Genomic DNA, 57,671 nt, shown 5'->3' with positions numbered 1-57,671 from the left:
GTGGCCTATGCGGGGACGCTGGCGGAGTTCGTGCTGCCCGCGTTGATCGTGCTGGGGCTGTTCACACGGTTTGCGGCCTTGGGGATGATCGGCTTTGTGGTGCTGCAATCGCTCACCGATCTATACGGCCACGGGCAATGGAGCGCGCTTGGTCAGTGGTTTGACCGTCTGCCGGACGGCACCATTCTGGACCAACGCGGGCTTTGGGTGCTGCTGCTGGTGGTGCTGGTGGTCAAGGGCGGCGGGCCGGTTGCGCTGGATCGCGTCTTGCTGGCGCGCCGCCGCTGAGGGTTACTGCGCGGCTTTGACCTTTTCCTCTGTCGCGTCGTTCCAGCCGAGGAACAGATCCTCCCCCACCGCGATCAGGGGGCGTTTCATCAAGGCGGGATGGGCCGCGAGCAATTCCAGTGGATCGGCACCGCGTGCCGCCTCGTCCAGACCGCGCCATGTGGTCGAACGGGTGTTGACCAGTGCTGCGCCGAGTTGCGCGTGGGCGCGGGCCAGCACGTCGGCGGGGACACCGTCTTTGCGCACATCGACGAGCTGCGCGTCGGGCAGCGCCTTGATCGCCTTGCGGCAGGTATCGCAGTTTTTCAAACCGTAGATCAGCATTCTCACCTCACTTTTTTGGGGTTTCATATGTCCTAAGATAATCGGGCAGCGCGAAATTTCTTGATTTCCGGCGCGGGTGAACAACCTTTTATCGCGTAAGGCGGCGAAAGCAATTTTTCGACGCCGTGACAGCGATTAATGAGGAGCGTTGAGAAATGCCAACGGGTACAGTCAAATGGTTTAACACCACCAAAGGATACGGGTTCATCGCGCCGGAGGGCGGCGGATCGGATGTGTTTGTCCATATCTCTGCGGTGGAACGGTCGGGGCTGACCGGACTGGCGGACGAGCAGAAAGTGTCCTTCGAGATGTCCGAGGGCCGTGATGGCCGTCAGATGGCGACGGATCTGGAACTGCTGTAAAAAAGCCCGATGCCCAAGGGACACCGGGTTTTCTGGTCGTCATGCGGGCATGGGCACGCGGGGCTGCGGCTTAGCGGCAGCCCTTTTCCCCCGGCACGCAGGAATAGGTGACGGGACGCGGCGTATAGTGCCGCACCTTGTGCTTTTTCGGCGCGGGGTGCGCCATCATCTGCTGGTAGCTGGTGCTGGTGTTCGGCGTGCCGCAGCAGATGACACCGGAAATGGTGATCGGCTGGAGCCCTGCGGGGCAATAGTTGGCCGAGGATGGGTAGGCATAGATCTTGGGCTCTGCCGAGACCTGCGCGGGCAGCAGAACCGCGCCCATCAGACCCAATCCGGCCATCATTCCTGTTGTTAGACGCATAATATCCCTCGTTATTTTCAATTTCCCTTAATTTGCCCCGCGTCAGCGGCCAAGTCTAGCCTTTTTGCCCCCTAGGGGTGTGTTGCTGCTACGCGCAACGGCAGAGGCACGGGCTGCGGAACGGGGCTCGGGTTACCCATGGGTAACTTAACCTATTGTTATTGTTGGTTTATTTTTGGTTATAGTGGCGTGCGGTGGCGTGCGTTCGCTGGTGTGAGGCATGGTCCGGCAAAGCCGGATTGAACAGTCCAGTGGACTGTTCAAAGGGCCGAACGCGGAATGCGCGGGTATTTTGCTAGGTGTGAGAGATGTGACTTAGATTGGGCGTGGGTTCTGAGCATTTGAGCGTATTGCTTGGGATAAGCTTGACCTCTTTCAGCATAAACCAAAGGACTCAACCTTAACCCATCGTTTTTCGCTTCAAACTACTTTGACCAAATCACAATTGGCTACGTTCAAGACGCATTTCAATGCTGAAACCAGCCCATGGTCAGCCGCCATACCACACACTTGAACTAATTCGTGACCTTCTAGCGTGAACCCACTTCCGGAGCCCAAAAGGTAGTGCTTTTCGTATCGTTTGTTCGGGAGCGGCAAACCGGAGATGCAAAAGCGCGTGCACCCGATGCTTAGCTGCACTTCACTATCATAGTTCGTCCAATATTCCGAAGCCCAGCCGTTCGCGGATTGCATTACTCCCGCCGCGTCAAGCGCGTTTCTATCGTACTGAGGCAATAGTCTATACGCTTCATTCTCAAACGTCTTCTTGGCCTCCGTTGGGATGCTAAACGTACCCTGATACTGACCAATGCTGGTAAATGTGCCACCAACTTTCGATGAGTACTCACCTTCGGTTACATGAAATGAAACCACAAAGGGAGCAATGCCCTGAATCATCGTAGCTTCTTCATAGGTCAAAGTTGACAAAAGCTGGACTGTTCGAGGCGAAATTTCCCTAGGAAGTTTAGCTTTTCGCGCAAGAACCTTTGCCCAGAGAACCTGCATTTCTTTATGAGAGACATTCTCCGCATTCTTCCAGAACATAGCCAACCAATCGGTGCTAATTTTTCCGCCGCCCTCATATATCAGAGGATCAGACCTCAAGTCATCAATCGCTATTCTAGATATTTGTTCGCGGTTTTGCTGGGCAAGTAGCTGATCGAAGCCAACAGTGAGCTGCGCTCGATCTGCAAGCGTCAACTCCCCGGAAAATCTGTTGCTCAAACTATCAGAAGCTTCTTTTTGCAACTGCAAGATTGTTCGCGTTTCCCTTTTTAAGAACCATGGGTTTACTAGCCGGCCAGCACCATGACAAACGGCATCGGCAAGCCGCTTTGCTGCAGCAGATTCTGCGATTTTACCGACACCAAAAATATCGGATACCGTGACTAAGCTAGCGTTACTTTCACCCATCAACCACCGCCATAAACTCCCGCCATTCCCCCTTGCTCATGCCAGAGGTCTCCTGCGTGACCTCCTCACCCTTCACCATCCGGCGGATACACTCAAGAGCTGTATTGGACATGGTTGCGCCACCTAGACGGTAATCCTCGAAGGCGCGGTAGGCGGCGGGGACCCAGTCGGCGACGACGTTGCAGATGGCATCGGCATAGACGCGGATCTCGTATTGGGCGTGGGCATCGGCGCGCAAACGCAGGAAGTGGAACAGGTTGTGCAGGTCCACCTTCCAGTACCATTGCGTGTAGATGTTCGACGGCAGGTTCATCCGTGCCAGCTCTCGTGCCAGACCGTCCTGCGGTTCCCCGTCGGGGCCGGTTTCGGCGATCATCGCCTCGTAATTGTCATAGGCGCGGTTGCTGTCGGACTTGAGGATTTCGAGCACACGGGCGGCCTCTGCCCCTTCAAGAACACCGCCGCGGCCCTGATTGTTCACCACGCTTTGGGCGTTCACATGGGACGGCTCGGGGATGTAGAATTCGCGGTCCAGGATCGAATAGCGGGCGGAGTATTCGTTGACGTTGGCGGTGCGGTGGCGGATCCACTGGCGCGCGACAAAGACGGGCAGTTTGACGTGGAGCTTGATCTCGCACATCTCGAAGGGGGTGGAGTGCCAGTGGCGCATCAGGTAGCGGATCAGCCCTTCGTCGTTCTGCACCGATTTCGTGCCGCGCCCATAGCTGACGCGGGCCGCCTGACAGATCGCCGCATCGTCGCCCATATAGTCGATGACGCGCACAAAGCCGTGGTCGAGCACGGGAATGGCCTTGTAGAGATGGGCCTCCATCCCTTCGGAGACGGCGCGCAGGGTCTGTTTCGGCTCTGCCCGCAGAGCGTCGATTTCGGCTTGTTGGTCGGGGCTGATCGGCATGGGGGGCGTCCTGTCATATGGGCGTGGATTCGGGGTCTACTATATCTGCGGCAGCAGGCCACCGGAACCGCCATATGCGGTATTGTTTTTGGGTAGCACTTTGGCGGCAAATGCACGTGGGGCAAGGTGGAGCGTTGACAGCAGGGCGCACGATTGGCGACTGTCGCAGCAATCAACAAGAAATTTTCGAGGCAGACAGTTATGAAATTCGGGACATCAGCGCTGGCGCTGTGCGTATTTTTGGCAGCATGTGGCAGTGGCACGCCGTTTAACGGCGAGACGGGGGCAGATACGGGCACGGGCACCGGCGGGAGCACAGGTGCCAGTGCCATTCCCGCAGAACTGGCGAAGGACCTCAAGAGCTTTAGCTATGATCCGGCGTCCCAGACGCTGTCGATCACGGGTATCACCGCAGATGATAGCGAGTTCACCGCCAATTATCGCCGCCGCCCCGGCTTGGACCGCAACGGATATGAAGCCTACACCGCGCAGGACGGGTCGCTGGACCGCCACGTCACCGCGTATGTGAAGGGCATCGATGGCACCCGCGCCGCTGTGGTGATGACGGGCGGGCAATTCGAGCAGGTCTTTTCGGGTGCCGGATATTCCAACACCTCGTATTCAGCGCCGGTCGCACCGGGCACGCAGTCCGAGGGCGGGCTGGTGACCTATGCGGGGAATTACATCGGGTTGCTGAACGGCGCCGGGTCCGGGGAAGATCTGGCACCGGTTGCAGACGGGACTAACCCCGACACCCTGTCGCGTCAGGCCGCCGAAGTGACGGGCAAAGTGGTTCTGACCGGCGACTTTACCGACGCGGCGGTTACAGGGATCATCTATGAACGCAAGGTGACCGACTTTGATACAGGCGGCACCTACGATCCCAACTCCGCCACCCCTTTCGAGGCGCAGAACATCGCGCTGGACAGCACTGGCATCGCGGACGACGGCTCTTTCTTCGGGACCGCGTCACAGTCTAACGGCGCGGTCGGCGAATACGGCGGTATTTTCGGGGGCACGGGTGCCACGGAAGTTGCTGGTGTGATCCACGCCGAGAACCACATTGCGCTGGGCGGATCGGGCACACCGATCGAGTATGGCGCGTTTGTCCTGACCCAATGCGGCCAACCTGGTGAAGACGCGATCTGCAATCAGCCCCAGCGATAGAGCGGCTGTCTCGTGTCTTTCGCCAATTGCGCCATCGGCTGTGCAGTGGCCGGGCTCTGCCTGCTGAACAGTGGCTCTGTCGCGGCAGAGCAGTCGGTCGCGTTGTCCCTGCCAGAGGCCCGATCATTGGCGGTCCATGCGCTGAATGGTGAACGCCCTGCTCTGGCGTCGCAGATCGCGCAAGGGTTGCTGGTCGCGGACCCGCATTCGGCGTATGCGCATTATGTTCTGGCCACAGCGCATGCAGATATGGGTCACGGAACGGATGGGCGAAAGTCTGCGGCCCGCGCCTACCGCTATGCGGACACCAGGGTACAGAAGTTTCAGGCCGCGGAACTGGCAGCACGGCTGACCTTTGCAGAAGGGCACCCGACCCTCACTCAACTTTGGCTTAGACGTGCCGTTCAAAACGCCCCGACCCCTGAGATAGAAGAGCAGCTTGCGCGTGACTATGCCCGTGTGCGGCGTGAAAATCCGTTTCGCTTTTCCATTACAGGCGGGGTGAAGCCCTCTAGCAATGTCAACAATGGTGCTGACACCGCACAGCAGGTGATCGACGGCTTGCCGTTTACCGGGCGGCTCAGCGGATCGGCGCAGGCCCTATCGGGTATCGTCGGTACCGTCGACGCGGTCGTCGGGTACCGTTTGCGGAGCACTCAAAAGACGCGGACGGATCTTTCGGGTCGCCTGTTTGTACAACGTGTGGCGCTTGATAGCGGGTCGCATGATTTGGCACCTGAAGCACGTAACAGTGATTTCGGAGCAACCTATGCAGATGTTTCACTTCGGCAGTCCTTCGCGGTCGGCGCGGCGGGCGGAAGCGCCGATGTAACCGGATCGCTTGGCGAATACTGGTCGGGAGGCGATCGCAGCTATTCATTCATGCGTGTTGGCGTCGGTCGCCGCTGGCAGCTGTCTGCTTCGACTTCGGTCTCCATGGGCGCGACGCTAGAAAAACGGTTTAGTGACCGAACTAGTTACTTTGACAGTAACACCGTGTCCCTGATTGTAGGATCCCAACACAAGCTCGCTTGGGGTGATGGTATCGGCGTTTCCGTCAATCTACGCGAGACCGACAGCGACTTCGTTAACTATGCCTCGCAAGCCGCGTCCCTACGGTTAAGCTATAGCTTCGCCGATCAAATCGGTCCGGCGGTTGTGAACGCAGGCTTAACCTTGGGAAAAACCGACTACGACACCTATTTTGCGGTTTTCGATGTCCCCGGTGGCAAGCAAGACTACGCAACCTATGCTGACGTTAACATCATGTTACCTGATGTGGACTATGCGGGGTTTGCGCCCAGTGTGACTTTACGCGCCGGACGGACGCGATCCAATGTCAGCCGGTTCGAAACGAGCGAGTTTTCCGTCTCGTTGGGATTTCAGTCAAAATTCTGACATCCGCTGGCAACCGCCGCCAGCCGTGCTACCCTGCAGGTCGAAGACGAAAGCAAAGGAGCCAACCCATGCCGATCAAATATTTGCACACGATGGTGCGCGTCAAGGATCTGGAGAAATCGCAAGCCTTCTACGAGCTGCTGGGCCTGAAAGAGCGCCGCCGGATCGACAATGAGGATGGGCGGTTTTCGCTGATTTTCATGTGCCCTCCCGGGCAGGACGACGGCCATGCGGATGTGGAGCTGACCTATAACTGGGACGGCGATGATGCGCTGCCCGATGACAGCCGTCATTTCGGGCACCTCGCCTATACCGTTGAAAACATTTATGAAACCTGCAAGATGCTGCAAGAGAACGGGATCACGATCAACCGTCCTCCGCGCGACGGGTATATGGCGTTCATCCGGTCGCCCGACAATGTGTCGGTCGAATTGCTGCAAGAAGGGGACCGGCTGGAGCCGCAGGAACCCTGGGCCAGCATGGAAAACACCGGCCATTGGTAAGCCGATGATCCGGGCGGCCTTCCTTGCCACAGCGCTGGGCGTCGCACCCGCGGCCCTTGCGGCGGCGGAGTGTCGGCTGGCGCTGCTGCTGGCGATGGATGTGTCCAGTTCGGTTGATGCGGTCGAGGACCGCTTGCAGCGTGGCGGCACCGCCGCCGCGTTGCTGTCAGACCCGGTGCGGCGGGCGTTTTTCGCCAGTGATCTTCCGGTGGCGCTGGCCGTCTATGAATGGTCGGGGCGCTATAACCAACAGATGGTGCTCGATTGGCAGATGATAGACTCGCCCGACGATCTGACGCGCGCGGCGGGCGTGGTGGCGGGCAGCCAGCGCAGTCATAATGATTTCCCCACGGCCATGGGCTATGCGCTGGGGTTTGGTGCGGCGGTCATGGCGCGGGCACCGCGTTGTTTATACAAGACAATTGATCTGGCGGGGGACGGTCAGAACAACGAAGGCTTTGGCCCGCCGCTGGCCTATCGGTCGTTTGATTTCGACGATGTGACGGTCAACGGGTTGGTGGTGAATGCCGCCGATTTCGAGGCCGAGACNGGGCTGATCGCCTTTTACAAACGCGANGTCTTGCACGGCCCCGGCGCGTTTCTGGTGATCGCCAACGGGTTCGAGGATTTTGAACGCGCCATGCGNATCAAGCTGGAACGCGAGCTGACNCCCCCTGCGATTGGCAGCCTGCCCGTGGTCGAGGACGCGGGATGATCCGCGCGGGGGTCGCGGCCCTTGTCGGCGCAACGCTTTGGGCGTCGGCTGGCGTGGCGGAGTGTCGGCAGGCCTTGGCCTTGGGGCTGGATGTGTCGGGGTCCGTCGATGCGCGGGAGTACCGCTTGCAATTGGACGGGGTTGCCGGGGCCNTGGACGATCCGGCNGTGCGNGCGGCGATCCTGTCGGCACCNGANGCNCCNGTGTCCCTGTTGGTCTATGAATGGAGCGGCCCGACAGACCAGCGCGTTATTGCCCCGTGGCGGTCGATCNGTNATGCCGCCGCCCTGCAAGAGCTGATCGACGGGCTGCGACAGGTAGAGCGCGCGGCGGCGTCGCCCGGCACCGCGCTTGGCGTGGCGGTGGCGGCGGGGGCGGCCTATCTGGCGCAGCGGCCCGCATGTTTGAAGCACACGCTTGATATCTCGGGCGACGGGATATCCAACCTTGGGCCCCGCCCCCGTGACGTGAAACGACAGNTGGCGGGNCGNGATCTGACGGTNAACGCGCTGGTGGTCGAAGCGGCGGAGGAGGACAGCACGCTGACGGGGTATTTCATGGCGGAGGTGATCACCGGCCCCGGTGCCTTTGCCCTGCCCGTCGCGGGGTTTGATGCCTATCAATCTGCCATGACCACCAAGCTGCTGCGCGAGCTGGCGGTGCTGTCGCTGGCGCAACTGGCTGACGAAGCCCCGCCCGCCCTGCGCGGTCAGTAGATATAGCGGATCTGGTCCGTCCAGTAGCGTTCCATCCGTTTGAGCGCGCGGGTGATGTCATCCATGCCCGATGCGCCCAGCGCGCCCTTGTGCATCAGCCCGCTGGCGTGGCGACCAAACAGGTCTGACACGACNCCGCTGATGTGACGCCCCTTGCCGGTCAGCCGCACNCGCACCGAGCGGCGGTCGATCTGGCAGCGCTGGTGGTGCATATAGCCCATATCCACCAGTTTTTTCAGGTTATAGCTGACGTTGCTGCCCTGATAGTAGCCGCGGCTTTTCAACTCTCCGGCNGTGACTTCATTNTCGCCGATGTTGAACAGCAGCAGCGCCTGCACGGCGTTGATGTCCAGCACGCCGACGCGTTCGAATTCATCCTTGATCACGTCCAGCAGCAGGCGGTGCAGCCGTTCNACCAGCCCGAGCGCATCGAGGTAGCTTTGCATGAATCCCGCCTCTGACGGGGGGATGGGGATGGGGTTTTGGATACTCATATTCAACTCCGACATTGCGATTGGGGCGGAAGCTGAAGATAAAAATAAAATATATCGTTAAACCGGACGGATGTCGGCGCGCGGGGGCCGACATCCGCAGGGGAAACCGCGCCTAAAGCGGGTTTGCAGCCAGATGAGTCTGGATGTCCGCGATCAGCGCGGTAAAGGGTTCGGGCGCAGGTGTTTGCCCCGTAACCCATTGATAAAGNTCGTGATCATTCTCGCTTAGCATGTCGTCATATAGTGACAATGCCGCGTCATCCATCGTCGCGAGACGGGTCGAGGCATAAGAAGGTAAAATGAGATCCATTTCCTTAATACCTCGCCGCATGGAGCGCATATGCAGACGTTTGACCTTGTGTTCGTGCAGCTCAGCCATGGGTGTTCCCTTTGAAAATCCGGCGTAGTTTCTTTTCGAGACGGCCCATTTGTTCGGCCCGTTTCAACAGATCGGCGCGCATGTCGCGCAGTTCGATCAATGCTTCTTTGATATTGGCGTCGGTGGCGGCNGTGTCATCGGGGGCGTCGATGCCTTCGCCCTCGCCGTTGATCAGCCACATCATCGACACGCCCANGACCCCGGCGAGCGTGGACAGGCGGTTGGCGCGGGGTTCGGACAGGTCGTCTTCCCAGCCGCGCAGGGTGGATTGCTTGATCCCCAACCGCTTGGCGAGCGCGGCTTGNGTCATATCCGCGTTCTCGCGCGCGGCGGCGACCCGGTCGCCAAAGGTTGCCACGTCGGATGCGTACCAGTCTTCGTTCTCGGCCATTGCGTCTCTCCTGTTTGGACCGATCTGGCTTGATCGGTGCGGGGGTCAGCCCTATGAGTATCACGAACACATAACAAACTGAGGCCGAAATGGAACTGCTGTCCAAGACCCTTGCGCGCGTAAAACCGTCGCCCACCATCGCCGTGACCCAAAAAGCCGCCGAGCTGAAGGCCGCAGGCAAGGATGTGATCGGGCTGGGTGCCGGAGAGCCGGATTTCGACACGCCGCAGAANATCAAGGACGCCGGTATCGCCGCGATCACCGCGGGCAAGACCAAATACACNGCCGTNGANGGNATCCCCGAGCTGAAGCAGGCGATTTGCGCCAAGTTCAAGCGCGACAANGGGCTGGACTATACGCCGTCNCAGGTCAGCGTNGGCACNGGNGGCAAGCAGATCCTGTACAACGCGCTGATGGCCACGATGAACCCCGGTGAAGAGGTCGTGATCCCCGCGCCCTATTGGGTCAGCTACCCCGATATGGTGCTGCTGGCCGGTGGCACGCCGGTGATTGCCCCCGCGACGCTGGAGAATGACTTCAAGCTGACGCCAGAGGCCTTGGAAGAGGCGATCACGCCTAACACGAAATGGTTCATCTTCAACTCGCCCTCGAACCCCACGGGCGCGGGCTATAGCTGGGATGAGCTGAAAGCGCTCACCGATGTGTTGATGCGTCACCCCCATGTCTGGGTGATGACCGATGATATGTATGAACATCTGGCCTATGATGATTTCAAATTCTGCACCCCCGCGCAGGTGGAGCCCGCGCTGTATGACCGGACATTGACGGTCAACGGTGTGTCCAAAGCCTATGCCATGACCGGCTGGCGCATCGGCTATGCGGCGGGGCCGGAAAAGCTGATCGGCGCGATGCGCAAGGTACAATCGCAATCCACGTCGAACCCCTGCACCGTCAGCCAGTGGGCGGCGGTGGAGGCGTTGAACGGCACGCAGGATTACATCGCCGAGAACAACAAGATGTTCACCCGCCGTCGCAATCTGGTAGTGGATATGCTGAGCGAGATCGACGGCATCGTCTGCCCCAAGCCAGAGGGCGCGTTCTATGTCTATCCGTCCATCGCAGGGCTGATCGGCAAGACCACCCCGTCGGGCGTCACTATCACCGATGACGAGGTTTTCGCCACGGCGCTGCTGGAAGACACCGGNGTTGCCGTCGTCTTTGGCGCGGCCTTTGGCCTGAGCCCGAACTTCCGCATCAGCTATGCCACCTCGGACGAGGCGCTGAAAGAAGCCTGCACCCGTTTGCAGCAGTTCTGCGCCGCGCTGAGCTAAGCCAGACCGTAAAGGAGCCCCCCATGGCGAGCGACCTGCCAGAGTATTACTTTCGCGTGCGCGAGAATGGCGCGGCGGTGTTTCGCGTGGATGCAGAGAACCGCCAGCGGCGGATCGAGATGGACCAGATCGCCGTTGTGAACATCCGCAACGGCGAGATTAAACCCCAAGGCGATCGCGTGCTGTCGGACGGCGATCTGGCGCGTATCCGCCAGTGGATGACCGAGCGCGCACAGGTGCTGGCGCANCGCGANATCGACGATATCCACCGNGCGGTGGATTATCTGAACCTGACAACGCANTGGGTGCAGTCAAAGGCCACGGACGACCAGCTTGATGCTGTCACGGACGCGCTGCTGTTGGCGATGCATGATCTGCGCAGCACCTTGGTACGCAAGAAGGCCGACCGGCTGCCCTAGGCGGCTGCCGGTCAGCGGGTGGTGTTACGCGGCTGCGGGGTCTGTTGGCCCCAGACGTTTCAGCACGCTGCCCCAGAAGCGCGCGTTCAGCAGGATCGCCGCCACGCCAAGACCAAAGACCAGCCCAAGCCAGACGCCGACCCCTTCAAGATCGAAGACAAAGCCCAGCAGATACGACGCGGGCATGCCCACGATCCAATAGCTGAAGCCCGCAAGGAGCATCGGCACTGTGGTGTCCTGCACTCCGCGTAGAATGCCCAAGGCCACGGCCTGCGCGCCATCGACAAGCTGGAACAGTGACGCCATTGCCAGCAGCCCCACCCCGATGACAAGGATCTGGTCACGCGCGGGTTCGTCACGTTGCATGAACAGGTTGATCAGCGGTTCGGGCCACATCACGAAGACAAAGATCGTCAACACTGCGACCAGCGCCGACATCACCGTCGCGGTGATCGCGCCACGCGCCAGATGCGCCGGATCGCGGCGGCCATAGGCATTGCCTGCGCGGATCGTNGCCACGTTGCTGATACCAAGGTGCACCATAAAGGTGATCGACGCCAGTTGCAGCGCGATGCCGTGGGCGGCCAGCGCTACGGTGCCCAGCCAGCCCATCATGACGGCGCTGGCGGCAAAGAGCCCAACCTCGCTGAGCCCCGTGAACCCAATGGGCAGGCCAAGGCGGAAAACACGGGCCAACATCTCCCAATCGGGGCGCCAGAGGCGGACAAACATCTGGTGTTGCGGCATTTTCCACAGCACATAGATCACCACCGCGACCAGCGACACGCTGTGCGACGTGACAGAGGCGATGGCCGCACCGCGCACGCCAAGCTCTGGCGCGCCCCAGTTGCCGAAGATGAACGCATAGTTGGCCAGCACGTTCGCGACGCCCGCCAGCAGCGTGATCCACAGCACGACCTGTGTGCGTTCCAGCGCGGCGAGGTAGCTTTTNAGCACCATGACCATCAGCGCGGGGAAGATGCCCCAAGCGGCAATAAACAGATAGCCGTCNACCATATCGGCCAGNGCCTGATCCTGCCCCATCAACGCCATGATCGGCCGCGACCAGATCATCAGCGGCAGCGCCAGCACGGCAAAGCCCATCGACAGCCACATGCCCATGCGGGTGGCGCGGCGCAGGCCGACCTCGTCGCCCTCGGCGTCAAAGGCCGCGACCAATGGCATCACGCCCCATGCAAAGCCCGACCCGAAGATCAGCAGCACGAAGAAATAGGTGCTGGCGAGGGTGACAGCGGCCAGCGCCTCTACGCTGTACCAGCCCGCCATGACCGTATCGGAGACCCCGATCGCGATCTGCCCCAGATGCCCGCCTACAAGCGGAAGCCCCATCACGGTGATGGCTCGGGCGTGGCCCGGATATGTCATTTGCTGTGTCATGCGCCTTTCCTACGCCGCCCCGCCCGCAAGGGAAAGAGCCGATGACCTAGGGGAAGGCAGCGCGGCCGTCTGCGTGGTCGGGCGGGCTTGCACCCCGCGGCTGGCCGCGCCACAGTCGCGACACCGAAGTTGGGAGGACACCGCCTTGCACAACCGCATCGATCTGCTGCGCCCCGACGCGCCAGCGCTGGCGCAGCGCGGCCCCCATCCCGTCGGCGTGACCACCCTGACCGCCCCTGTTTCCGACACGCGCCAGTTGACGCTAGAGGTCTGGTATCCGGCGGCGAAAGGCACGGGTGCGGGGACGTCCTATGCCACCTTGCTGCGCGACGGGGTGACGCCGACTGTCCTGCACGGGTCGGCCTGCCGCGAGGCTTTTGTCGCCACGGGTTTTTCCGCGCCGTTGATCGTGATCTCGCACGGGTATCCCGGCAACCGCTTTTTGCTGAGCCATCTGGCGGAATCCCTTGCGCGCCAAGGCTTTGTCGTGGCGGCACCGGATCACGCGGGCAGTACCTACGAGGATCAGCAGGCCTTCGGGGTGACGTTGCTGAACCGTCCGCTGGACCAGCGCGCGGTGATTGACGCGATGGAGGCGCTGACGGGACCGTTGGGCGATCTGGTGGATTGTCGCCGCGTCGGGATGATCGGCTATTCCATGGGCGGNTACGGGGCGATGATCTTTGGCGGNGCNGGTCTGGCCGAGNCGGCGTTGCAGCATCCNCGCGCGCCCGAGGGCGNCAGCCTTGCGCGGCATCTTGCGGGGTCNAAGACCCACGCCGCCCTGCGCGACCCGCGGCTGTGCGCGATCATGCCCATCGGCCCTTGGGGCAACGGGCAGGCGATGTGGGATGCCGGTGGGCTGGCGCAGATGGACACGCCGCTGTTCATGATGGCCGGCACCGTNGATGATGTATCAGACTATGCCGCGATGCGCNGCCTCTTCACCGGCTGCGCCAGCGACCGCTATTTGNTNAGCTTTATCAACGCGGGCCATAATGCCGCCGCNCCGATCCCTGCCCCGCTGGAAAGCTGGGCGCATTCGGATCTGCTGGGGTGGGCACCGTTCCAGCACTATGCCGATCCGGTCTGGGACACGCTGCGCATGAACAACATCGCGCAACATTATGCGGCNGCCTTNATGGGGATGCATCTGCGCGGTGACGACACCGCAGGGATGCTGGACGGGGCTGACTGGCCCGGTTTCGCCCCGGGCTCCGCCGCAGGGCTGCGGCTGGAGCATTTGCCCGCCGGCCCCGCCCCGGACAAACCGAAAAGGAAGACGANATGACCGCCCATTGGACCGAAACCCGCCAGATCAACGGCAATCCTTTCTTTATCCGCCACTGGGGCGATGAGGNCGCGCCCAAGCTGCTGATGCTGCANGGCTTTCCCGANTATTCGGGCGCGTGGAACGATCTGGCCCCGCTGCTGGCCAAGCGGTTCCANTGCATTGCCCCCGACCAGCGCGGCTATGGGCAAAGCTGGCGACCCGCCGAGGNAGAGCAGTATAAGACATCGAAGCTGGTGTCGGATATGGCGGCGNTGATCGGGGACGACCCCGTGATCCTGCTGGGCCATGACTGGGGGGCCTCTGTCGCCTATGCGNTGACCATCGGGCGGCCTGATCTGGTATCGAAGCTGATCATNATGAACGGCGTCCACCCCGCCCCCTTCCAGCGCGAGCTNGCCAAGGGCGGNGCGCAGACNGATGCGTCGCAATACATCCATTTCCTNCGCCGTGAGGGGTCAGAGGATATTCTGGCCGCNGATGATTTCGACANGCTGATGGGGCTGTTCTCGGCGCATATGGATATGAGCTGGCTAGAGGGCGAGACGTTGGCGGGCTACAAGGACGCCTGGCGCGACGCGGCGGGGCTGCGCGGGATGGTGAACTGGTATCGCGCCTCTCCGCTGAAACTGGGGGCCGAGGGCGAGGCGATTGACGACGCGCTNAGCTTTGATCCGGCGCGGTTGCAGGTGCGCTGCCCGCANCTGCTGGTCTGGGGCACCGATGATACCGCGCTGCTGCCCGAGACGACCCGCGGGCTTGAGGACTACGCCCCCGACCTGACCCGCGTCACCATCGAGGGCGCGGATCACTGGCTGCACCACCAAAAACCGCAAGAGGTGGCGGAGGCCATTCTGAACTGGCTTTAGGCCGCGCCTGCCCCGTCCCGCGCNTTATTTACGGGCGCGGGCGGGCGCGGGTAAAGACCATTTTCTGCTGGTGCAGATCGGCAGGATCGCCCATCCACGCATAGGCCAGAAGCGCCGGTTCGCGGTCGCCCACNGTGATNCGGTGCAGATGTTCGGGCGGGTTAAAGATCATCGAACCGGGCACATAGACGCCCTGATGGTTCTCGGACACCGCGCCTGACAGACAGACGTAGCTTTCGGTGATCCCCTTATGGGCATGGGCCGGATAGGTGCAGCCCGGCGCGAAGAGCACCACGCCCAGAATGATATCATGGCTGACNACCGGNCCCTGCGCCCCTGCCAGTTCGGCATAGGCNTAGCTGTTGGTCAGCCCCTTGGGGACTTTCTCGTAGCCNTATTGCCAGCTGAGNTCATGGGCCACGGCATCCAGCGCCCGGACCGCGGGGGCCAAGGCCCCCTGCTTGCCCTCGTCCAGCGCGCGGCGCANATGGGCGGTNACAGGCTTTTCCGCACGCGGCTGCAACCGCAGTTCGGCATTGCCCCGCAGCAGCCTTGCGATGGCCTCGCGCGCCTTGCGTTGATGGCTTTTGATCCGGTCGCTGCCGCCCGCGGGCAGGTAGCGATAAAGCTCGTCACATTCCTGCATCATATAGCGCCAGTTGGGCACATCGCGCAGGGTGGTGGGGGTAACGGTGTCAAACGTCATAGCAAGCCTTCCAACGGTTTCTTGCAGCGATGATAGCAAAGGCACAGCCACAGGAAACACCGCATTGCGACGTCATCCGCCCTTCCCCCGACCATAGCGCTCTGGCATAGTGGGAGGCTCAACAAAAGCAACAGACAGGCAGGCCCCTACATGTCCGATCTTCTTTCCGGTGCGCAGAGCAACGCCAAGGAATATGATGCCTCTTCGATCCAGGTTCTTGAGGATATGGAGCACGTGCGCCTGCGCCCCGGCATGTACATCGGGGGCAAGGACGATCGCGCGCTGCACCATATGGTCGCGGAAATCATCGATAACTCGATGGACGAGGCCGTCGCGGGCCATGCCACCTGGATTGAACTGGAACTGCATGAAAACGGCCATGTCACCGTGCGTGACAACGGGCGCGGCATCCCCACCGATCCGCACCCCAAAGACCCCAGCAAATCGGCGCTGGAGATCATCTTTTGCACGCTGAACGCGGGCGGCAAATTCTCGGGCGATTCGTACGAGACCTCGGGCGGTCTGCACGGTGTGGGGTCGTCCGTGGTCAACGCGCTGTCGGATCACCTGCGGGTCGAAGTCGCGCGCAACCGCGAGCTGTTCGCGATGGAGTTTTCGCGCGGCATCCCCCAAGGCAAGCTTGAGAAAATCGGCGCGGCCCCGAACCGGCGCGGCACGGCTGTCACCTTCCACCCCGATGCAGAGATCTTTGGCCCGCTCAAGCTCAAGCCCGCGCGGCTGTTCACGATGGCGCGGTCCAAGGCCTATCTGTTTTCCGGCGTCGAAATCCGGTGGAAATGCGGCCAGCAGGACGGCGACACCCCGCAAGAGGCGACGTTCCACTTCCCCGGCGGCCTGTCGGACTATCTGAACGAAACGCTGAAAGGGTCGACAACCTACGCCGAGCATCCCTTTGGTGGCACCGTCGACTTCCGCGAGAAGTTCAACGCACCGGGCAAGGTCGAATGGGCGATCAACTGGACGCCGTCGCGCGATGGCTTCATCCAGTCCTATTGTAACACCATCCCCACCCCCGAAGGCGGCACCCACGAGGCGGGCTTCTGGTCCGCGATCCTGAAGGGTGTCAAAGCCTATGGCGAACTGGTCGGCAACAAGAAGGCCGGCACCATCACCCGCGACGATCTGATCACCGGCGGCTGTGCGCTGGTGTCCTGCTTTATCCGCGAGCCTGAATTCGTCGGCCAGACCAAGGACCGTCTGGCGACGGTGGACGCGCAGCGCATGGTGGAAAACGCCGTGCGCGACCACTTTGACAACTGGCTGGCGGCGGATACCAAAAGTGCGGGTGCGATCCTTGATTTCCTTGTGCTGCGCGCCGAAGAACGCCTGCGCCGCCGTCAGGAAAAAGAGACCGCGCGCAAGACCGCCACGAAAAAGCTGCGCCTGCCCGGCAAGCTGACCGACTGTACCTCCAAGACCCGCGAAGGCACCGAGCTGTTCATCGTGGAGGGCGATTCCGCCGGTGGCTCCGGCAAGGGCGCGCGCAACCGGAACACGCAAGCCTTACTGCCGCTGAAAGGCAAGATCCTCAACGTGTTGGGGGCCGCGTCGAGCAAGCTGAACACCAATGCCGAGATCAACGATCTATGCGAGGCGCTTGGCGTCGGAATGGGCACGAAGTTCAATCTGGACGATCTGCGCTATGACAAGATCATCATCATGACCGATGCGGATGTCGACGGGGCCCATATCGCGGCGCTGCTGATGACGTTCTTTTACACCCAGATGCGCCCGATGATCGACGCCGGGCACCTCTACCTCGCGTGTCCGCCGCTTTACCGTCTGACCCAAGGGGCCAAGCGCGTCTATGTGGCGGATGATGCGGAAAAGGACATGTGGCTTGAGAAAGGCCTGGGCGGCAAAGGCAAGATCGATCTGCAACGCTTCAAGGGTCTGGGCGAAATGGACGCGAAAGACCTGAAAGAGACCACGATGGACCCCACCACCCGCAAGCTGATCCGCGTCACCGTCGACGAAGACATGCCCGGAGAGACCGGCGATCTGGTCGAACGTCTGATGGGGAAGAAACCGGAGCTGCGCTACCAGTATATTCAGGAGAACGCCCAGTTTGTGGAGGAGCTGGATGTTTGAGGTAACTGAGAACGCCAATATCTCCGTTGAAAAGGCCCCGCTCGGAGGCGCAGGCATTGTAACCGTATTTCTAGGCGATGGTTGGAAAATTGCATTCACTTTCGCCAAATTCATTCCTATCGTAAAGACAGATATCACCAAGCCATTTACTGTTATCGAAGAAAATATTTCCGATACTGTCAGCCACAAAATGTTCCGACGTATACTAGAATCTTATTGTGATGCATATGGTACCATTCCATATCGTTTTTTCGATCTTTCCGGGGCTAGCTGGCGACTTGAAACAACAGCCACGGATTTAGCTGTACGTTCTGGCAAATTTGACTGGGTAGCGAATGGAAACGACCCATGTGCTGCTCTGAAGTTAGCTAACTAGGACGATTGAGCGTCTACTATTGAATTTGACTGGTTCAGCCTGTCGGAACCAACTTAAATCCCATAGCTTGCATCCAGTTTCTTAATGTTGCAACTGCCCCCCCGGGGCTCCGCCCGTTCGCCCCTGAAACCTTCCCTCGGAAGATTTCAACACGGGCCTCACGTCAAAAATACCGCTTGATCCGCACCACGCTTTCACTCAACGTTTCGGCATGATCCGAGCCTTCATCCTCCTCATGTTTCTGGCCTCTTGCGGGCGGCCGTTGACCCAGAATGAGCTGCTGTTCGCGGGCGATATCATGGGGGATACGCTCAATTACCCCAAGGTGCGGCTGCATGACGGGTCGCCCTCGCGCGGGGTGACGATGACGCGCAAGGCGCGACCGCGCACGACCTGTCGCGAACGTATCCTGCCGCCTGAAAAGGTCGGCGAGGTGATCACTACCAAACCCGCCGCCGTGGCGCTGTGGAATACGGTGCTGTTTGACGAAGACTGGTATCTGGACGATTACCTGCCCGACTATCCCGACCGGATCGGGCTGATCGCGGCGATGATCTTTGCCCATGAGCTGACCCATATCTGGCAGTGGCAGAACCGCAAGACGACGGGCTATTCGCCGCTGCGTGCGGCGTTTGAACATGGCGGCGGGGCGGACCCGTATCTCTTTGATCTGGAGAGCGACCCGAAGTTTCTGGATTTTGCCTTTGAACAACAAGGCTCTATCGTCGAGGAATTCGTCTGCTGTCGCGCGTTGGACCCGCAGGCACCGCGCACCAAACGGCTGCATGCGCTGATCTCGCAAGAAATGCCCGTAGCACCCCTGCCCCAAAGCCGGCCCTATGCGGTGCGGATGCCCTGGGACGGGGTGGAGGTAAACGGGATCTGTAGTTAGCGCTGGATGCTTTCAAGATAGACCAGCAGCCCCGCCAGCACCCTTGGTGTGGGCGTCAGCTGGCCATCTAGGTCGACTGGCACCAGATCCAGCGCCATGCCCTCGCCAAAGTGTGGCATCACCCGTTGCAGGTGGCTGTCTGTAGCATCGCCTGCAGGGTCGCCGTAGATATAGGCCAGCGTTTTGGTCTGCGGAAACCGCCCGCCATTGTCGCGCGCCAGGAGGGTCAGGTCGCGGGGCTGCGGGCGAAGGCCCTTGGCCGCGGCGCCGGCCCCTTGGGCGTTCAGCCCGTGGCATTGCACGCAGTTTTCGGTAAAAAATGCCGCCCCTTCCGCGCGGTCGGGGGCCTCGGGCAGGGTCTGTGCGGGCATACAGGCGGCCAGCCCCAAGAGCAGCGGCACGCCGAGGGCGATTATGGTTTTCATCATATGATCCTCCGGTAGGTCACGGGGATGCTTGCCCTTGGCGGGGGTCTTCGCCATGATCTGGATCAAGAAACGGGAAAGATTAGGGACTCTCATGGCGCATTATGCAGTTGTGATGCTTTTGGCCGGGGTTGGCATTCCCGTTCTGGCCGCGTTGAACGCAGGGCTTGGTAGCCGGATCGGATCCCCTGCGGCAGCGGCTACGGTGCTGTTTGTGGTGGCGTTTACAGTCAGCTTACTGGTCGCGATGTTGGTGGGGCGGCAAGGGTTTGCGCAGATCCCCGCGGCCCCGAAGCATCTGCTGCTGGCCGGATTTCTGGTGGCCTTCTACATTCTGTCGATCACTTTTATCGCGCCGCATTTCGGCGTCGGCAATGCGGTGTTCTTTGTTCTGGTGGGCCAGCTTTTCAGCGCCGCGGCGATTGACCATTTCGGGCTGTTCGGCGCCCAGGTGTCGCCCTTGGGGGCAGCGCGGGCCGCTGGCATTGCCCTCATGTGTGCCGGTGTCTGGTTGACCCAGCAAGCCTGAGGCCGTTCAGGCCGCGTCTTGTAGCGGGTTGGTCAGCACAAAGAGGATTTCATCCTCGGCCAAGGGGTTTTCGATCCCCGGCAGGGTGATGGTGAGCCCTGTGCTGAGCGTGACCGTCAACTCTCCATCCGCGACGGTCTGATCGGTGACAGAGGCGTTTTCATCGTCGGTTTCGACAATCAGGGCATCGGTGCCCACGTCATAATCGGTGACCGTGATCCCGCCTGTGGCGCCGTAGATCGCAGTGAACCTGTCCGCGCCCGTGCCCCCGATGCCGGTGTCATTCGCCCCCAATCGCAGGCTGTCGTCGCCGTCTTCACCGATCAGCTCGTCAGCGACCCCGTCGTCACTGCCGTCTTGGGCGTTGACCCCGCCCGAAAGCGTGTCATTGCCCTGCCCGCCAAACAGGATGTCGCGCCCGTCGGTGCCTTGCAATGTATCATCCCCCGCCGTGCCGGTTTGCGACTGTGCGTCATCCTCGGGGGGTTGCGCGGTGTCGTCGATCGTCTCGACCGCTGGATCCTCCGCGATCGGCACGTCGGTCGGCGTGGCGGTTGGCGCGTCGGCTTCAGGATCTGCCGGGTCGGGGGTCAGTACATCGTCCATGCCTGCGCCCGTGGTCGTCCCCATATCGGGCACGCCGATGGGGATTTCTTCGTCCTCGACCTCATCCTCCGTATCCTCGCCAAACGGGTCAAACACGGCCAGCATGGGGCCGAAAGCGGCAAAGAGCATGACGAGCAAAGGTGACATGGCAACATCCTGTTTTGACACAGTTTGCCCCCTGCTCGTGGCGCCCGTTGGGTCTGGGTAAGGATAAATTAAGGCAGCCGCCTTAAAGCGCGACGAGCTGCCCTGCCTCCAGCCGGATCTGGCGGTCCATCCGCGCGGCAAGCTCAAGGTTATGGGTCGCAATCACCGCCGACAGCCCCGTGCCCCGCACCAGCGTCATCAGCGCGGCAAAGACCTGATCCGAGGTGGTCGGATCAAGGTTGCCTGTGGGCTCATCCGCCAGCAGCAGCCGTGGCGCATTGGCCAGCGCACGACAGAAAGCGACCCGTTGCTGTTCGCCCCCCGACAGCGCCGCCGGGCGGTGGTCGGCGCGGTGGCCGATGCCAACCTCGTCCAGCAAGGACAGCGCGCGGGTCTGCGCCTCGGACTGCGAGACACCGTTCGCCAGCTGCGGCAGGACGATATTTTCCAACGCGGAAAATTCAGGCAGCAGGTGGTGGAACTGGTAGATAAACCCCACATCGCGCCGCCGCACGCCAGTGCGTTTGCGATCGGACTGCCCTGTCATATCGGTGCCGCCNATNTCNACNGTGCCGGTGTCGGGCGTGTCNAGCAGACCNGCGATATGCAGCAGCGTTGACTTGCCCGCGCCAGAGGGGGCGACCAGTGCGACGACCTCTCCGGCGGCGACGGTCAGGTCGATGCCGCGCANCACGTTGACTTCGTTCGGTTGGCCGGGGTTGTAGGATTTGCCAATCCCCGAGAGCCGCAAAACAGGATCATTCATAGCGCAGCGCCTCGACTGGGTTCATGCGCGCGGCACGGCGCGCGGGGAAGATGGTGACGACGAAGGACAGGCCAAGCGACAGGCCGATAGCCGACATCACGTCACCGAATTGCAGTTTGGCGGGCAGGAAGTAGATGCCGCGGATCGATGGATCCCATGCGTTGCCCCCCGAGANGTAGTTCACGACGGCAAAAATCTGATCGACATAGAGCGCGAAGAGACAGCCAAGGATCACCCCCATCGCGGTGCCGATGATGCCCGTGAAGGCCCCGCAGATGAAGAACACGCGCAGGATNGACCCTTCGCTCAGCCCCATGGTGCGCAGGATCCCGATGTCGCGCCCCTTGTTCTTGACCAGCATGATCAGGCCCGAGACGATATTCATCGCCGCGATCAAGACAAGGATGCTGAGGATCACGAACATCACGCGGTCCTCGATATCCAGCGCGCTNANAAACGACCCCGACGCATCGCGCCATGTCCAGATCAGGCCGCGTTCCCCCGCGGCGGATAGCAGCGGCACGGTCAGATCATCCACGCTATCGGGGTTTTCGACCATCACCTCAAGCTCATCGGCGACGCCTTCGCGGTTGAAGAAGGATTGCGCCTCGGCCAGNGGCAGATAGGCGCGGGTGCGGTCGATGTCATAGCGCCCGGCCGAGAAGATATAGGTCACCTCGTAGCCATTCACGCGGGGCGANGTGCCAAAGGCGGTTTTCACCCCGTTCGGAGAGATGATCTTGATCGTNTCGCCCAAGCCGACCCGCAGNGCCTGNGCCACGCCGGACCCGATGGCGATGCCCTGTTCGAAATCGGCCAGATCGCCGTCGGCGGTTTCGGGGTTGGCGATGCGTGGGATATTGGCCAGATCGGTGGCCTCGATGCCGAAAATCTCGATCCCCGCGTTGGCCTGACCCTTGTTGGCCATCACCTGACCGCGCACCAAAGGGGCCACCTGCGTCACGCCCGGCACCTGGGCCACACGCGCGGCCATCTCGGTGTAATCGGGTATCCCCGTCTGGGACACGCCGTTCTCATCCACCGACGCCATATTATACACGGTCACATGGGCATTGGCCCCTAGGATCGTATCGACAAATTCAGCCCGAAAGCCCGACCGCACGGCAAGGGTCGCGATCAGGGCAAAGACTGCCAGCGTGATCCCGATCAGGCTGATCCAGGTCATCACGCTCACGCCNCCTTCGGCGCGACGCGCACGCAGATAGCGCCAGGCGATCATCCATTCAAAAGGGGCGAAGGGCGGTGTCGAGGATACTGGTTTGGCCAAGGGATGGTTCCGATCTGGGATCAATCGCGCGCAACCTCGCGGTTTCGGCGCATCGGGTCAAGCTAGGAATAGGGTCAAGCGAGGAGTGGTCGCGCGGCAGCTTGTACCGCAGGTAAAGGCNNGNGTGTCAGCGGCCCTGCGCCGNTATGCGGGCNCCGCGCCGCCGGAACGGGGCGCGTAACAGTCGCAGCAGCATCGCTAGCCCCAAGCCGCCCGCGACAAANCCNACNCCAGCAAACACCACNCCGGCAAANTTCAACGGTACNGCGGGCTGAAACGCCTGCCACGCNGCCCCCGCGATCTGCGGGTCCGACATCTGCGGCAGGTGGTAGGCGCGCATGAAAGGCCCCTGCCCCTGCAATCGGGTCAGGGCGGTTTGCAATGTCTCGTAGCGGGNAAAGGTCGCGGCCATATCGGCGCGGCGCCGCTCCATAAACGCGGTGCCGGTCATCTGCGCCANGGCATCGCTGCGCGACAGGCCGACCGCTTGGGCGCTGGCATCGAAATCGGCAACGACCTCGTGCAGCGCATCGACCGCCCCGCCCAACCGTTGCANATATTGCTGNGAGTATTCGGGGAATTGCGAGGTCACCGCCGCGCCCGCCACACCGCCAGCAAGGGTCAGCGCCCGCAGGATCATGAAACGCCCCAAAGGTCCGTTGTGCAGCGCTTCATGATCCGCCCCCGTTTTTCAAGGCCCCNCGTTCCAAGGCCNGTCGTTNAAGGTTAAGCGATACCGCGATAAATCCCGGCGATCTTTTCNACCGCGGCNTCNGGNGTCATCTCTTCGCTTTCGCCGNTGCGGCGCGAGGTCAGCTCGACCACACCGTTTTTCAGNCCCCGCGGCCCGACNGTGATCCGCCATGGGAGGCCGATCAGGTCCATCGTCGCGAACTTGCCACCCGCGCGTTCCTTGGTGTCGTCATACAGCGGGTCCAGACCCAGAGCCTGCAGGCTGGCATANAGCGCNTCACAGGCCGCATCCGCCTGTTCGTCGCCCTGCTTGAGGTTCACAATCCCNACATGGAACGGCGTCACGCCCTCNGGCCAGATGATGCCCTTGTCGTCATGCGATGCCTCGATGATCGCGCCCAGCAGNCGGCTGACGCCGATGCCGTGCGACCCCATGTGCACCGGCACNGGCTTGCCNTCGGGCCCCTGTACGGTCGCCCCCATCGGNTCGGAATANTTCGTCCCGAAATAGAAGATCTGCCCCACTTCGATCCCGCGCGCGCTGCGCTGGCGTTCGGCGGGGACTTCGGCGAAAAGCGCTTCGTCATGGGTCTCGTCCGTGCGGGCATAGCGCGAGGTGAACTCCTCCATCACGGCCTGACACTGGTCGACGGAATCATAGTCGATCTCGCGGTCGCCGAACTTCAGCTCGGTGATCTGGCTGTCATAGAACACCTCGGATTCGCCGGTTTCCGCCAGCACGAGGAATTCATGCGTGTCGTCGCCGCCGATCGGGCCGGAATCCGCGCGCATCGGGATCGCCTGGAGCCCCATGCGTTCATAGCTGCGCAGATAGGTCACCAGATGGCGGTTATAGGCGTGCAGCGCGTCTTCTTTTGTCAGATCAAAGGTATAGCCGTCCTTCATCAGGAACTCGCGGCCGCGCATGACGCCGAAACGGGGGCGGACCTCGTCGCGGAATTTCCACTGGATGTGGTACAACGTCATCGGCAGGTCCTTGTACGACCCGACGTGGCTGCGGAAGATATCAGTGATCATTTCCTCGTTCGTGGGGCCATAAAGCATATCGCGGTCCTGACGGTCCTTGATACGCAGCATCTCGGGGCCATAGGCGTCAAAGCGGCCGGATTCCTTCCACAGGTCCGCCGATTGCAGCGTCGGCATCAGCATCGGGATGTGGCCCGCGCGCTGCTGTTCTTCGTGCACGATGGTTTCGATCTTGCGCAGCACCTTGAAGCCAAGCGGCAGCCACGAATAGATCCCCGCCGCCGATTGCTTGATCATGCCCGCCCGCAGCATCAACCGGTGGCTGACAATCTGCGCCTCAGAGGGGTTTTCCTTGAGCACAGGCAAAAAATAACGGGACAGACGCATGATGATCCTCTCAGAGTGAATTGGCACCTGACTATGATAATCCCCGCGCCGAGACAATCACGAACAGAAGGGGCACCAACAGCGGGGCACCAAGTCCCGCGTCCCGCAACCGATTGACCCTCGGCGCACAGACGCGTTTGTTGTGAGCGGCACAAAACAAAAGGACGCCCTATGACCCTGATCCTAGAGCCCGCGCGCGAAACCCCTGTGATCCACGAGACTGGCGTGCTGGTGATCGGCTCCGGCCCCGGTGGTCTGGCCGCGGCCCTTGCCGCCGCCCGCGCCGGGGCAGAGGTGACGCTGCTCGACCGGTTCGGCTGCTTTGGCGGCAATATCACCGTGGTCGGTGTCGAAGGCTTTGCCTGGTACCGCCATGAACAGACGATAGAGGCCGGCGGCATCGGCTGGGAATTCGAGGAACGCGCCAAGGCGATGGGGGCTGCCAGCCCTGAATCCCAATCGCTCAGCTACGAGCTGGACAGCGAGGGGTTCAAACTTGTCGCNGACCGGCTGGTGACCGAAGCAGGNATCCACCCNATGCTGCACCGCCAGTTCGNAGCNCCCATCATGGATGGGCGACACGATCCGGGGNGTCATCGTCGAATCAAAAGCGGGCCGCGAGGCGATCCTCGCCAAAATCGTGATCGATGCCACGGGNGACGCCGATGTCGCNCANCGNGCNGGTGCCCCGACCTACAAGACCCCGGTCGAGGAGATGCAGGCNGCCTCGGTCATGTTCCACATCGCGGGCGTCGNTAAGGCGGCCTTCATGGCGGGGGTCAAGGCCGACCCGCAGACNTANGCCAATTGGTCCACNGGCGAATGGGTGGTCGAAACCGATGGCAAGGAAGACGCGATGTTCTCTCCGTTTCTGGCCAAACCCTTTGCCCAGGCCATCCGCGACGGGCGNATGCCCGCCAACCTCAATACCATCGGGGGCACNTGGGGCGCTGTGCATGACAGTGGCGAGATGACCTATATGAACCTCGTCCACCTTGCAGAATGCGACGGCACCGACCCCGACAGCATGACCCGCTTCGAGATCGAGGGCCGCGCGCAGGCGATGCANGCGATTGACGCGCTCAAGGCCTATACGCCGGGCTGCGAGACCGCGCGGCTGCGCAATTTCGGCATGAGCATCGGCATCCGCGATACGCGCAAGATCGACGCGGTNTACAANATGACCGAAACCGACGTGCGCCAGCAGGCCCGTTTTGACGACAGTATCGGCATCTACCCCGAGTTCATCGACGGCTACGGCGTGTTGATCATCCCCACCACGGGGCGCTACATGCATATCCCCTACCGTGCGATGCTGCCCAAAGGGGTGAAGAATCTGCTCGTCGCGGGCCGCGCCATCGGCGGCGATAAAATCGCCCATGCCGCCACGCGCAACATGGCGTGNTGCACGGTGGCGGGCCAAGGCGCGGGCGTCGCGGCGGCCATCGCGCTGGCTTCGGGCTGCCCGCTGGAAGCCGTGCCGCTGGAGCNCGTGCAAAAAACCCTGCAAGATCAGGGCGTCCGCCTGNATTGACCGCGCCACGCCCGCTTCCAAATGGCTCTAAATCCTCGCCGAAGGCACCTGCCCTATCGGCGNGTNCTGCCGATCCATTTCACCACGGGCCTTGAAAAACCGGCCCCGTTGCGCAATGTCGACCGAAACCAGAATGCGAGGATGCGGCATGGGCCTGCCTATCAGAGATCAGATGAAATACTGGGGTGTCGCGGGGGCGATTTTTCTGGTGTTCCTGTGGTTCACCGGTAACGTGCTGCTGCCGTTTCTGATCGGGGCGGCGATTGCCTATTTCCTGGATCCCGTGGCCGACCGGCTNGAAGCCATGGGNCTNAGCCGCGCGATGGCCACGATGGTGATCACGCTTGTCGCCTTGCTGATCTTCGTGCTGATGGCGCTGCTGGTGATCCCGACCTTGATCAATCAGGCCGTCAACCTGTTCGAGGTCGCCCCCGAGCTGACCCGCAATTTCACCAATTTCCTGACCGAACGTTTCCCCGCCCTGCTGGACGAAGGATCGACNCTGCGCAGCTCGATCAACTCTATCGGGTCGACCATTCAGGAACGCGGCGGCGAGGTGCTNAACACGGCGATCTCCTCGGCGGCGTCGCTGCTGAACGTGATGGTGCTGTTTGTGATCGTGCCGGTGGTTGCCGTCTATCTGCTGCTGGACTGGGACCGTATGGTCGCCCAGATCGACCGCTTGCTGCCGCGCGACCACGCGCCGGTGATCCGTCGCCTTGCGCGTGACATCGACCGCACGCTGGCGGGGTTCATCCGCGGCATGGGCACCGTCTGCCTGATTTTAGGGGCCTATTATGCCATCGCGCTGATGCTGGTGGGGCTGCAATTCGGCCTTGTGGTGGGCTTTATCGCGGGTCTGGTCACCTTCATCCCCTATCTCGGCGCGGTTTTGGGCGGAGCCTTGGCCATCGGTCTGGCGCTGTTCCAGTTCTGGGGGGATTGGTTCTCGATCGGGATGGTGGCGGGCATCTTCGTGCTCGGCCAGATGATTGAAGGCAACTTCCTCACCCCCAAGCTGGTGGGCAATTCGGTCGGGCTGCATCCGGTCTGGCTGATCCTCGCGCTGTCGGTCTTTGGCTCTTTGTTCGGCTTTGTCGGCATGCTGGCCGCCGTGCCGATTGCCGCCGCCCTTGGCGTGATTGCACGCTTCGCGACCGAGCAATATGTCGAAAGCTCGCTATATCAGGGCACGCAGCGCAAGACCTTGGACGAAACGGCGGACTGACACGATGGCACAACAGCTTGGACTTGACCTTCCCAGCCGCCCNGCACTGGGACGGGACGACTTTTTCGTCGCCCCGTCCAACGCGATTGCCGTGGCCATGATCGAGGGCTGGCAGGCCTGGGCGGGGCGCAAGATGGTGCTGACCGGCCCGCCCGGATCAGGCAAGACCCATCTGGCGCATGTCTGGGCCAATCTGTCCGGCGCAGGNATNATCGACGCGCGCGACATTGCCACNGGCGATATCCCCGCGCTGGCNCAAGGCCCGCTGGCGGTCGAGAACGTCCCCGACATCGCAGGCGATAATGCGGCCGAGACGCATCTTTTCCACCTGCACAATCTGGTGCTGGCCGAAGGNCATAGCCTGCTGCTGACCGGCACCCCNGCGGTGCCCCAATGGGGGCTGCATCTGCCTGANCTGACCAGNCGTATGCGCGCGGCGACGGCGGCCGCACTTGAAGCGCCCGATGACAGCCTGCTCACNGCNGTCATGGCCAAGCTGCTGGCCGACCGCCAGCTGACNCCCAAACCCGATGTGATCCCCTATNTGCTGCTGNGNATGGACCGGTCTTTCGCNGCCGCGGGTGANCTGGTCGCGGCNCTGGATGCCGCCAGTCTGGCGCAACAAAAGCCGGTGACACGGGCGCTGGCCGCACAAGTGCTGGACAATGGGTTTAACGCCGCGCGATAATCTTCTCAGATTTCGTCACAAACCCATTACAATGCAACGCCATAAGGCCNTCATGACAAACGCTGACTTTCTCGAATCCGCCTTCGTNCCGCCGCAGGATATGCCCGATCTGGACATCACCGGCCCCGGTCGTTTCTATAACCGCGAGCTNAGCTGGCTCGGGTTCAACTGGCGTGTTCTCGAAGANGCCAAGAACCCCCGCGTGCCGCTGCTGGAACGCCTGCGCTTCCTNTCGATCTCGGCNGGCAACCTCGACGAATTCTATACCGTGCGTGTCGCNGGNCTGCGCGAGCTGGCTCAGGCGGGCAACACCACCCCCGCCAGCGACGGGCTGACCCCTGCCCAGCAACTGGTGCTGATCAACGAAGACGCGCGCAAGCTGATGACCGAACAACAGCGCGTGCTGGTCGATCTGATGTCAGAGATGGACGACCAGAACATCATGCTCGAACGCGCCGCTGATCTGGACGCGGCCGATCTGGCCTATCTTGACGATGTATTCCTGCACCGCGTCTTTGCGGTTCTGACCCCGCTGGCGATTGACCCCGCGCACCCCTTCCCCTTCATCCCCAACACCGGNTACGCGCTGGCGCTGCAACTGGAACGCACCAGCGACAAGCGCCCCCTTCAGGCGCTGCTGCCGATCCCGGCGCAGATCGACCGTTTCGTCGCCCTGCCCGCCGCCGAAGGCTCGCTGCGGTTCCTGCCGCTCGAAGATCTGCTGGTGCTCAAGGTGCCGGGGCTGTTTCCGGGCTACAAGCTCAAGGCGCATTTCGAATTCCGCGTGCTGCGTGACAGCGACCTTGAGGTCGAGGAAGAGGCCGANGACCTGGTGCGCGAATTCGAGGTCGCCCTGAAACGCCGNNGCCGCGGCGAGGTCGTGCGCCTGACCCATTCCGCCGGTGCCCCCGAAAAGCTGAAATCCGTGGTCATGGCCGAACTGGGCGTGCGCCCGCAGGATGTGATCGAACTGGACGGGATGATCGGCATCAACGACCTGTCCGAACTGGTGACNGATAGCCGCCCCGATCTGCTCTGGCCGCAATTCACCCCGCGCATCCCCGAACGCGTGACCGACCACGAAGGCGATATGTTNGCCGCGATCCGGTCCAAGGACATGCTGCTGCACCACCCCTACGAGACCTTCGATATGGTGGTCCGCTTTCTGGCNCAGGCCGCNCGCGATCCNNANGTGGTGGCGATCAAACAGACGCTTTACCGCACCTCGCGCGACAGNCCCATNGTNGAGGCNCTGTGCGAAGCCGCCGAAGACGGGAAATCCGTCACCGCGCTGGTCGAGCTCAAGGCGCGTTTCGACGAGGCTGCCAACATCCGCCAGTCNCGCCGGCTGGAACGCGCGGGCGCACATGTCGTCTATGGGTTTCTCGACCTCAANACNCANGCNAANATCTCGACCGTGGTGCGCCGCGAGGGCGATCAACTGGTCACCTATACCCATTATGGCACGGGCAACTATCACCCGATCACCGCACGGATCTATACCGATCTGTCGCTGTTCACCTGTGACCAGAAGCTGGGCCGCGACGCGACCAAAGTGTTCAACTACCTGTCGGGCTACGCGCAACCCGACACGCTGGACAACCTCGCCATCTCGCCNATCTCGTTGAAGCCGCGCCTGCTGGCGATGATCGCCGCCGAGGCCGACCATGCCGCCGCTGGCAAACCGGCAGAGATCTGGGCCAAGATGAACTCCATCGTGGATGCGGATGTGATCGACGCGCTTTACGCCGCGAGCCAGGCAGGGGTGAAGATCAGCCTGGTGATCCGCGGCATCTGCGGGTTGCGCCCCGGCATCAAGGGGCTATCCGAAAACATCCGCGTGAAATCCATCGTCGGGCGCTTNCTGGAGCATTCACGCATCGTCTGCTTTGGCAATGGCTACGGGCTGCCGCATAAGAAATCGCGGGTCTTCATGTCCTCCGCCGACTGGATGGGCCGCAACCTGACCCGCCGCGTCGAAACCCTGGTCGAGATCGAGAACCCCACCGTCAAGGCGCAGATCACCAGTCAGGTCATGGCNGCCAATCTTGCGGATGTGGCGCAAAGCTGGGTCATGTCCCCCGATGGCAGCTTTGCCCGCCCCGAGATTGCAGAAGGCACCTTCGCCTTCAACTGCCACCGCTTCTTCATGGAGAACCCCTCTCTCTCCGGNCGNGGCACGGCGGGCGCATCCGACGTCCCGAAACTGACCCATACCGAAGACTAACCGCTTCATTTTGCCTGTAAACTCTCGCCGAAGGCGCATCTNTCCNCTTGCGTTCCCGCTGGCGTTTNTATCCCCCCANCNCGGCGGGGTTTTTCACGNGCCCGTTTGCGTTAACGATTGACGCGGCGGGCCGGCTGGGCCAACTTGCCCCCCAAACAAAGGCCCCCGCAGGAGCGTCCGTGGCAGATAAAACCGACACCCCTCCGCCCTCTCCCGTCCCCGAAACGGGCGTCGCTGATCTGGGCCTGTTCGGCAAACCCCTGTTCCAAGACCCNTCGGCCCGTGCGCTGGCGCGTGTGGGNGTGGTCGATGTGGGGTCGAACTCTGTCCGGTTGGTGGTGTTTGACGGGGCCGCGCGGTCGCCTGCCTATTTCTACAANGAAAANATCATGTGCGCCCTTGGGGCNGGCATGGCCGAAACAGGCCATCTNTCGCCCGAAGGCCGGGTCCGCGCCCTCTCTGCCATGCGCCGCTTCAGCAAGCTGGCACANGGCATGGGCCTGTCCGAGCTGACCGTCGTCGCCACCGCCGCNGTGCGCGANGCCAGCGACGGGCGTGATTTCTGCGACGAGGTGCAGCGCGAGACGGGCCTGAAGATCTGGGTCATCGACGGCGAGGAAGAGGCGCGGCTGTCAGCGCAGGGTGTTTTGCTGGGCTGGCCCGGTGCCTTTGGTCTGGTCTGCGACATCGGCGGGNCGTCGATGGAACTGGCGGAAATCTCGGGCGGGCGCGTGGGCAAACGGGTGACCTCGGCGCTTGGGCCGCTGAAACTGCGCGACATCAAGGGCGGTGCCAAGGCACGGCAGGCGCAGATCAAGACGGTGATCGAAGGNCTGGCCGAAAAGATGGGCGCACAGCGCGACCGTCTGTTTNTGGTGGGCGGCTCNTGGCGTGCCATCGCGCGCATCGACATGGTGCGCCGCGGCTACCCGCTGCACGTGCTGCATGAATACCGGATGACNCCGAAATCCGTCCGCGAGACGGTNAAACACATCCAGACCAGCGACCATGAAGANCTGCGCAAGATCAGCGGCGTCTCCTCCAGCCGGATGGCNTTGGTGCCCTTTGCCGCCGAAGTGCTGTCGCGGCTGGTCAAGACCTTCAAACCNAAGGATATNGCGATCTCCAGCTACGGGATCCGCGAGGGGATGCTGTANGAACAGATGCCCCAACGCCTGCGCGACCGCGACCCNCTGATCGAGGCCTGCCGCTTTGCCGAAGCCAAGGACGCGCGCACNCCGGGGTTCGGCAAGGCGCTGTTCGACTTTATCCTGCCGCTCTATAAATCCGCNCCGCCGCAGCGCAAACGNCTGGTNAAGGCCGCCTGCCTGCTGCACGACGTCAGCTGGCGCGCGCATCCCGACTACCGCGCCGANGTCTGTTTTGACAACGCAACACGGGCNAATCTGGGCNGGCTGAANCATTCAGAACGGATCTATCTGGGGCTGGCGCTGCTGCACCGCTATTCCAACAAACGCGAGAATACCCGTTTCGAAGACCTCTATGAAATGGTCGATGAAAAGACNCGGCTAGAGGCCGAGATTCTGGGCAAGGCCATGCGCTTTGGCGCGATGCTNTGGATGAACCCCGAGGAAGAGCGCGGCCANNTGCGCTGGTTCCCCAAGAAAAAGCTGCTGGAGCTGTGGCTGACCGACGACATGATGCCCCTGTTCGGAGAGGTCGCCGAAGCGCGGCTGAATTCCCTCGCCCTGTCCCTGGGGGCCGAGGTCCAGCTTAAGACCTGCAAGAAATAGCCTGTCTTACAGGTCGATCTGCGGCACCTCGTCCAGATAGATCGCGGGCGGGGGCGGCGTTTCCTCAGGTGTCTTGTCTTCGGGCATGTCATCTTCCGGCGCGGGGTCTGGCTTGCGGCGGATCACGATATCGCCGTTGGGCATCTTTTGGGGCGGCTCATAGACGCTCCAATCCTCGACCTCTTCCAGCAGATCGGTAAAGGCGGGCCCCATCTCGGAAATGAAATTCCGCANCGCGGGGCTGGCCTTGCGNCCCCACTCGCCTAGCCCTTCCAGCGCGGGGGCCATCTCTTTCTTCATACCGTCAAAGAAATCCCGCGCCCCGCGTTCCATCAAGGAAAAGCCGGAGCCGTCGTTTTCCTGCTCCTGCGCNACGGCGACACTGGACAGGCANATCAGGGTGGTGGTCAAAAGAAACTGTCTCATGCGGCGAAGACTGCCCTATTTCATCTTGTGATGAAAGCGGGATTAAAGGCGCGNCGNCANGTCCAGATCAATCGTCACCGGAAAGTGATCCGACGCNGTGATCAAGGCGTCGCGCAANGCGGCATCCCCCCAGCATTCNGGGTCGTCCAACGGGTGCCAGATGCGCCANTGCGGCCGATGCGCGGTCAGCGCCGGGCTGATCATGATGTAGTCCAGCAGCGCCTGCAAATAGCGTTTTTCGGGCGCGATCCAGAAGCGTGACGTGGTGGGCATCGCCCCGATCCGCTGGCCCAAGGCGCGGGTCGCATGGGGATCGACGAGCGCGCGATCCTGCCGGTGGCCCATCACAATCTCGACCGAGGACCGCCCGAAAAGATCCTCGAAACTGTCCAGNCCCGGCCCGTCGTTCAGATCGCCCAAGACCATCAGCGGCGTNCCNTCGTCCAGCCGCGCATCNATCCGCCGACGCAACCAGATCGCCTGCGCCAACTGCTTGCGCCGGTTGGCGATGCCGATGCGCAGCGCATCCTGCGGCGTCTTGGCCCCATGGGGGGCCTTGGATTTCAGATGCGCGCCNATCATGTGAAATGCCACCCCTTCGCGGGTAANGATATCNANCTCNAGNGGCGGTTTGGAAAAGACGACATGATCCTCGCGCGCGTCGATATCCAGATCAATGTCCAACGTCCCGTCAAAGCGCGGCGCNTCCCCCTGCCCGACCGNACCACCGGGCGCATGGGTGGCCGACAGCCGGTCNGNATCGAACAACAGCGCGATTTCCTGCTGCGTGTCATTGGCAAAGCCGATCACCGCCTTGCGGGTGCGCAGATCGAAATGCGCGGCAAAGCGTTCCAATGCGGCCACCGTGCCGCGTTTGCGGCTTTGGTCAGGGGCCTCGATCACCATCACAGCATCGGCATCCATCGCGCGAAACACAGTGCCTAAAGCCTGCGCCTGCTGCGCACGGGTGATATTGTGGCGCGCCGACCAGCCGTCATCCAGCAACAGTTGNTCCTCATCGTCGAACAGACCNGTGAACCATTCNACGTTATAGGTCGCGATCCGCATTACTGCGCCTTGCCTGACCAGGTCTCCCACGCGCGGTTGATGTCGATCATGCGTTTTTCGGCCATGGCGATGGCCTCTTGCGGCAGGCCGCGGGCGACCAGAGCATCGGGGTGATTGGCCCGCACCANCTTGCGCCAGGCCGCGCGCCCCTCTTCAAGCGAGGCATCGGGCGGAATGCCCAGAACCGCATGGGGCANCGGCGAGGTATCGGGCACGAACCGCGCCCGAAGCGAGGCAAAATCGCTGTCATCCATCGCGAAGATCTGCGCGACNCGCACCAGAAACGCATCCTCGTTCGGGTGGTACATGCCGTCGGCCATGGCGATGTGGAACAACCCTTCGATCAGGTCATGCAACGTCTCTGGCTGGTCCGCNAACATCTGCGCAATGCGCGCGGCGTAATCCTCGAACCCGGCCACATCGTGCCGTGCCAGATTGAACACCCGCGCCGCCCCCTGCTGGTCGGCCTCGGCAATCTGGAACACTTCGCGAAAGGCGGTAACCTCGTCGCGGGTCACCTGCCCGTCGGCCTTGGCCATCTTGGCCCCAAGCGCGATCACCGCAATGGTAAAGGCCACCGACCGCTCTGGCGGGGTGCGCAGACGGTCGAAAACAGCCGACAGCCCCTCACCGGCGGTGAGCGCTGACAAAGCTTCGGTGATGCGAGACCAAATAGACATGACGCCCACCATACGGGGCAGCGCCGGGGAAGTCAGCGGGGCGTCAGCATTTTCTGCATCAAAATTAGGTCAAGCTGCTGCCCGTNCTTCTGCCCGATGCGCGGCATCCTGCCCACGTGGTCAAACCCGAGNGCNGCATGAAAGCCGACGGCACCCGGATTGGCCCCGCTGATCGCCGCCACCATGACGCGCCGCCCCTGTGCGACGGCCGCATCACAGGCGGTTTGCATCAAGGCACGGCCGGCACCCGCGCCCTGTGCTGCGGCATCNAGNACGATCGAATGCTCCACCGCATCGCGATACCCCACCCCGCTGCGAAAGGCCCCGTAGGTGATGAAACCGGCGACACCCTCCGCNTCGGCCACCCAGAACTGNCCCGNGCGACCGNNGATCAGCGCCNCGACCTCTGCANCGGTCTTGGGCTGCGACGTGAAGGTGAACAGCGTTTGCGTGATCATCACATTCCACAGGGCCGCCACCACACCGGCGTCACTGCCCTTTGCAGGCCGGATGATCATGCCAGTACAGCGCGGCCCGCAGGCGTATCAAAACGGGCAGACAGCGCCGGTGTCCCGACCTCGAACACCACGCGCGCATCGGTGAAGATCGGGGCAAGCGTTGCCGCCAACGTCTCTGCCTGCGGGTGCTGGACCGTCAATGTCAGCAGACGACAGCCAGAGGCATCAAGCCGCTGGGTCGGATGGGCCTCGCCTTCCCATTGCATCAAGGCAGGGGCGCAATTGTCATAGGGCAGCATACCGGTTTCCGGCACCGCCATACGCCAGCGCAGATCCCCGCGCTGCAACGCCACCGGCGCGCCATAACCTTCGGGCAAGGCTTCCAGCGTCGCCTCAAGATCATCGCAGCGGCAAATCCAGTTGGACAGCCGCGCCGGGCCGTTGAACCGGTCCAGATCAAACCAGCGCGCATAGGCAGGCGCAGGCGCGTCGGGGTCTACGGCAATCGCCTCCAGATACAGCGCATCCGCAAGCCCCAGCAGATGGTTATGCGTGCCAAACACCGCATGTGCGCCGCCCGCTTGCAACGGCACCCCAAGCACCTGCGCGGCCATGTCGGACGCGGCTTTCAGGCTCTCGCCCGCGACGGCAAGATGGTCCAGTTCGATCATTGGTCCTGCTTCCAGATGGTTCAAATCCTCGGGGGAGTGTGAGGGGGCAGACAGCCCCCTCGCGCCCATTTAGCTGCGTGCGGCACGGATCAGTTTCAGGATATCCTGCGCCGCATTGGGGATATTTGTCCCCGGCCCGAAGATCGCCTTGACCCCCGCATCCTTGAGGAACTTGTAATCCTGCTGCGGAATGACGCCGCCGCAGATGACCAGAATATCCTCGGCCCCTTGATCCTTCAGCGCCTTGATCAGCTGTGGGGCGAGCGTTTTGTGACCCGCGGCCTGGGACGAGATGCCGATGACATGCACGTCGTTGTCCACGGCGTCCTGCGCGGCCTCGGCGGGGGTCTGGAACAGCGGCCCCACATCCACGTCGAACCCGATATCGGCAAAGGCGGTCGCAATGACCTTGGCTCCGCGGTCGTGCCCGTCCTGACCCATCTTGACCACCAGCATACGCGGACGGCGGCCTTCGGCTTCGGCAAAATCCTCGACCGATTTCTGGATTTCCGCAAAGCCGCTGTCGCCCTCATAGGCCGCGCCATAGACGCCGGCCAATGTCTTGACCTCGGCGCGGTGACGTCCGAATTTTTCTTCCATCGCCATGCTGATCTCCCCTACGGTGGCGCGGGCGCGGGCGGCTTCGACCGCCCCTTCCAACAGGTTTCCGCCCTCTGCGGCGCGGCGGGTCAGCTCGGCCAGGGCGGCTTTGCAGGCGTCTTCGTCACGCGCGCCACGGATCGCTTCGAGACGCTTGATCTGGCTGTCGCGCACCTTGACGTTATCGACATCCAGAATGTCGATCTCGTCCTCGACCTCGCGGCGGTATTTGTTGACCCCGACGATCACCTCGGTGCCGCGGTCGATCTTGGCCTGACGCGTGGCGGCGGCTTCTTCGATGCGCAGTTTCGGCATGCCCGAGGCGACGGCCTTGGTCATCCCGCCCAGCTCTTCCACCTCTTCGATCAGCTTCCATGCGGCGTCTGCCAGATCGGCGGTCAGCTTCTCGACATAGTAACTGCCGGCCAGCGGGTCGACGACATTGGTAACGCCGGTTTCTTCTTGCAAAATCAACTGCGTATTACGCGCAATGCGCGAGGAGAAATCGGTGGGCAGGGCAATCGCCTCGTCCAGGGCGTTGGTGTGCAGCGACTGCGTGCCGCCCAGAACCGCGCTCATCGCCTCGTAGGCGGTGCGGATCACGTTGTTATAGGGGTCTTGTTCCTGAAGGCTCACGCCGGAGGTCTGGCAGTGGGTCCGTAGCATCGAGGATTTGGGGTTCTTCGGTTTGAATTCATCCATGATCCGCGACCACAGCAGACGCGCCGCGCGCAGTTTCGCGGCCTCCATAAAGAAGTTCATGCCGATGCAGAAGAAGAAGCTCAACCGGGGAGCAAACCGGTCCACATCCATGCCCGCCGCAATCGCCGTGCGCACATATTCGCGGCCATCGGCAAGGGTAAAGGCCAGTTCCTGCACAAGGTTCGCCCCCGCCTCTTGCATGTGGTAGCCCGAGATCGAGATGGAGTTGAACTTCGGCATGTGGTCCGAGGTATATTCGATGATATCCCCGATGATCCGCATCGAGGGTTCGGGCGGATAGATATAGGTGTTGCGGACCATGAATTCTTTCAGAATGTCGTTCTGAATGGTGCCCGAGAGCACGGATTTATCATGCCCCTGCTCTTCGCCCGCGACGATGAAATTCGCCAAGATCGGGATCACCGCGCCGTTCATCGTCATGGAGACCGAAACTTTGTCGAGCGGGATACCGTCGAACAGGATCTTCATATCCTCGACGCTGTCGATGGCCACGCCCGCCTTGCCCACGTCGCCCTCTACACGGGGGTGGTCGCTGTCATAGCCGCGGTGGGTGGCCAGATCGAAGGCCACCGACACCCCCTGCTGCCCCGCCGCAAGAGCGCGGCGGTAAAAGGCGTTCGATTCCTCTGCCGTAGAGAAACCCGCATATTGGCGGATCGTCCACGGGCGGCCGGCATACATGGTCGCCTTCACCCCACGGGTAAAGGGTGCCTCGCCGGGGATGCCGCCCAGATGGTCAAGCCCTTCGGTATCTTCCGCTGTGTAAAGCGGTTTGACATCAATGCCTTCCAGCGTGTGCCACGTCAGATCATCGAGGCTACGCCCGCGCAGCTCCGCCTCAGCCAGATTGCGCCAGTTTTCTTTGTCCGCTGTCATGGTGGTGTCCTTTTCTTCTATCGCCGTCTGGCCAGCTTGTGCCGGCTCTTGGGGCGGTTGAGGTCTCTGTCAGGGTGGCAAGACCATCCGCACCGGCTGTCAGCCAGAACAGATCGTCCGCATAGGTTTCACGCAAGGCCGCGGCCTGCGCGTCGCTAAAGGGATGCCAGTTGCCCAGCCCGTCGCTGCGCAGCCCTGCCGCGTCGGGGCCCATCTGCGCACGCAGGCTGGCCTCGTCCGGGCGGCGGTTCAGCCAATAGCCTTGGGTGGTGGCGGGGGCGGCACGGCCGGTGAGCTGCGTGAACAGCGCATCGGGGCGGCCAGCATAATCGTCATAGCGGGCGATGCTGATCTTCGCCTCGGGCAAGGCGCAGGCAAGATCGGTGATGACATCGCGCCAGCCGCGCCGGTCATGGGCGATGCGGGCGATCTGGTCGGCGTCCGGTACGGGATGCCCGCGCCCCACGGTATAGGCCAGCGCAGAGGCCCACCAATGGTCCGTCTGCCGGATGGTCAGCACCACCTGCGTCACGCGCCCGCCAAAGCTGGCCCCGAACCGCGCCATACGTTCGCCGATGGCCGGAAACAGCCGCCCGCTGCGCACCGAATGGCGCGCCGAGCCGATCATATTCTCGTCCGATATCAGCAGTTGATCCGCCCCGAGGTCGCGCGCCTTGCCCATCAGCAGCGACACGCGTCCGTTTACCAAATTCGGCCCCGAGGCCAGCATCCCCGACGCCGGGAACAGCCCCGCAAACAGCCCGCCGCGGGTCTGGCGCGGCCCCCAGACGCAGGTGCCCTGCGCCGCAATGGGATCGGCGTGATCCGCCAGATAGCGTTGAAAACTGGTGGTTCCTGTACGGTGTGCACCGACGTGAAGAAGAATATCCATGATCTGCTTGCCCAATCCTTGAACGGGGGCCAGCCACTGCGGCCCACTAAGAGTTTGAGCCCCAGTCATGCCCGCAAACCTGTTGCAGAGTGCTTAATATGCGCAGATGTCCGGTTGTGCATCGCAATTGCGTCGCGCAAGCTTATATCTGTACGGACAGGAGACAAAATGAAACCAGTGATAGCCCTTGTTTTTGCAGGATTGTTTGCGGTCTCGGCGGGGGCGCAAACGGCCACGGAACCCGAGGTTCCCGGCTTGTTCCTGCCCGCAGATATGGAACATTTGAGTGAATTCCACTGGAAAAAAAGGCCGGTTCTGGTCTTTGCGGACAGCGAGGATGACCCCGCCTTCCAATCCCAGATGGAGCTTTTGCGCGAGCAGCCTGAAGACCTGATCGAACGTGACGTGATCGTCCTGACCGATACCGATCCGGGCGCGCGCAGCCCGTTGCGGCTGCGGATGCGGCCGCGCGGGTTCATGTTGGTGCTGGTGGGCAAAGACGGCGGGATCAAACTGCGCAAGCCCCGCCCCTGGGATGTCCGCGAGATCACCCGCAGCATCGACAAAATGACCATCCGGCAACGCGAAATTCGCGAAGCAAAGGAGAAGTCAGGTAAAATCTTCGACTGAACAGCCAGCAGCCGCTGCAATATGGGCCGGTGCTGCGAAGGGATCCCCCGCAGCGCCGTGTTGTATCCCATGATGGCAACGGCTGGCATGGCGCTTATTCGAATTCGATGATGACATCATCCACAGCGAGGCTATCCCCCGCTGCGGCATTGACCTTGGACACTTTGCCCTTCTTCTCGGCGCGCAGGATGTTCTCCATCTTCATCGCCTCGATGGTGCAGAGGTTCTGGCCTTCCTGCACCTCGTCGCCGACCTCTACATCGATTTTCACCACCAGACCCGGCATCGGGCACAGGAGCATTTTCGATGTGTCGGGCGGCAGTTTCTCGGGCATCAGACGGGCCAGTTCGGCCTGACGCGGGTTGCGCACATGCACTTTCATATCCGCGCCACGGGCCCGCACGCGGAACCCGCCAGAGATTTTGCCGACCTTGAACACCAGCGGTGCGTCGTCGATGGTCATCTCGGCCAGTTGGTCGCCCGGTGTCCAGTCGCCCGCGACGCGCAGCGCTGTGCCGTCGTCGAAGGTCACCGTCGCGCCCTTTGGGTCGGCCTGAATTTCCACATCGAACGACTGGCCTTGCAGCGCGACGTTCCAGGCGGTGCCGACCTTGCGTTCGTGGTTGTCCATGCGGCCCGACACGCGAGTCCGGCGGATCTCTCCGACGCGGTGCATGGCTGCGGTGGCCGCCGCGATCCGGCGCAGTTCGGCCTCGGGCAGCTCTACCCCGTCAAAGCCGTCGGGGTATTGTTCGGCGATGAAGGCGGTGGTCATGTTGCCTTCGACAAAGATCGGATGATCCATCACGGCAGAGAGGAACGGCAGGTTGTGCCCGATGCCTTCGACCTCGAAGCTATCCAGCGCCACGCGCATGCGTTCAATCGCCTCGGCGCGGGTCGGTGCCCATGTACACAGCTTGGCGATCATCGGGTCGTAATACATCGAGATCTCGCCGCCCTCGTAGACACCGGTATCGTTGCGCACAGCCGTGTCACCCGCGGGCGCATCGCCCTGCCATTTGTCGTTGGTCAGCAAGGGGCCCGCCGCAATCTCCATCGGAGGACGGTAGCGCGTCAGACGCCCGATGGAGGGCAGGAAGCCGCGGTATGGATCTTCGGCATAGAGCCGGTTTTCGATCGCCCAACCGGTCAGTTTCACGTCGTCCTGGGTGATGGTCAGCTTTTCGCCATTGGCAACGCGGATCATCTGTTCGACCAGATCGACACCGGTGATCAGCTCGGTCACGGGGTGTTCCACCTGAAGACGGGTGTTCATTTCAAGGAAGTAGAAGTTCTTGTCGCCGTCCACGATGAATTCGACCGTACCGGCAGAGGTATAGCCAACGGCCTGCGCCAAGGCGACGGATTGCTCGCCCATGGCTTTGCGGGTGGCTTCGTCAAGGAAAGGCGACGGGGCCTCTTCCACGACCTTCTGGTTGCGGCGCTGGATCGAACATTCGCGTTCGCCCAGATAGATCCCGTTGCCGTGGGCGTCGCAAAGCACCTGAATTTCGATGTGGCGTGGCTGGGTGACGAATTTCTCGATAAAGATACGGTCATCGCCAAAGCTGTTGGCGGCCTCGTTCTTGGACGACTGGAACCCCTCGCGGGCCTCTTCGTCGTTCCATGCGATACGCATCCCCTTGCCGCCGCCACCGGCAGAGGCCTTCAGCATCACCGGATAGCCGATTTCGTTCGAGATCTTCACCGCCTCGTCCGCGTCTTCGATCAGCCCCATGTAGCCGGGGACCGTGGAAACACCGGCTTCTTGCGCGATTTTCTTTGAGGTGATCTTGTCGCCCATCTTCTCGATCGCGCCCTTAGGGGGGCCGACAAAGGCGACGCCAGCGGCCTCGAGCGCCTCGGCGAATTTCGCGTTCTCGGACAGGAAGCCATAGCCCGGGTGTACGGCCTGCGCGCCCGACTGCTTGATCGCGTCCATGATCTTGTCGATCACGATATACGACTGGTTCGCGGCAGGCGGGCCGATGTGGATCGCCTCATCGGCCATCTGGACGTGCAACGCCTGCGCATCAGCGTCGGAATAGACGGCGACGGTTTCGATGCCCATCTTCTTGGCGGTCTTGATAACGCGGCAGGCAATCTCGCCGCGGTTGGCGATCAGGATCTTATTGAACATCGACTGTCCCTTTTGGTCTTGAGTGAACGGAAAAACCCCGCATCAGCACGCGGCTGAGCGGGGCAAAATCTTTGACACTGCAGCTACCGCGACCCGAGGCCGCGGCAGATGTCAGATTATTGGCAGCGCACTGCGCCGGATTGGCACGCCAGTACGTTTGCGCCGGCACCGATGGCCGCGCCTTGCGCGAGGCTACCGCCTGTGACGGCTGCAGCACCGGCACCCACGACACCACCGCCGAGCGCTTGTTCGCCCAGTGTGTCACCGCATGCAGCNAGGCCAGCGGANGCAGTAACGGCGAGAAGAATTGTTTTGATGGACATGGGATTAAACCTTTTATTGATCGTGCNTTATTNGCGATGTGATNCTGATAAACGCATGGTTTCGCAGAAGGTTCCACCGCGGTTTGNNTNNNNGCGCNCGCCCCTCCCGCCCCNACGGGCAAATTACCGCCCAACATGCCGNGCANGTGGCNAAAANCAGCCGAAAGGAAGGGGGCGACGCGCATGATCAATCCTCGAACGCGTCGGGGAAAGACGCCCGGGCAAGGGCTTCGTTGATGACCAGCATCGCGTCATAGTCGGCTGGNTCAAAGGGGTCGTCTACCGCGACGACCTCGCGACCAAAGAGCCAAGACAANCGGCCCGCGTCCAGATTGCCCCTTTCGAACGGCTGGTCGCCAAAGGCTTCCCACAGCGCGCGCATAAAGGCCGTGTCAACGCGACGGTCCGCCGCCTTGCGGTCGGAACGGCGTTCGCGACGGGTCAGCGGGGTGACCCCNCGCGGATTGGCGCGACGGATAACGAATTGATAGTCTGATCCGGGCATACGCCCCGGAAAACCGCGATGTTTCAGCATGATACCCCCCAGACTGCGAGGGCGATGCGCGGTGCTACCCCTGCGTTACATGCCGCAGAGGGGTTGGAGACAGGCGCAAAGGCCTGTCCCCGACAAGCATTACTTGTACTTGCCTGTGTACACGGGCTCAACCGAGATGGGCTCGGGTGCGACCACGACATATTCTTCTTGCTGCTTGGGTGCGCATGCCGCAACGGCTGCGATAAGGCCGAATGCGGCCAGCATTGTGATGCTCTTGGACATCTAAGTCTCCTGTCACTGTTTAAAGGGCCCGGCACTGCCTCATGCCAATCAGACCCCGATGTTAAAGTAAGAAATACGTCGGTATTCCCCGCCGCGACATTATCGCAGTTCATTGGCGTTGCATACGGTGNGCTTTCCAATGCGGCCAGATGTGACGCCAAAGCCGCAGTTCGGCGCGCTGGTGCCGCAGCGCTCGCAAGATGTTGTGGGTGCATCAAAGGCCCTCCCAGATACAGGTGTCGTTGCTCAGGCGAAATGCCTCGAAAAACTGTGTGGCCTCAGGGTCGGACACCCCGAATTCCGTGACGCGATCAGCCAAAGAGATCACGATGACCTCTCCGTCCAGCGCATGTTGCGCCATGTAGGGAATGGCCAGCGCGTCGCACAGATAGGTCATATCGGCCCCAACCTGCGCAAAGTCCACAGCGCCCGTATCGCGCGCGATATAAGGGGCTACAAAACGGAAGCGCAGCCATGTCTGCACNCCCACCTCGTCTATCAGCACCTCTTGCAATTCGATGCTTTCGNCCGACGGCACCTCNACGGGCTGCGCCGCGGCAGGGGCCGTGGCGAAAGCTGCGCAAACCGCAAGCCACTTCAGTGCCGCACCCGCTNGATGCANACCGTANGNCAAAGACGCGGAAAGAGAGGGGTGATCGGTAACCAAAGCGGTCTCCTGCCCCTCGNGGNNCCNNCAAAGGCNCCGCGAGGGATATGGATTAAACGACGTTAGAGCGGGATGTTGTTATGCTTTTTCCAAGGCATCGCGGCTTTCTTGTTGCGCAANGAGGCAAANGCGCGGGCAATCCGCTTGCGCGTGGTNCGCGGCTGGATCACCTCGTCGATAAAGCCACGCTCTGCCGCCACAAAGGGGTTCGCGAAACGCTCTTCGTAATCGGCGGTATGGCGTGCGATCTTTTCGGGGTCGTTCAGATCGGCACGGTGGATGATCTCTGTCGCGCCCTTGGCCCCCATCACGGCAATCTCGGCTGTGGGCCACGCGTAGTTNAAGTCGGACCGCAGGTGCTTGGACGCCATCACGTCATACGCGCCGCCATAGGCTTTGCGGGTGATGACCGTCACCATCGGCACCGTCGCTTCGCCATANGCGAACAGCAGCTTGGCACCNTGTTTGATCACGCCGCCATATTCCTGCCCCGTACCGGGGAGGAAGCCGGGCACGTCCACCAGCGTCAGGATCGGAATNTCGAACGCATCGCAGAAGCGCACAAACCGCGCCGCCTTGCGCGAGCTGTCGATATCAAGGCAGCCCGCCAGNACCATCGGCTGGTTCGCGACCACANCCACGGTGCGCCCTTCGATACGGATAAAGCCGGTCAGGATGTTCTTGGCGAAGTCTTCCTGAATTTCGTAAAAGTCGCCTTCATCCGCAAGCTTGTGGATCAGCTCTTTCATGTCNTAGGGCGTGTTGGCGTTGCTGGGCACCAATGTATCAAGCGACGCCTCGATCCGGTCGGGTTCGTCAAAGAACGGGCGCACGGGCGGCAGGTCGCGGTTGTTGGCAGGCAGGAAATCGACCAGACGACGCACCTCGGCCAGTGCTTCGACGTCATTTTCAAACGCGCCATCCGCGACGGAGGATTTGCGCGTGTGCGTCGTCGCGCCGCCCAATTCCTCTGCGGTNACCTGTTCGTTGGTCACGGTTTTNACCACGTCAGGGCCTGTCACGAACATATAGGACGTGTCTTTAACCATGAAGATAAAGTCAGTCATCGCAGGGGAATAGACCGCCCCGCCCGCACATGGCCCCATGATCACGCTGATCTGCGGGATCACACCGGAGGCCTCGATATTGCGCTGGAACACCTCGGCATAGCCCGCGAGGCTNTCGACGCCNTCCTGAATACGCGCNCCGCCGGAATCGTTGATCCCGATGACAGGCGCACCGTTCTGGATCGCCATATCCTGAATCTTGCAGATCTTCTGCGCGTGGGTCTGGGACAGCGATCCGCCAAAGACCGTGAAATCCTGACTGAAGACATAGACCAGACGGCCGTTGATCGTGCCCCAACCGGTGACAACGCCGTCACCTGCGGGTTTTTGCTGCTCCATCCCGAAGTCGGTGCAGCGGTGGGTGACGAACATGTCGAATTCTTCAAACGACCCATCATCAAGCAACAGGTCGATCCGCTCGCGGGCGGTCAGCTTGCCACGGGCGTGCTGCGCATCAATGCGCTTTTGCCCTCCGCCCAGTCGGGCGTCGTCGCGGCGGGTTTCAAGCTGTTCCAGAATATCTTTCATCACGCACCTCTATAAGATTTCCGCCACCGTAACGCCGCCCCCGCGCGAACCAAAGAGCATTTTTGCAAATTTGCAAAAACTATACACCCNTCATCTTTGCTAATTGAAAACCTGCAAATCGTTCGGTTACCGTATGGTTCTGGATAGACAAGATGCAACCGCAGGCATACTGATATGCAATGATCAAGGATAACCCCGTCCGTTTTCTGGATAAAACATCCCCCCCGCATATTTCCACGCTGATCCTTCTTTCNGGGATCGGGGCGCTGGCGATGAATATGTTCNTGCCAAGCCTTCCCGCTATGGCNGAATATTTCGACGCCGATTACGCTGTGATGCAGCTNTCCGTNCCGCTTTATCTNCTNTGNAGCGCGGTATTGCAGGTGCTGATCGGCCCGATTTCGGACAATCTGGGCCGCCGCAATGTGCTGCTATGGGGGCTGGCGATATATATGGTCGCGACGGTGGGCTGTATCTACGCCCCCACGACGGCTGTGTTCCTTGCCTTCCGCTGCGTGCAGGCCATCGTCGCCGTGTCGATGGTACTGAGCCGCGCAGTGGTGCGCGATATGTTCGCCCAAGATAAAGCCGCCTCGATGATCGGCTATGTCACGATGGGCATGGCGCTGGTGCCCATGATCTCCCCCGCTGTGGGCGGGTTGCTGGAACAATCCTTCGGCTGGCAGGCGACCTTCTGGGCGATGTTCTGGATCGGGGCGCTGGTACTGGCGATCACATGGTTCGACCTTGGCGAGACCCACGTCGCGTCAGGGCGCACGCTGACCCAGCAATTCGCCGAATACCCCGAGCTGCTCGGCTCTCCGCGGTTCTGGGGGTACTCCATGGCGGCGGCCTGCTGCTCGGGGGCGTTCTTTGCCTACCTTGGCGGCGCGCCCTTCGTCGGCAGCGTCGTTTTCGGCATGGAACCGGCCGAGCTTGGCATCTATTTCGGCGCACCCGCCGTGGGCTATTTCCTTGGCAACTTTATCACGGCCCGCAAAGCGACTGTGGTCGGCGTCAACACGCTGGTGCTTTGGGGCTGTCTGGCCAATGCGATTGGCGGGTCGGTGTCGATGATGATCTTCCTGCTGGGTTATGGATCGCCGCTGTCGTTCTTCGGGATGATGACGCTGGTGGGCCTTGGCAACGGGCTGTGCATCCCCAACGCCACCGCGGGCCTGTTGTCGGTGCGCCCGCATCTGGCGGGCACAGCATCCGGGCTTGGCGGCGCGATCATGATTGGCGGTGGTGCGGGGCTGAGCATTTTGGCCGGCGCCCTGCTGAGCGAGGAAACCGGAGCCTATCCGCTGCTCTGGATCATGCTGGCTACCGCCGTCGCGGGCGTCGCGTCGATCTTGGTCGTGATCCGCCGTGAACGGGCGCTTGGTATCGCCTGACGGGCCTTGCCGCCGTTAGTTTGCAAAGATACGGTTTGCAGAACCGGTAACTTTGCAAAGGCTCCACCCCGATGGCGATCCAAAAGCTATACGCTGGCGCAAAACTGCGCGAGCTGCGCACAAATCTGGCTCATACCCAGAAAGAATTCGCCGCGCGCCTTGGCGTATCCCTCCCGTACCTTAACCAGATGGAGAACAATAACCGCCCCGTCAGCACCACGGTCGTGTTGGCGCTGGCGTCTGAATTCGGGATGGATGTCACCGAACTGTCGAGCGGGGACAGCGAACGGTTGGTCAGCGACATGCGCGAAGTCCTGTCCGATCCGGTGTTCGAGGGCGATGTGCTGCCGCTGGCCGATGTACAGCTTGCGGCCTCCAACGCGCCGGGGTTGGCGCGGGCGTTCATCAAGCTGCACCAAAGCCACCGCCAGACCCAGGAACGGCTGGCCTATCTGGACGAAGCCTTGGGCCGCGAAGATGCCCGCCCCTCCCCCAGCCCGTGGGAAGAGGTGCGCGACTTCTTCCATTATTGCGACAATTATCTGGATGCCGTGGACCGCGCCGCCGAGTATTTCGCCCGCGACACCGGCAGCGGCCAAAGCCTGCGCGACACCACGCTAAAGGCGCTGTCCAGCGCCGGCATCACCGTCGCCTTCGACGAGACAGATGCCCTGCGCCGCTATGATCCGGCCAGCGGCGTGTTGCATGTCTCGGCCCGCGCCTCGCAGGCCACTCAGACGTTCCAGATGCTGCTGCAGGTCGCCCTTGTGCGCCAGAACGACCTGCTTGAGGCAACCTTGGATTTCGCGCGTTTCAACAGCCCTGCGGCCCGTGACATCGCGAAGATGGGGCTGGCGAACTACTTTGCCGGGGCCGCGCTGATGCCCTACGCCCGGTTTCTGGAGCGCGCCCAAAGCTGCCGCCACGACCTCGAGGTGCTGGCCTCTGATTTCGGGGCGTCGATCGAACAGGTCGCGCATCGGCTGTCGACGCTGCAACGCCCCGGGTCAAAGGGGATTCCGTTCTTCTTTGTCCGTGTGGATCAGGCAGGCACGATCACCAAACGCCATTCGGCCACCCGTCTGCAATTTGCGCGGTTTGGCGGAGCCTGCCCCCTGTGGAACGTGCACAGCGCCTTTGAAACGCCGGGCCGCTTCCTGCGTCAGCTTGCCGAAACGCCGGACGGGGTACGCTATATCTCGCTGGCGCGGGACATCTCGAAGCCGGCGGGGCGGTTTGGCGCGCCGGTGCGGCGCTATGCGATTTCACTGGGGTGCGAGGTGCGCCACGCGCCCGCGCTGGTCTATGCTGACGGGATGGACACCACCCGCGCCTCGGCGTTTGAACCCATCGGCATATCTTGCCGTATCTGCGAGCGTAAACATTGCCACCAGCGGTCTGTGCCGCCGCTGGAACGCCAGCTGGTGGTGGACCCGAACCTGCGCGACGTGCTGCCCTATCAGGTGGATTGACCGCTTACCGCTTGGCCGCCCGCCATCCGGCGGCACGCGCCTGCGCCGCGCTGCAGAACCAGCGTTCGCCCTTGTCGGTGCGGATCACGGTACGGTCATAGTCGTGCTGTCCGGGCACGTGAAAGATCCGCGTGCCCTTGCTGCTGACATTCCCCTTGATCACACAGCCGCCCGGCCCCGATGACGCAACGGGCTTTGGCGCTGCTTTAGAGGCTTTGCGATAGGCTTCAGGGCGCTGCGTTTCATAGGCATGCACCCCGCGTCCCGCCCGCTTGGCCGCCGCTTCACGCGCGACATAGGCGCGGCTGTAGCGCGCGTAGGAAAAGGCCAGCCCCGCCGCGACCAAGGCTCGCCCCATATCCTGCCCCAAGGCGGCACAGCGCGCGACAATCCGGCCATAGCGGTCGGTATCCACCCGCTGGCAGTCGGCCCGCTGGCCGTCATAGGTGGCGCGCACCTGCGCCGTCACCCAAGCGCCGCAGTTCAACACGCGCCCATCCGAGGCACGGCAAGGCTGGTCACCTTCCACCGCATCGATGCCGAAAAGCCGGATCCGCGTCTCACCCAATGCGATCGTATCGCCGTCGATAACCCGGATCTCGCCCGACAGACGCGGTTCGACCGCCGCAGCGGGTTGCGTGAAAACGGCAAGCAAAGCCGCTGCGAAACATGAATGAAGGATGGCTTTCATATCCCGTTGATTGGGCCGTTTCCACGCCCCAATCAACCAGAGATATTAACCAAGGTTAACTTTCGTTAACACTTGTGGCCTCTCGACCAAGGGGGCAATGCCTTAGCGCTGCGCGGTTTCCCAGTCGGGGTGAATCCAGGGCGCGTCATTCGCCGCGGCCAATGGATCAAGCCCCAACACATGGTCCGAGATTTTCTCGCCCACCATGATCGACGGGGCGTTCAGGTTGCCATTAGTAATCCGCGGGAAGATCGAGCTGTCGGCGACGCGCAGCCCCTCTACTCCGATCACACGGCCCTGCGGATCGACCACCGCCTGCGGGTCATCGGCGCGGCCCATGCGGCAGGTNCCACAGGGGNGATAGGCGCTTTCGGCATGTTCNCGGATNAAGGCATCAAGNTCNTCGTCGCTTTGNACATCGGCCCCCGGCTGGATCTCGTGTTTGACGAAGGGTTTGAAGGCGTCCTGCGCAAAGATCTCCCGGGTGAGGCGAATACAGGTGCGGAACTCCTCCCAATCCTTGTCTTGCGACATGTAGTTGAAAAAGATCTTCGGCGCGTCGGCCGGATTGCCCGAGGCCAGCGTGACAGACCCGCGCGAGGTCGACCGCATCGGCCCCACATGCGCCTGAAACCCGTGGCCTTCAGCGGCGGCCTGCCCGTCATAGCGCACGGCAATCGGCAGGAAGTGATACTGGATATCGGGATATTTAATCCCCGCCTTCGACCGGATGAAGGCCGCGCTTTCAAACTGGTTCGACGCGCCCATGCCGGTTTTCGTGAACAACCACTGCGCGCCGATTGCGGCCTTGGAAAAGATGTTCCAGTGCTTGTACAGCGTAATCGGCTGGCTGGCGGCCATCTGGATATACAGTTCAAGGTGGTCTTGCAGGTTCTGGCCAACACCGGGGCGGTCGGCGACCACGTCGATACCATGCTCTGCCAGATGGGCCGCAGGGCCGATGCCCGACAACATCAGCAGCTTGGGCGAGTTGATGGAGGACGCCGCGACGATCACCTCGCCGCTGGCACGCAGCACCTCGGTCTTGCCACCGCGCAGCACCTCGACCCCGACAGCGCGACCATCTTCGATCACGATCCGCTGCGCCAAGGCGCGGACGAGTTCGACGTTGCCGGTCTTTTGCGCGGGCCGCAGATAGGCGTTGGCCGCGGACCAGCGGCGGCCCTTCCACACCGTCTGCTCCATCGGGCCGAAGCCTTCCTGTTTCTCGCCGTTATAGTCGTCGGTCGCCTCGTATCCCGCTTGTTTGCCCGCCTCGACAAAGGCTTCGAACAAGGGGTTTTCACGGGGGCCACGGCTGACATGCAGCGGGCCGTCAGTGCCGCGCCAGTCGGGGTCGCCCCCGTGGCCGCCGTCATGCCAGCTTTCCATGCGTTTGAAATAGGGCAGCACATCCGCATAGCCCCAGCCGTCGGCCCCCTGCTCTTCCCAATGGTCATAGTCCATCGCGTGCCCGCGCACATAGACCATCCCGTTGATCGATGACGATCCGCCGATCACCTTGCCACGCGGGGTCGCCAGACGACGGTTGTTCAGATGCGGTTCGGGTTCGGACTGGAACCCCCAGTCATAGGTTTTCATGTTCATCGGATAGGACAGCGCCGCCGGCATCTGGATGAACGGGCCCGCATCGCTGCCACCATGTTCGATCACCATCACCTTGCGCCCTGCCGTGGCCAGGCGGTACGCCATCGCGCAGCCCGCGCTGCCCGCCCCTACGATAATAAATTCAGCTTCCATCCTATCGCCTTCCTTCCGTGAGTCTTGCGCGGGTCAAGGAGGCCGCAGGCCCCGCGCCCCCGGCGCGGCGTGTCCTTGACGCGCGCAAGACTCGCATCCCAACATTGTCGAGGTGACTTGAGGATCAGACCGATCCCTCAAGCACCTCTCAGCATATTCCCGCACGCCCTGCCCAAGCCCCCCTTTGTTGCCGAAGGAAAGCTTGGGCCGGATGCGCGCCCATCTATCGCATGCGCGTCAGCGCAGCGTTGGATCAGCGCCCTAGAAAGGCGCTTCCATATCGCCCATGCGCACATAGACGGTTTTCAACTGGCTATAGTGATCAATCGCCGCCTTGGAGTTCTCGCGCCCCACGCCCGAATCTTTCATGCCGCCAAAGGGAGCTTCGACCGGGGCGTCGTTATAGGTGTTGATATAGCAGGTGCCCGCCTCGAACCCCGCCGCGACGCGGTGCGCGCGGGACAGGTCTTTGGTGAACACACCGGCGGCCAGACCGAATTCGGTCGCATTGGCGCGGGCCATCACCTCTGCCTCGGTCTCGAAATCCAGCACCGACATGACCGGCCCGAAAATCTCTTCGCGCGCGATGGACATGTCGTCGGTCACATCGGCAAAGACGGTGGGCTGCATGTAAAATCCGTCCCGGTCGATTGCTGCCCCGCCATAGACCAGACGCGCGCCTTCCGCCTTGCCCTTGTCGACATAGCCAAGCGCGATCTCCATCTGACGTTTTGATACCATCGGGCCAAAGCTGGTGTCAGGGTCCATCGGGTCGCCGATCACGGCGGTGTCCAGTCGTTCGGCCAAGCGCTTGAGGAACGCCTCTTTGATGTCGCGGTGCACGAAGACGCGGGTGCCGTTCGAACAGATCTGACCCGAGCTGTAGAAATTGCCCAAGATCGCGCCGCTGATGGCGTTTTCGATATCGGCATCCTCGAACACGATCATGGGGGACTTGCCGCCCAGTTCCATCGTGACATGTTTGATGCCGTCGGCGGCCGCGGCATAGACCTTGCGGCCCGTGGGCACAGAACCGGTGAGCGAGACTTTGTCGACGCGCGGGTCTGTCACGAGGGAGGCCCCCACTTCGCCCATGCCCTGCACAACGTTATAAAGACCGGCGGGCAGCCCTGCCTCTACCAGAATTTCCGCGACTTTCAGCGCGCAAAGCGGCGTCGTCTCGGACGGTTTGAAGATGATCGAGTTCCCGCAGGCCAGCGCCGGTGCGCCTTTCCAGCAGGCGATCTGCGTCGGATAGTTCCATGCGCCGATGCCAACACAGACCCCCAGCGGTTCGCGGCGGGTATAGACCCAGTCTTCGCCCAGCTGGATATGCTCCCCCGTCAGAGACGCCGCCAGACCGCCGAAATATTCCAGCGCATCCGCACCGCTGGTCGCATCCGCAACCGAGGTTTCCTGATAGGGTTTGCCGGTGTCATAGGTCTCAAGGATCGACAGATCGTGGTTGCGTTCGCGCATGATGTCGGCGGCGCGGCGCAGGATACGGCCCCGTTCGGTGCCGGTCATCGCGGCCCAAGCAGCCTGCGCGTCCCGCGCGGCGGTGATCGCTTTCTCCACGATCTGGGGCGTGGCGGCATAGACGGTCGCGATGACCTCGCCCGTGGCCGGATAGATCACCTCGATCGGGGTGCCGTTGGTATCTTCGACATATTCGCCGTTGATGAAATGGCTGGCGGTGGGTTGCGTTTGCATAGGTCTCTCTTTTCGGTTGGGCCCCGCCCGTATGGCGGGGCCGCTTAGGTTTAAGGGTTATTCGGCTGGGATATTGGCGTTGCCATCCAGCCCGTGCAGGTGACGGCGTTTGACAAAGAACATATAGCCAAGCGCCAGCAGGTAGATGCCGATCACGATGGTCCCGACCCACTGGATCTGCAGCCATTGGCTTTGGAACAGCAGGGTCAGCACAAACAGGCCGATGGCATTGGCCACCACATAAGACACAGTGCCAAAGCGTTCGGTCGTGAAGTTGAGGTTATCGGTGTAGAGCCGGATCAGACTGTCGAAAGAGTTGATCACGAACAGGATGCCCACGATGGTCATGGCCCAATTCGGGAAGCCCGCGGTGCCGATGCCGTTCAGGTGGTAGTAATACAGCACCGAGAACCACAACCCCAAGGGGATCGACGGGAATACCAGCAAGGACGCCAGCAGTTGCCATGTCTTCAGCCCGCCGACAAAGCGGCTGACGAACTGCCCGATCATGATTGACCAAGCGAACCACCAGAACAGGTAGAATTCGTGGTAATCCGTCAGCGGGATGATGAACTTGTGGATATTCGCGAAATAGCCGCCAAGGTTGCTTGCCGTTGAGGCAAATTCGCCCAATCCCATGCCGGCATTCAGCCACATGTAAGCGATCAACGCCAGAAACAGCAGGGTCGAGCTGACCGACAGCACACGCACGAACTTCAGATCGGTGGAGCTGAAAGCCGCAATCAGGATCACGAGGAAGCAGATCAGGTAGAAGACCGGCAGGATCGTCTCTCCGTCGCCGACCTCGGCGATGTAATAGGGCATATAGATCAGGAACAACGCACCGGTGAAGGCGCAGGTGGTGATGATCACGATGTTGTTCAGCAGTTTGATCGCGGGGATCTCGAAGAACTTCACCCGCGGCTCGATGGCACAGAAATAGAAGGTCGTCAGAAAGTAGAACGTCCAGATCAGAAAGCCCCAGAAGCCGAATTCAAGCGCCAGCGGGTTGGTGAACCCATAGGCCGGCTCGGTCGCCGTATCCGCATAAAGCGGGAAGTCGAAGGCCAGCGGGAACATGATCAGCCCCACATCCAGCCCCGACGTGAAGAGGATCGCGATAAAGGTGAACAGCGGCACCGGCGTCACGCCGGTCAGCGGCAGGTTCCACCACTTGATCGTACAAAAAATAGTTAAGCCCAAAGCCAGTATGACCCCGAACGAAATGATGGTCGTTAACATTGTGTCCCTCCGTGTTGGGGGTGCATTATTGGTTTGGTTGCCCGCACCCCTTGGGCAGTCGTTCTATTCGCCGCGCGGAAAACGTTTATTCTCTTCCAGCACGTTCAGATCCATGTGGTTGCGCATGTATTGCTCTGACGCATTGCGCAGCGGCTGGTGATCCCACGGATAGTACCCGCCCTTGCGCAGCGCCTCGTAGACGACCCAGCGGCGGGCCTGGCTTTTGCGGACATCGGCATCGAAGGCGGCCATATCCCAACGGGCGTCGGCCTTGGCCGACAGGGTCAGCCGCGTGCCCTGATGGGCAGGTTCTTCGGCAAGGTTGGTCAGCTCGTGCGGATCGGCTTCCAGATCGAACAGTTGGTCAGGATCAAGCGTGCAGCGGTTGAACTTCCACTTGCCGTAGCGCAGTGACACCATCGGCGCATAAGACGCCTCTGCCGCGTATTCCATCGCAACGGGTTCGGTGCGTTCCACCCCCTGCCCCATGGGCACCAGCGATTGCCCCGTGGTCCATTCCATCACCTCGTCCATGGACACGCCTGCCAGATCACAGACGGTGGGGCACACGTCGATATTGCTGACCGGTGTGGTCTGCAAACCGGGTGCCATCTGCGGGGCCACGATCATCATCGGCACGCGGGAGGATCCCTCGAAAAAGCTCATCTTGAACCAAAGCCCCCGCTCGCCCAGCATATCGCCGTGGTCCGAACAGAAGATGACAATCGCCTCTTGGCGCGTGTCCTCTAGCGTTTGCAGGATCTCACCGATCTTGTCGTCAAGATAGCTGATGTTGGCAAAGTAAGCCTGACGCGAACGTTTGATGTCGCGTTTGGTGATGTCGAAACTGCGCCAATCGTTGGCGTCAAAGATACGTTTCGAATGGTTGTCCTGATTTTCATACCCCAGATCGGGCACCTCGGGCAGCAGGTGGTCGCAATCGTTGTACAGATCCCAGTACTTCTTGCGTGCGACATAGGGGTCATGGGGGTGCGTAAAGCTGGCGGTCAGGCACCACGGGCGCGGATCCAGACCGCGGGACAGGTCGTAAATCTTGCGCGTCGCCTCATAGGCCACGGCGTCGTCATATTCCATCTGGTTGCTGGTTTCCGCCACACCTGCGCCGGTCACCGACCCCATGTTGTGATACCACCAGTCAATGCGTTCCCCCGGCTTGCGATAATCCGGCGTCCAGCCAAAATCGGCGGGGTAAATATCGGTGGTCAGGCGTTCCTCGAACCCGTGCAGCTGATCGGGGCCGACGAAATGCATCTTGCCCGACAGGCANGTCTGATAGCCCGCNNGNCGCAGATGGTGGGCGTANGTNGGCACGCTNGACNNGAANTCNGCCGCGTTNTCATAGACGCCCGTNGCCGACGGNAGNTGCCCNGACATGAACGCCGCCCGCCCCGGCGCGCANAGCGGGCTGGCGGTATAGGCGTTNTTGAACCGNGTCGACCGNGCNGCNAGCTTTTTNAGGTTCGGNGCATGCAGCCAGTCNGCNGGGCCGTCGGGAAACAGCGTGCCGTTCAACTGGTCGACCATCAGGATCAGGATATTGGGTTGGGTCATTTCGCACGCTCCACCAGCATATGAAGCACCGACAAGGCGCGATCACTGGCGGCGCGGGCGCTGCCCTCGTCCGACAAGGCGGCNCGCAGGTAAAGCCCGTCGATCAGGGCGGCCAGCGTATCGGCATCCCCTGCCGGATCATCCGAGATCGGGCGCAGCGCATAGGTCAGGTTCGACCGCAGCCGCTTTTGATACACCACNAGCAAACGGTAGGTTTCGGTATTGGTCCGCGAGGAGGCATAGAGCGTCATCCAGGCGCTGACCGTTGCCGGATCGAAATAGCTTTCGTCAAAGCTCGCGCGGATGATCGCCTCGGCNCGTCCCAGCGGGGATTTGTTCAGACGCAGCTCGCGGCGGACCTCGGCGCTGTATTCCGTCAGGATATAGCGCATGGCCGCCAGAAAGATCTGGTCCTTGCCCCCAAAATAGTGATGCGCCAGCGCCGAGGACATCCCCGCGCGGCGCGCGATCTGGCCGACCGTCACATCCAGTGACTGGGCAGCACCGATTTCGGCAATCGTCGCTTTGACCAAGGCGTCGCGGCGAATAGGCTCCATTCCGACTTTGGGCATAAAGAATCCTTAGTGGTTTGATAGCGTCTGGCCATCAAACCTACGTTCATTGACTGACAAGTCAATAAAAACCTGAGNGCGGATCAACTCAGGGTTTAGTCANTTTCCAGCCGGCGGCGTNGCTAGAATTTCGTCGCCGGCGTNGCGGGGGTNATCTGNCGTTTCAGCATCGCCTCGCGCCATGTGATAAACGTCACCGACCCAAGGATCACCGCCCCGCCAAGAACGACCCAGATATCAATGGGTTCAGCAAANACGACAGCACCTAGCGCCGTGGCCCAGACCAGTTGCAGGAAGGTCACCGGCTGGGTCACCGTCAGCGGTGCTGCGGCAAANGCNAGCGTCATGGTNTAGTGGCCTGCGGTTGCAAAACAGGCGACAGCGGCGAGGATTCCGATCTCCTCCCACGTGGGGGTGATCCAGTTGGCAAGCGCGAAGGGGGCCAGAAACAGCGTCACGAACAGCGACATCATCGCGACGACGACCGACGGGCGCACCTCATCCGCAAGCACNTTGGCCAGCAAATAGGCCCCNCCAAACACCACCGCCGCGATCAGCATCGCGAAATGCCCGCCGGTCAGCTCTCGAAACCCGGGTCGTAGGATGATCGCGGCCCCGACCAGCCCCAGCACGACCGCAATGATCCGGCGCAGGGCCAAGCTCTCGCCCAGAAACAGCGCGGCCCCGATGGTGACATAGATCGGCGCAAGATAGTTCATCGCCGTCACCTCGGCGATAGAGATACGGGTCATGGCGTAGAACCACAGGATAACGCCCACCCCATGCAGCCCGCCGCGTACCGAAAAAAGCGCCCATTGGCGGCGCGACAGCTTCGCCTCGCGCAGCGCGCCAATCGCGGGCAGCAGGAACACCAAGCCAAAGCCATAACGGATAAAAGCAGCTTCGGAGGACGGCAGGCGCGGGCCCATATGTTTGACCAAGGCGGTCACGCAAATGAAACACAGGCCGGTCACGACCATCCAGAAGATACCGGTGACGGGGCGTTGGGGATGTGCAGTTGTCATGGGCGCAACATTCCCCAACCCTTCCCCAAGGGCAAGGTCACATCAGCAGAAGTTTCAAAGCAATCGCCCACATGGTCAGCGCGATCACACCATCCAGAATTTGCCAGCTGCGCGGCTTNCTGAAAAACGGCCCCAACAGGCGCGCGCCATAGCCCAGGCTGAAAAAGAAAACAAAGCTCGCCGTGACCGCACCTGCCCCGAAGGCAAGGCGGCTNTCATATTGCGCGGCGATNGACCCCAGCAGCACGACGGTATCAAGATAGACATGCGGGTTCAGCCAGGTCAGCGCGAGCANGGTCAGGATCGTGCGGCGCAGGCTGGTTTGCGCGGCCCCGTCAGCGGCCAGCGCATGGCCGCCCTGCCAAGCCGATCGCGCGTTCTGGAAACCGTACCAGATCAGGAACGCCGCCCCGCCGTAGCGCATCAGCGTTTCGAACCACGGCACCGCCGTTGCCAGCGCACCGAACCCCGCCACCCCTGCGGCGATCAGCACCGCATCTGACAAGGCGCAGGTCAGGCAGACCCAAAAGACATGCTGCAACCGCAAGCCTTGGCGCAAGACAAAGGCGTTCTGCGCCCCGATCGCCAGAATCAAGGTCAGGCCCAAGGCAAAGCCGGGAAAGAAGGCGGTCATATGTCAAAAGCTCCGTCGGGAATCTGGGCCGGTCTCGGGCAAGATGCACCGCCGGACCCCACCCAAAAATAAATTTTCATCCCCTGCAACCCCAACTTTATTGTTGCGGCCGCGAAACATTTGCGTGATTGGGCCCGTTACTACTAGCGAACCACAGATACAGCGCCTATCTGATCCGCATACAACCAAGGAATAATGTCATGTTCGACGACAAACAGAAGCTGGAAATCAGCCAAGATGAATTGGCGCTTATCGAAGCAGCCCTGCACACACAGTCCAAGATCCTGAGCGTTCAGGCAAGCGCAGGCGGATCTAAGGCCTTGGGGCACCTGAACGAGGTCAAACGCGTCCTCGCCTCTATATCGCAGCAGCGCGTGCGCGACACCACGACCAAACCGGCCTGGGGTGGTCTTTTTCGCATGGCGCGCCTTTTGGGATAAATTCGGCCCCAAACGCTGACACAAAAAAACCGCCCCGCAGCTATGCTAGGGCGGTTTTTTTGTGTCTCGCGGGCGCGTGACGCACCCGCCCCCCGCCAAAGCAAAGCCCCGCCGCGACGTGGGTCGCTGGCGGGGCGTAAATGTTACAGCTGCTCCATCACCTCGTCAGAGGCTTCGAAGTTCGCGGTGACCCGCTGCACGTCGTCGTCGTCTTCCAGGGCGTCGATCAGCTTCATCAGCTTTTCCATCCCTTCCAGATCCATTTCGGTCGTGGTCGTCGGACGCCAGACCAGCTTGGTGCTGTCGGATTCGCCCAACTCGGCCTCTAGCGCGGTGCTGACATCGTTCAGGTCGGTATCCATGCACCAGATGACATGTCCGTCATCCGAGCTTTCGACGTCTTCCGCACCCGCTTCGATGGCGGCCATCATGACGGTGTCGGCATCGCCAACGCTGGCGGGATAGGTGATTTCGCCCTTCCGGTCGAACATGAAGCCGACGCTGCCTGTCTCGCCCAGATTGCCACCGTTCTTGGTGAAGGTGGACCGCACGGTCGACGCGGTGCGGTTGCGGTTGTCGGT

59 protein-coding genes and 1 pseudogene (2 of these 60 running past the window's edge) are annotated in these 57,671 nt (G+C 61.7%); 24 read left to right on the top strand and 36 right to left on the bottom strand.

Annotation, left to right across the window (positions count from 1 at the left end):
* Positions 1-288, top strand: partial view of a DoxX family protein gene (locus CBB63_RS06940; protein ID WP_037963055.1) — the 3' portion only. 243 nt of this gene lie to the left of the window's left edge; 288 of the gene's 531 nt are visible here — the last part of the coding sequence; its start codon lies beyond the left edge, outside the window; it ends in the stop codon at positions 286-288.
* A 3-nt stretch (positions 289-291) separates the two neighbouring features.
* Here the strand turns inward: CBB63_RS06940 and CBB63_RS06935 are convergent, their stop codons facing one another.
* Positions 292-612, bottom strand: a complete 321-nt coding sequence (locus CBB63_RS06935; RefSeq protein WP_286698618.1) for an arsenate reductase family protein — start codon at positions 610-612, stop codon at positions 292-294.
* Between the two features lie 155 nt (positions 613-767).
* On the opposite strand from CBB63_RS06935, the gene CBB63_RS06930 reads away from it, so the two are divergent.
* The gene (locus tag CBB63_RS06930; protein WP_005852411.1) at positions 768-974 is read left to right on the top strand and encodes a cold-shock protein; all 207 of its coding nucleotides are present in this window, start codon (positions 768-770) and stop codon (positions 972-974) included.
* A gap of 70 nt (positions 975-1,044) precedes the next feature.
* On the opposite strand, the gene CBB63_RS06925 is transcribed toward CBB63_RS06930, so the two are convergent.
* From CBB63_RS06925 to thyX, 3 genes are all read right to left on the bottom strand, one after another.
* Positions 1,045-1,338, bottom strand: coding sequence for a hypothetical protein (locus CBB63_RS06925; protein WP_235183766.1), 294 nt, complete (start codon positions 1,336-1,338; stop codon positions 1,045-1,047).
* Between the two features lie 420 nt (positions 1,339-1,758).
* A complete protein-coding gene (locus CBB63_RS06920; protein ID WP_286698617.1) occupies positions 1,759-2,751 on the bottom strand; it encodes a DUF2806 domain-containing protein in 993 nt (330 codons plus the stop codon).
* The gene (thyX, locus tag CBB63_RS06915; protein WP_286698616.1) at positions 2,744-3,667 is read right to left on the bottom strand and encodes an FAD-dependent thymidylate synthase; all 924 of its coding nucleotides are present in this window, start codon (positions 3,665-3,667) and stop codon (positions 2,744-2,746) included. The genes CBB63_RS06920 and thyX overlap by 8 nt, the downstream gene beginning before the upstream one ends.
* 201 nt (positions 3,668-3,868) lie before the next feature.
* Here thyX and CBB63_RS06910 point away from each other — a divergent pair, with 201 nt between their 5' ends.
* From CBB63_RS06910 to CBB63_RS06890, 5 genes are all read left to right on the top strand, one after another.
* Positions 3,869-4,834, top strand: a complete 966-nt coding sequence (locus tag CBB63_RS06910) for a hypothetical protein (protein WP_009826546.1) — start codon at positions 3,869-3,871, stop codon at positions 4,832-4,834.
* Between the two features lie 126 nt (positions 4,835-4,960).
* A complete protein-coding gene (locus tag CBB63_RS06905; RefSeq protein WP_286698615.1) occupies positions 4,961-6,232 on the top strand; it encodes a tetratricopeptide repeat protein in 1,272 nt (423 codons plus the stop codon).
* Positions 6,233-6,300: 68 nt separating this feature from the next.
* A complete protein-coding gene (locus CBB63_RS06900; protein ID WP_005852400.1) occupies positions 6,301-6,735 on the top strand; it encodes a VOC family protein in 435 nt (144 codons plus the stop codon).
* Positions 6,736-6,739: 4 nt separating this feature from the next.
* Positions 6,740-7,450, top strand: a complete 711-nt coding sequence (locus CBB63_RS06895; protein ID WP_286698614.1) for a DUF1194 domain-containing protein — start codon at positions 6,740-6,742, stop codon at positions 7,448-7,450.
* Positions 7,447-8,166 carry a DUF1194 domain-containing protein gene (locus CBB63_RS06890; RefSeq protein WP_286698613.1) on the top strand — a complete coding sequence of 240 codons (720 nt, stop codon included), beginning with the start codon at positions 7,447-7,449 and terminating at the stop codon, positions 8,164-8,166. Before CBB63_RS06895 ends, CBB63_RS06890 begins: the two co-directional genes overlap by 4 nt.
* Here the strand turns inward: CBB63_RS06890 and CBB63_RS06885 are convergent.
* The 3 genes from CBB63_RS06885 to CBB63_RS06875 all read right to left on the bottom strand — a co-directional run bounded on the left by CBB63_RS06885 (position 8,160) and on the right by CBB63_RS06875 (position 9,430).
* A complete protein-coding gene (locus CBB63_RS06885) occupies positions 8,160-8,660 on the bottom strand; it encodes a MarR family winged helix-turn-helix transcriptional regulator (RefSeq protein ID WP_286698612.1) in 501 nt (166 codons plus the stop codon). The two genes, CBB63_RS06890 and CBB63_RS06885, sit on opposite strands and share 7 nt — an antisense overlap.
* A gap of 112 nt (positions 8,661-8,772) precedes the next feature.
* Positions 8,773-9,039 carry a succinate dehydrogenase assembly factor 2 gene (locus CBB63_RS06880; protein WP_286698611.1) on the bottom strand — a complete coding sequence of 89 codons (267 nt, stop codon included), beginning with the start codon at positions 9,037-9,039 and terminating at the stop codon, positions 8,773-8,775.
* Entirely contained in the window at positions 9,032-9,430 is a 399-nt protein-coding gene (locus CBB63_RS06875) for a helix-turn-helix domain-containing protein (protein ID WP_286698610.1), read from the bottom strand. The genes CBB63_RS06880 and CBB63_RS06875 overlap by 8 nt, the downstream gene beginning before the upstream one ends.
* 89 nt (positions 9,431-9,519) lie before the next feature.
* Here CBB63_RS06875 and CBB63_RS06870 point away from each other — a divergent pair, with 89 nt between their 5' ends.
* Together CBB63_RS06870 and CBB63_RS06865 are read left to right on the top strand one after the other, a co-directional pair.
* Complete coding sequence (locus CBB63_RS06870; protein WP_286698609.1) at positions 9,520-10,722, top strand: pyridoxal phosphate-dependent aminotransferase; 1,203 nt, start codon at positions 9,520-9,522, stop codon at positions 10,720-10,722.
* 23 nt (positions 10,723-10,745) lie between these two features.
* Positions 10,746-11,141 (top strand): hypothetical protein, encoded by a 396-nt coding sequence (locus tag CBB63_RS06865; protein WP_286698608.1) that lies wholly within the window; start codon positions 10,746-10,748, stop codon positions 11,139-11,141.
* A 24-nt stretch (positions 11,142-11,165) separates the two neighbouring features.
* Here the strand turns inward: CBB63_RS06865 and CBB63_RS06860 are convergent, their stop codons facing one another.
* Entirely contained in the window at positions 11,166-12,539 is a 1,374-nt protein-coding gene (locus tag CBB63_RS06860; protein WP_005852382.1) for an MATE family efflux transporter, read from the bottom strand.
* Between CBB63_RS06860 and CBB63_RS06855 the strand changes: the two genes are divergently transcribed.
* The gene (locus tag CBB63_RS06855; protein ID WP_502695871.1) at positions 12,427-13,830 is read left to right on the top strand and encodes an alpha/beta hydrolase family protein; all 1,404 of its coding nucleotides are present in this window, start codon (positions 12,427-12,429) and stop codon (positions 13,828-13,830) included. The two genes, CBB63_RS06860 and CBB63_RS06855, sit on opposite strands and share 113 nt — an antisense overlap.
* On the top strand, positions 13,827-14,699 hold the full coding sequence (locus CBB63_RS06850; protein ID WP_286698606.1) for an alpha/beta fold hydrolase: 873 nt from the start codon (positions 13,827-13,829) through the stop codon (positions 14,697-14,699). The genes CBB63_RS06855 and CBB63_RS06850 overlap by 4 nt, the downstream gene beginning before the upstream one ends.
* Positions 14,700-14,727: 28 nt before the next feature.
* Here the strand turns inward: CBB63_RS06850 and CBB63_RS06845 are convergent, their stop codons facing one another.
* The gene (locus tag CBB63_RS06845) at positions 14,728-15,345 is read right to left on the bottom strand and encodes a dimethylsulfonioproprionate lyase family protein (protein WP_502695878.1); all 618 of its coding nucleotides are present in this window, start codon (positions 15,343-15,345) and stop codon (positions 14,728-14,730) included.
* 210 nt (positions 15,346-15,555) lie between these two features.
* On the opposite strand from CBB63_RS06845, the gene CBB63_RS06840 reads away from it, so the two are divergent.
* The 3 genes from CBB63_RS06840 to CBB63_RS06830 all read left to right on the top strand — a co-directional run bounded on the left by CBB63_RS06840 (position 15,556) and on the right by CBB63_RS06830 (position 18,785).
* Positions 15,556-17,517 (top strand): DNA gyrase/topoisomerase IV subunit B, encoded by a 1,962-nt coding sequence (locus tag CBB63_RS06840; RefSeq protein WP_114865319.1) that lies wholly within the window; start codon positions 15,556-15,558, stop codon positions 17,515-17,517.
* A complete protein-coding gene (locus CBB63_RS06835; protein WP_286698604.1) occupies positions 17,510-17,893 on the top strand; it encodes a hypothetical protein in 384 nt (127 codons plus the stop codon). The genes CBB63_RS06840 and CBB63_RS06835 overlap by 8 nt, the downstream gene beginning before the upstream one ends.
* 211 nt (positions 17,894-18,104) lie before the next feature.
* Positions 18,105-18,785: a hypothetical protein gene (locus CBB63_RS06830; protein WP_005852368.1), complete on the top strand. Its 681-nt coding sequence runs from the start codon at positions 18,105-18,107 to the stop codon at positions 18,783-18,785.
* Here CBB63_RS06830 and CBB63_RS06825 read toward each other — a convergent pair.
* The gene (locus tag CBB63_RS06825) at positions 18,782-19,213 is read right to left on the bottom strand and encodes a c-type cytochrome (RefSeq protein WP_286698603.1); all 432 of its coding nucleotides are present in this window, start codon (positions 19,211-19,213) and stop codon (positions 18,782-18,784) included. The two genes, CBB63_RS06830 and CBB63_RS06825, sit on opposite strands and share 4 nt — an antisense overlap.
* Before the next feature lie 91 nt (positions 19,214-19,304).
* Between CBB63_RS06825 and CBB63_RS06820 the strand changes: the two genes are divergently transcribed.
* Complete coding sequence (locus CBB63_RS06820) at positions 19,305-19,739, top strand: DMT family transporter (RefSeq protein WP_064217430.1); 435 nt, start codon at positions 19,305-19,307, stop codon at positions 19,737-19,739.
* A 6-nt stretch (positions 19,740-19,745) separates the two neighbouring features.
* Here the strand turns inward: CBB63_RS06820 and CBB63_RS06815 are convergent, their stop codons facing one another.
* The 5 genes from CBB63_RS06815 to proS all read right to left on the bottom strand — a co-directional run bounded on the left by CBB63_RS06815 (position 19,746) and on the right by proS (position 24,613).
* Positions 19,746-20,492, bottom strand: coding sequence for a calcium-binding protein (locus tag CBB63_RS06815; RefSeq protein WP_286698602.1), 747 nt, complete (start codon positions 20,490-20,492; stop codon positions 19,746-19,748).
* A gap of 82 nt (positions 20,493-20,574) precedes the next feature.
* Positions 20,575-21,258, bottom strand: a complete 684-nt coding sequence (locus CBB63_RS06810; protein WP_286698601.1) for an ABC transporter ATP-binding protein — start codon at positions 21,256-21,258, stop codon at positions 20,575-20,577.
* Positions 21,251-22,498, bottom strand: coding sequence for a lipoprotein-releasing ABC transporter permease subunit (locus CBB63_RS06805; protein WP_286698637.1), 1,248 nt, complete (start codon positions 22,496-22,498; stop codon positions 21,251-21,253). The genes CBB63_RS06810 and CBB63_RS06805 overlap by 8 nt, the downstream gene beginning before the upstream one ends.
* A 175-nt stretch (positions 22,499-22,673) precedes the next feature.
* Positions 22,674-23,186: a DUF2937 family protein gene (locus tag CBB63_RS06800; RefSeq protein WP_286698600.1), complete on the bottom strand. Its 513-nt coding sequence runs from the start codon at positions 23,184-23,186 to the stop codon at positions 22,674-22,676.
* Positions 23,187-23,272: 86 nt separating this feature from the next.
* Entirely contained in the window at positions 23,273-24,613 is a 1,341-nt protein-coding gene (gene proS, locus CBB63_RS06795; RefSeq protein WP_286698599.1) for a proline--tRNA ligase, read from the bottom strand.
* 171 nt (positions 24,614-24,784) lie between these two features.
* Here proS and CBB63_RS06790 point away from each other — a divergent pair.
* From CBB63_RS06790 to CBB63_RS06770, 5 genes and pseudogenes are all read left to right on the top strand, one after another.
* Positions 24,785-26,147: pseudogene (locus CBB63_RS06790) on the top strand (FAD-dependent oxidoreductase).
* Positions 26,148-26,295: 148 nt separating this feature from the next.
* On the top strand, positions 26,296-27,375 hold the full coding sequence (locus CBB63_RS06785; protein WP_009826519.1) for an AI-2E family transporter: 1,080 nt from the start codon (positions 26,296-26,298) through the stop codon (positions 27,373-27,375).
* Positions 27,376-27,379: 4 nt separating this feature from the next.
* Positions 27,380-28,063: a P-loop NTPase family protein gene (locus tag CBB63_RS06780; RefSeq protein ID WP_286698598.1), complete on the top strand. Its 684-nt coding sequence runs from the start codon at positions 27,380-27,382 to the stop codon at positions 28,061-28,063.
* 52 nt (positions 28,064-28,115) lie between these two features.
* On the top strand, positions 28,116-30,290 hold the full coding sequence (locus CBB63_RS06775) for an RNA degradosome polyphosphate kinase (RefSeq protein ID WP_286698597.1): 2,175 nt from the start codon (positions 28,116-28,118) through the stop codon (positions 30,288-30,290).
* 179 nt (positions 30,291-30,469) lie between these two features.
* Positions 30,470-32,044, top strand: a complete 1,575-nt coding sequence (locus tag CBB63_RS06770) for a Ppx/GppA family phosphatase (RefSeq protein ID WP_286698596.1) — start codon at positions 30,470-30,472, stop codon at positions 32,042-32,044.
* A 468-nt stretch (positions 32,045-32,512) separates the two neighbouring features.
* On the opposite strand, the gene CBB63_RS06760 is transcribed toward CBB63_RS06770, so the two are convergent.
* From CBB63_RS06760 to CBB63_RS06735, 6 genes are all read right to left on the bottom strand, one after another.
* A complete protein-coding gene (locus tag CBB63_RS06760) occupies positions 32,513-33,538 on the bottom strand; it encodes an endonuclease/exonuclease/phosphatase family protein (RefSeq protein WP_286698594.1) in 1,026 nt (341 codons plus the stop codon).
* Entirely contained in the window at positions 33,538-34,218 is a 681-nt protein-coding gene (locus tag CBB63_RS06755; protein ID WP_286698593.1) for a molecular chaperone DjiA, read from the bottom strand. Before CBB63_RS06755 ends, CBB63_RS06760 begins: the two co-directional genes overlap by 1 nt.
* Before the next feature lie 32 nt (positions 34,219-34,250).
* A complete protein-coding gene (locus CBB63_RS06750; RefSeq protein ID WP_502695877.1) occupies positions 34,251-34,676 on the bottom strand; it encodes a GNAT family N-acetyltransferase in 426 nt (141 codons plus the stop codon).
* A 56-nt stretch (positions 34,677-34,732) separates the two neighbouring features.
* On the bottom strand, positions 34,733-35,347 hold the full coding sequence (locus tag CBB63_RS06745) for a VOC family protein (protein ID WP_286698591.1): 615 nt from the start codon (positions 35,345-35,347) through the stop codon (positions 34,733-34,735).
* A gap of 69 nt (positions 35,348-35,416) precedes the next feature.
* Complete coding sequence (scpA, locus tag CBB63_RS06740; RefSeq protein ID WP_009826511.1) at positions 35,417-37,546, bottom strand: methylmalonyl-CoA mutase; 2,130 nt, start codon at positions 37,544-37,546, stop codon at positions 35,417-35,419.
* Positions 37,509-38,438 carry a hypothetical protein gene (locus tag CBB63_RS06735; protein WP_286698590.1) on the bottom strand — a complete coding sequence of 310 codons (930 nt, stop codon included), beginning with the start codon at positions 38,436-38,438 and terminating at the stop codon, positions 37,509-37,511. Before CBB63_RS06735 ends, scpA begins: the two co-directional genes overlap by 38 nt.
* 168 nt (positions 38,439-38,606) lie before the next feature.
* Between CBB63_RS06735 and CBB63_RS06730 the strand changes: the two genes are divergently transcribed.
* On the top strand, positions 38,607-39,068 hold the full coding sequence (locus tag CBB63_RS06730; protein WP_286698589.1) for a DUF4174 domain-containing protein: 462 nt from the start codon (positions 38,607-38,609) through the stop codon (positions 39,066-39,068).
* A 94-nt stretch (positions 39,069-39,162) separates the two neighbouring features.
* Here CBB63_RS06730 and CBB63_RS06725 read toward each other — a convergent pair whose 3' ends face one another.
* The 6 genes from CBB63_RS06725 to CBB63_RS06700 form a co-directional block, all read right to left on the bottom strand.
* On the bottom strand, positions 39,163-41,208 hold the full coding sequence (locus tag CBB63_RS06725; protein WP_009826508.1) for an acetyl-CoA carboxylase biotin carboxylase subunit: 2,046 nt from the start codon (positions 41,206-41,208) through the stop codon (positions 39,163-39,165).
* A 116-nt stretch (positions 41,209-41,324) separates the two neighbouring features.
* Positions 41,325-41,531 carry a hypothetical protein gene (locus CBB63_RS06720; protein WP_037943771.1) on the bottom strand — a complete coding sequence of 69 codons (207 nt, stop codon included), beginning with the start codon at positions 41,529-41,531 and terminating at the stop codon, positions 41,325-41,327.
* Between the two features lie 187 nt (positions 41,532-41,718).
* Complete coding sequence (locus tag CBB63_RS06715; RefSeq protein ID WP_286698588.1) at positions 41,719-42,066, bottom strand: hypothetical protein; 348 nt, start codon at positions 42,064-42,066, stop codon at positions 41,719-41,721.
* Between the two features lie 99 nt (positions 42,067-42,165).
* Positions 42,166-42,309, bottom strand: coding sequence for a hypothetical protein (locus CBB63_RS06710; protein WP_005852323.1), 144 nt, complete (start codon positions 42,307-42,309; stop codon positions 42,166-42,168).
* A gap of 214 nt (positions 42,310-42,523) precedes the next feature.
* Positions 42,524-42,943, bottom strand: a complete 420-nt coding sequence (locus tag CBB63_RS06705) for a DUF6497 family protein (RefSeq protein WP_286698636.1) — start codon at positions 42,941-42,943, stop codon at positions 42,524-42,526.
* Positions 42,944-43,038: 95 nt separating this feature from the next.
* A complete protein-coding gene (locus CBB63_RS06700) occupies positions 43,039-44,571 on the bottom strand; it encodes an acyl-CoA carboxylase subunit beta (RefSeq protein ID WP_286698587.1) in 1,533 nt (510 codons plus the stop codon).
* A 179-nt stretch (positions 44,572-44,750) separates the two neighbouring features.
* On the opposite strand from CBB63_RS06700, the gene CBB63_RS06695 reads away from it, so the two are divergent.
* Complete coding sequence (locus CBB63_RS06695; RefSeq protein WP_286698586.1) at positions 44,751-45,968, top strand: multidrug effflux MFS transporter; 1,218 nt, start codon at positions 44,751-44,753, stop codon at positions 45,966-45,968.
* Between the two features lie 71 nt (positions 45,969-46,039).
* On the top strand, positions 46,040-47,440 hold the full coding sequence (locus CBB63_RS06690; RefSeq protein WP_286698585.1) for a helix-turn-helix domain-containing protein: 1,401 nt from the start codon (positions 46,040-46,042) through the stop codon (positions 47,438-47,440).
* Between the two features lie 4 nt (positions 47,441-47,444).
* Here CBB63_RS06690 and CBB63_RS06685 read toward each other — a convergent pair whose 3' ends face one another.
* The 8 genes from CBB63_RS06685 to CBB63_RS06650 all read right to left on the bottom strand — a co-directional run bounded on the left by CBB63_RS06685 (position 47,445) and on the right by CBB63_RS06650 (position 56,650).
* On the bottom strand, positions 47,445-48,131 hold the full coding sequence (locus tag CBB63_RS06685) for a thermonuclease family protein (protein ID WP_286698584.1): 687 nt from the start codon (positions 48,129-48,131) through the stop codon (positions 47,445-47,447).
* Positions 48,132-48,233: 102 nt separating this feature from the next.
* Entirely contained in the window at positions 48,234-49,892 is a 1,659-nt protein-coding gene (gene betA / locus CBB63_RS06680) for a choline dehydrogenase (RefSeq protein ID WP_286698583.1), read from the bottom strand.
* 261 nt (positions 49,893-50,153) lie between these two features.
* On the bottom strand, positions 50,154-51,605 hold the full coding sequence (betB, locus tag CBB63_RS06675; RefSeq protein WP_286698582.1) for a betaine-aldehyde dehydrogenase: 1,452 nt from the start codon (positions 51,603-51,605) through the stop codon (positions 50,154-50,156).
* A 57-nt stretch (positions 51,606-51,662) separates the two neighbouring features.
* On the bottom strand, positions 51,663-52,847 hold the full coding sequence (locus tag CBB63_RS06670) for a BCCT family transporter (RefSeq protein WP_286698581.1): 1,185 nt from the start codon (positions 52,845-52,847) through the stop codon (positions 51,663-51,665).
* Positions 52,848-52,910: 63 nt separating this feature from the next.
* Positions 52,911-54,419, bottom strand: a complete 1,509-nt coding sequence (gene betC, locus CBB63_RS06665; RefSeq protein ID WP_286698580.1) for a choline-sulfatase — start codon at positions 54,417-54,419, stop codon at positions 52,911-52,913.
* A complete protein-coding gene (gene betI, locus CBB63_RS06660; RefSeq protein WP_286698579.1) occupies positions 54,416-54,991 on the bottom strand; it encodes a choline-binding transcriptional repressor BetI in 576 nt (191 codons plus the stop codon). Before betI ends, betC begins: the two co-directional genes overlap by 4 nt.
* 122 nt (positions 54,992-55,113) lie before the next feature.
* A complete protein-coding gene (locus tag CBB63_RS06655; protein WP_286698578.1) occupies positions 55,114-56,016 on the bottom strand; it encodes a DMT family transporter in 903 nt (300 codons plus the stop codon).
* 37 nt (positions 56,017-56,053) lie between these two features.
* The gene (locus CBB63_RS06650; RefSeq protein WP_286698577.1) at positions 56,054-56,650 is read right to left on the bottom strand and encodes a LysE/ArgO family amino acid transporter; all 597 of its coding nucleotides are present in this window, start codon (positions 56,648-56,650) and stop codon (positions 56,054-56,056) included.
* A gap of 200 nt (positions 56,651-56,850) precedes the next feature.
* Here CBB63_RS06650 and CBB63_RS06645 point away from each other — a divergent pair, with 200 nt between their 5' ends.
* Positions 56,851-57,090: a hypothetical protein gene (locus CBB63_RS06645; protein ID WP_009826495.1), complete on the top strand. Its 240-nt coding sequence runs from the start codon at positions 56,851-56,853 to the stop codon at positions 57,088-57,090.
* A gap of 143 nt (positions 57,091-57,233) precedes the next feature.
* Here the strand turns inward: CBB63_RS06645 and CBB63_RS06640 are convergent, their stop codons facing one another.
* Positions 57,234-57,671: the 3' portion of a YebC/PmpR family DNA-binding transcriptional regulator gene (locus tag CBB63_RS06640; RefSeq protein ID WP_005852303.1), read on the bottom strand. 303 nt of this gene lie beyond the right edge of the window; only the last 438 of its 741 coding nucleotides appear in the window; its start codon lies beyond the right edge, outside the window; it ends in the stop codon at positions 57,234-57,236.

The sequence above is a fragment of the Sulfitobacter sp. TMED3 genome (assembly GCF_002167505.1).
GTDB classification, from domain to species: Bacteria; Pseudomonadota; Alphaproteobacteria; order Rhodobacterales; family Rhodobacteraceae; genus Sulfitobacter; species Sulfitobacter pontiacus.
This window is presented reverse-complemented; position numbering and strand designations above follow the sequence as displayed.

Excerpts from the sequence above, each read along its gene's own strand:
- CBB63_RS06935 (WP_286698618.1), bottom strand. The coding sequence starts at position 612 with ATGCTGATCTACGGTTTGAAAAACTGCGATACCTGCCGCAAGGCGATC.
- CBB63_RS06930 (WP_005852411.1), top strand. The coding sequence starts at position 768 with ATGCCAACGGGTACAGTCAAATGGTTTAACACCACCAAAGGATACGGG.
- CBB63_RS06925 (WP_235183766.1), bottom strand. The coding sequence starts at position 1,338 with ATGCGTCTAACAACAGGAATGATGGCCGGATTGGGTCTGATGGGCGCG.
- CBB63_RS06920 (WP_286698617.1), bottom strand. The coding sequence starts at position 2,751 with ATGGGTGAAAGTAACGCTAGCTTAGTCACGGTATCCGATATTTTTGGT.
- thyX (WP_286698616.1), bottom strand. The coding sequence starts at position 3,667 with ATGCCGATCAGCCCCGACCAACAAGCCGAAATCGACGCTCTGCGGGCA.
- CBB63_RS06910 (WP_009826546.1), top strand. The coding sequence starts at position 3,869 with ATGAAATTCGGGACATCAGCGCTGGCGCTGTGCGTATTTTTGGCAGCA.
- CBB63_RS06900 (WP_005852400.1), top strand. The coding sequence starts at position 6,301 with ATGCCGATCAAATATTTGCACACGATGGTGCGCGTCAAGGATCTGGAG.
- CBB63_RS06840 (WP_114865319.1), top strand. The coding sequence starts at position 15,556 with ATGTCCGATCTTCTTTCCGGTGCGCAGAGCAACGCCAAGGAATATGAT.
- CBB63_RS06835 (WP_286698604.1), top strand. The coding sequence starts at position 17,510 with ATGTTTGAGGTAACTGAGAACGCCAATATCTCCGTTGAAAAGGCCCCG.
- CBB63_RS06830 (WP_005852368.1), top strand. The coding sequence starts at position 18,105 with ATGATCCGAGCCTTCATCCTCCTCATGTTTCTGGCCTCTTGCGGGCGG.
- CBB63_RS06825 (WP_286698603.1), bottom strand. The coding sequence starts at position 19,213 with ATGATGAAAACCATAATCGCCCTCGGCGTGCCGCTGCTCTTGGGGCTG.
- CBB63_RS06820 (WP_064217430.1), top strand. The coding sequence starts at position 19,305 with ATGGCGCATTATGCAGTTGTGATGCTTTTGGCCGGGGTTGGCATTCCC.
- CBB63_RS06815 (WP_286698602.1), bottom strand. The coding sequence starts at position 20,492 with ATGTCACCTTTGCTCGTCATGCTCTTTGCCGCTTTCGGCCCCATGCTG.
- CBB63_RS06745 (WP_286698591.1), bottom strand. The coding sequence starts at position 35,347 with ATGATCGAACTGGACCATCTTGCCGTCGCGGGCGAGAGCCTGAAAGCC.
- scpA (WP_009826511.1), bottom strand. The coding sequence starts at position 37,546 with ATGACAGCGGACAAAGAAAACTGGCGCAATCTGGCTGAGGCGGAGCTG.
- CBB63_RS06735 (WP_286698590.1), bottom strand. The coding sequence starts at position 38,438 with ATGGATATTCTTCTTCACGTCGGTGCACACCGTACAGGAACCACCAGT.
- CBB63_RS06730 (WP_286698589.1), top strand. The coding sequence starts at position 38,607 with ATGAAACCAGTGATAGCCCTTGTTTTTGCAGGATTGTTTGCGGTCTCG.
- CBB63_RS06725 (WP_009826508.1), bottom strand. The coding sequence starts at position 41,208 with ATGTTCAATAAGATCCTGATCGCCAACCGCGGCGAGATTGCCTGCCGC.
- CBB63_RS06710 (WP_005852323.1), bottom strand. The coding sequence starts at position 42,309 with ATGTCCAAGAGCATCACAATGCTGGCCGCATTCGGCCTTATCGCAGCC.
- CBB63_RS06690 (WP_286698585.1), top strand. The coding sequence starts at position 46,040 with ATGGCGATCCAAAAGCTATACGCTGGCGCAAAACTGCGCGAGCTGCGC.
- CBB63_RS06685 (WP_286698584.1), bottom strand. The coding sequence starts at position 48,131 with ATGAAAGCCATCCTTCATTCATGTTTCGCAGCGGCTTTGCTTGCCGTT.
- betB (WP_286698582.1), bottom strand. The coding sequence starts at position 51,605 with ATGCAAACGCAACCCACCGCCAGCCATTTCATCAACGGCGAATATGTC.
- CBB63_RS06670 (WP_286698581.1), bottom strand. The coding sequence starts at position 52,847 with ATGTTAACGACCATCATTTCGTTCGGGGTCATACTGGCTTTGGGCTTA.
- CBB63_RS06645 (WP_009826495.1), top strand. The coding sequence starts at position 56,851 with ATGTTCGACGACAAACAGAAGCTGGAAATCAGCCAAGATGAATTGGCG.